At 32.5% G+C, this 43,209-nt stretch carries 42 protein-coding genes and 1 other annotated feature (1 of these 43 only partly in view); of the genes, 3 read left to right on the top strand and 39 right to left on the bottom strand.

The annotated features are described in order from the left end of the window. From RYL55_RS01165 to RYL55_RS01085, 17 genes are all read right to left on the bottom strand, one after another. On the bottom strand, positions 1-751 hold a 751-nt coding region (locus RYL55_RS01165), incomplete at its 3' end, for a YSIRK-type signal peptide-containing protein (RefSeq protein WP_315006543.1). 278 nt (positions 752-1,029) lie between these two features. After that, positions 1,030-1,971, bottom strand: a complete 942-nt coding sequence (gene pip / locus RYL55_RS01160; RefSeq protein WP_315006541.1) for a prolyl aminopeptidase — start codon at positions 1,969-1,971, stop codon at positions 1,030-1,032. Between the two features lie 14 nt (positions 1,972-1,985). Continuing rightward, entirely contained in the window at positions 1,986-2,480 is a 495-nt protein-coding gene (locus RYL55_RS01155; RefSeq protein WP_315006539.1) for a peroxiredoxin, read from the bottom strand. Next, complete coding sequence (locus tag RYL55_RS01150; RefSeq protein ID WP_315006538.1) at positions 2,477-3,076, bottom strand: uracil-DNA glycosylase family protein; 600 nt, start codon at positions 3,074-3,076, stop codon at positions 2,477-2,479. Before RYL55_RS01150 ends, RYL55_RS01155 begins: the two co-directional genes overlap by 4 nt. Before the next feature lie 62 nt (positions 3,077-3,138). Further along, positions 3,139-4,176 carry a tRNA preQ1(34) S-adenosylmethionine ribosyltransferase-isomerase QueA gene (queA, locus tag RYL55_RS01145; protein ID WP_315006536.1) on the bottom strand — a complete coding sequence of 346 codons (1,038 nt, stop codon included), beginning with the start codon at positions 4,174-4,176 and terminating at the stop codon, positions 3,139-3,141. A 19-nt stretch (positions 4,177-4,195) separates the two neighbouring features. Beyond that, the gene (gene ruvB, locus RYL55_RS01140) at positions 4,196-5,194 is read right to left on the bottom strand and encodes a Holliday junction branch migration DNA helicase RuvB (RefSeq protein WP_314852218.1); all 999 of its coding nucleotides are present in this window, start codon (positions 5,192-5,194) and stop codon (positions 4,196-4,198) included. Positions 5,195-5,208: 14 nt separating this feature from the next. Next, positions 5,209-5,805: a Holliday junction branch migration protein RuvA gene (gene ruvA / locus RYL55_RS01135; RefSeq protein WP_315006535.1), complete on the bottom strand. Its 597-nt coding sequence runs from the start codon at positions 5,803-5,805 to the stop codon at positions 5,209-5,211. A 147-nt stretch (positions 5,806-5,952) separates the two neighbouring features. Beyond that, positions 5,953-6,744 carry a DNA repair protein RecO gene (gene recO, locus RYL55_RS01130; RefSeq protein WP_315006533.1) on the bottom strand — a complete coding sequence of 264 codons (792 nt, stop codon included), beginning with the start codon at positions 6,742-6,744 and terminating at the stop codon, positions 5,953-5,955. A 9-nt stretch (positions 6,745-6,753) separates the two neighbouring features. Continuing rightward, the gene (gene era, locus RYL55_RS01125) at positions 6,754-7,662 is read right to left on the bottom strand and encodes a GTPase Era (protein WP_315006531.1); all 909 of its coding nucleotides are present in this window, start codon (positions 7,660-7,662) and stop codon (positions 6,754-6,756) included. Positions 7,663-7,672: 10 nt separating this feature from the next. Beyond that, the gene (locus tag RYL55_RS01120) at positions 7,673-8,056 is read right to left on the bottom strand and encodes a diacylglycerol kinase family protein (RefSeq protein ID WP_315006529.1); all 384 of its coding nucleotides are present in this window, start codon (positions 8,054-8,056) and stop codon (positions 7,673-7,675) included. Further along, a complete protein-coding gene (ybeY, locus tag RYL55_RS01115; protein ID WP_314112102.1) occupies positions 8,049-8,534 on the bottom strand; it encodes an rRNA maturation RNase YbeY in 486 nt (161 codons plus the stop codon). The genes RYL55_RS01120 and ybeY overlap by 8 nt, the downstream gene beginning before the upstream one ends. A 12-nt stretch (positions 8,535-8,546) precedes the next feature. Continuing rightward, complete coding sequence (locus RYL55_RS01110) at positions 8,547-10,724, bottom strand: HDIG domain-containing metalloprotein (protein ID WP_315006526.1); 2,178 nt, start codon at positions 10,722-10,724, stop codon at positions 8,547-8,549. Between the two features lie 18 nt (positions 10,725-10,742). Then, a complete protein-coding gene (locus RYL55_RS01105; RefSeq protein WP_315006525.1) occupies positions 10,743-11,723 on the bottom strand; it encodes a PhoH family protein in 981 nt (326 codons plus the stop codon). Between the two features lie 516 nt (positions 11,724-12,239). After that, positions 12,240-12,683: a GatB/YqeY domain-containing protein gene (locus RYL55_RS01100; protein ID WP_006702494.1), complete on the bottom strand. Its 444-nt coding sequence runs from the start codon at positions 12,681-12,683 to the stop codon at positions 12,240-12,242. Between the two features lie 80 nt (positions 12,684-12,763). After that, positions 12,764-12,937, bottom strand: coding sequence for a 30S ribosomal protein S21 (gene rpsU / locus RYL55_RS01095; RefSeq protein WP_005605651.1), 174 nt, complete (start codon positions 12,935-12,937; stop codon positions 12,764-12,766). Positions 12,938-13,096: 159 nt separating this feature from the next. Further along, positions 13,097-13,621, bottom strand: coding sequence for a Fur family transcriptional regulator (locus RYL55_RS01090; protein ID WP_315006521.1), 525 nt, complete (start codon positions 13,619-13,621; stop codon positions 13,097-13,099). A gap of 14 nt (positions 13,622-13,635) precedes the next feature. Beyond that, positions 13,636-14,526, bottom strand: a complete 891-nt coding sequence (locus RYL55_RS01085) for a deoxyribonuclease IV (RefSeq protein WP_315006520.1) — start codon at positions 14,524-14,526, stop codon at positions 13,636-13,638. 189 nt (positions 14,527-14,715) lie between these two features. Between RYL55_RS01085 and RYL55_RS01080 the strand changes: the two genes are divergently transcribed. Beyond that, positions 14,716-16,134, top strand: a complete 1,419-nt coding sequence (locus RYL55_RS01080) for an N-acetylmuramoyl-L-alanine amidase (protein ID WP_315006518.1) — start codon at positions 14,716-14,718, stop codon at positions 16,132-16,134. 41 nt (positions 16,135-16,175) lie between these two features. Here the strand turns inward: RYL55_RS01080 and thiI are convergent, their stop codons facing one another. The 4 genes from thiI to RYL55_RS01060 all read right to left on the bottom strand — a co-directional run bounded on the left by thiI (position 16,176) and on the right by RYL55_RS01060 (position 23,102). Further along, the gene (thiI, locus tag RYL55_RS01075) at positions 16,176-17,393 is read right to left on the bottom strand and encodes a tRNA uracil 4-sulfurtransferase ThiI (protein ID WP_315006516.1); all 1,218 of its coding nucleotides are present in this window, start codon (positions 17,391-17,393) and stop codon (positions 16,176-16,178) included. A 12-nt stretch (positions 17,394-17,405) separates the two neighbouring features. Continuing rightward, entirely contained in the window at positions 17,406-18,530 is a 1,125-nt protein-coding gene (locus RYL55_RS01070; RefSeq protein ID WP_315006514.1) for a cysteine desulfurase family protein, read from the bottom strand. Positions 18,531-18,612: 82 nt separating this feature from the next. After that, positions 18,613-21,027: a leucine--tRNA ligase gene (gene leuS / locus RYL55_RS01065; protein WP_315006512.1), complete on the bottom strand. Its 2,415-nt coding sequence runs from the start codon at positions 21,025-21,027 to the stop codon at positions 18,613-18,615. A gap of 54 nt (positions 21,028-21,081) precedes the next feature. Next, positions 21,082-21,274: a binding site (T-box leader), on the bottom strand. A gap of 19 nt (positions 21,275-21,293) precedes the next feature. Continuing rightward, on the bottom strand, positions 21,294-23,102 hold the full coding sequence (locus RYL55_RS01060; protein ID WP_315006510.1) for a LysM peptidoglycan-binding domain-containing protein: 1,809 nt from the start codon (positions 23,100-23,102) through the stop codon (positions 21,294-21,296). Between the two features lie 154 nt (positions 23,103-23,256). On the opposite strand from RYL55_RS01060, the gene RYL55_RS01055 reads away from it, so the two are divergent. Beyond that, complete coding sequence (locus RYL55_RS01055; RefSeq protein ID WP_315006509.1) at positions 23,257-23,817, top strand: class I SAM-dependent methyltransferase; 561 nt, start codon at positions 23,257-23,259, stop codon at positions 23,815-23,817. Between the two features lie 42 nt (positions 23,818-23,859). Here RYL55_RS01055 and RYL55_RS01050 read toward each other — a convergent pair whose 3' ends face one another. From RYL55_RS01050 to RYL55_RS01020, 7 genes are all read right to left on the bottom strand, one after another. Then, a complete protein-coding gene (locus RYL55_RS01050) occupies positions 23,860-24,240 on the bottom strand; it encodes a type II toxin-antitoxin system HicB family antitoxin (RefSeq protein ID WP_020991375.1) in 381 nt (126 codons plus the stop codon). 36 nt (positions 24,241-24,276) lie between these two features. After that, the gene (locus RYL55_RS01045) at positions 24,277-24,468 is read right to left on the bottom strand and encodes a type II toxin-antitoxin system HicA family toxin (protein ID WP_315006508.1); all 192 of its coding nucleotides are present in this window, start codon (positions 24,466-24,468) and stop codon (positions 24,277-24,279) included. Between the two features lie 132 nt (positions 24,469-24,600). Beyond that, entirely contained in the window at positions 24,601-26,289 is a 1,689-nt protein-coding gene (locus RYL55_RS01040; RefSeq protein ID WP_315006507.1) for an ABC transporter ATP-binding protein, read from the bottom strand. A gap of 176 nt (positions 26,290-26,465) precedes the next feature. Next, the gene (locus RYL55_RS01035) at positions 26,466-27,452 is read right to left on the bottom strand and encodes a glycosyltransferase family 2 protein (RefSeq protein ID WP_315006506.1); all 987 of its coding nucleotides are present in this window, start codon (positions 27,450-27,452) and stop codon (positions 26,466-26,468) included. Between the two features lie 3 nt (positions 27,453-27,455). Beyond that, the gene (locus RYL55_RS01030) at positions 27,456-28,934 is read right to left on the bottom strand and encodes an oligosaccharide flippase family protein (protein ID WP_315006505.1); all 1,479 of its coding nucleotides are present in this window, start codon (positions 28,932-28,934) and stop codon (positions 27,456-27,458) included. 184 nt (positions 28,935-29,118) lie between these two features. Further along, complete coding sequence (locus RYL55_RS01025; protein ID WP_315006550.1) at positions 29,119-29,937, bottom strand: LicD family protein; 819 nt, start codon at positions 29,935-29,937, stop codon at positions 29,119-29,121. A gap of 4 nt (positions 29,938-29,941) precedes the next feature. Further along, a complete protein-coding gene (locus RYL55_RS01020) occupies positions 29,942-30,742 on the bottom strand; it encodes a LicD family protein (protein WP_315006504.1) in 801 nt (266 codons plus the stop codon). A gap of 172 nt (positions 30,743-30,914) precedes the next feature. Between RYL55_RS01020 and RYL55_RS01015 the strand changes: the two genes are divergently transcribed. Beyond that, the gene (locus RYL55_RS01015) at positions 30,915-31,208 is read left to right on the top strand and encodes a hypothetical protein (protein WP_315006503.1); all 294 of its coding nucleotides are present in this window, start codon (positions 30,915-30,917) and stop codon (positions 31,206-31,208) included. Positions 31,209-31,548: 340 nt separating this feature from the next. Here the strand turns inward: RYL55_RS01015 and RYL55_RS01010 are convergent, their stop codons facing one another. The 11 genes from RYL55_RS01010 to RYL55_RS00960 all read right to left on the bottom strand — a co-directional run. Next, the gene (locus RYL55_RS01010) at positions 31,549-31,896 is read right to left on the bottom strand and encodes a PBECR2 nuclease fold domain-containing protein (protein ID WP_315006547.1); all 348 of its coding nucleotides are present in this window, start codon (positions 31,894-31,896) and stop codon (positions 31,549-31,551) included. A gap of 362 nt (positions 31,897-32,258) precedes the next feature. After that, on the bottom strand, positions 32,259-32,825 hold the full coding sequence (locus tag RYL55_RS01005; RefSeq protein WP_315006501.1) for an AMIN domain-containing protein: 567 nt from the start codon (positions 32,823-32,825) through the stop codon (positions 32,259-32,261). Positions 32,826-32,836: 11 nt separating this feature from the next. Next, positions 32,837-33,544, bottom strand: a complete 708-nt coding sequence (locus tag RYL55_RS01000) for a hypothetical protein (RefSeq protein ID WP_315006499.1) — start codon at positions 33,542-33,544, stop codon at positions 32,837-32,839. A 5-nt stretch (positions 33,545-33,549) separates the two neighbouring features. Further along, positions 33,550-34,431, bottom strand: coding sequence for an ATP-binding cassette domain-containing protein (locus tag RYL55_RS00995; protein ID WP_315006497.1), 882 nt, complete (start codon positions 34,429-34,431; stop codon positions 33,550-33,552). A 225-nt stretch (positions 34,432-34,656) separates the two neighbouring features. Next, positions 34,657-36,615, bottom strand: a complete 1,959-nt coding sequence (locus RYL55_RS00990; protein WP_315006495.1) for an LPXTG cell wall anchor domain-containing protein — start codon at positions 36,613-36,615, stop codon at positions 34,657-34,659. Positions 36,616-36,777: 162 nt separating this feature from the next. Next, on the bottom strand, positions 36,778-37,728 hold the full coding sequence (locus RYL55_RS00985) for a DNA/RNA non-specific endonuclease (protein WP_315006493.1): 951 nt from the start codon (positions 37,726-37,728) through the stop codon (positions 36,778-36,780). Positions 37,729-37,740: 12 nt separating this feature from the next. Further along, positions 37,741-38,394 (bottom strand): uracil-DNA glycosylase, encoded by a 654-nt coding sequence (locus tag RYL55_RS00980; RefSeq protein ID WP_315006492.1) that lies wholly within the window; start codon positions 38,392-38,394, stop codon positions 37,741-37,743. Beyond that, on the bottom strand, positions 38,391-38,888 hold the full coding sequence (locus tag RYL55_RS00975; RefSeq protein ID WP_315006490.1) for a dihydrofolate reductase: 498 nt from the start codon (positions 38,886-38,888) through the stop codon (positions 38,391-38,393). The genes RYL55_RS00980 and RYL55_RS00975 overlap by 4 nt, the downstream gene beginning before the upstream one ends. A gap of 18 nt (positions 38,889-38,906) precedes the next feature. Beyond that, positions 38,907-39,851 carry a thymidylate synthase gene (locus RYL55_RS00970; protein WP_315006488.1) on the bottom strand — a complete coding sequence of 315 codons (945 nt, stop codon included), beginning with the start codon at positions 39,849-39,851 and terminating at the stop codon, positions 38,907-38,909. 18 nt (positions 39,852-39,869) lie between these two features. Continuing rightward, on the bottom strand, positions 39,870-41,759 hold the full coding sequence (locus RYL55_RS00965; RefSeq protein WP_315006486.1) for an ABC-F family ATP-binding cassette domain-containing protein: 1,890 nt from the start codon (positions 41,757-41,759) through the stop codon (positions 39,870-39,872). Positions 41,760-41,777: 18 nt separating this feature from the next. Continuing rightward, positions 41,778-43,209 carry the 3' portion of a formate--tetrahydrofolate ligase gene (locus RYL55_RS00960; RefSeq protein WP_315006484.1) on the bottom strand. 236 nt of this gene lie beyond the right edge of the window, so 1,432 of the gene's 1,668 nt are visible here — the last part of the coding sequence; its start codon lies off the right edge, out of view; its stop codon occupies positions 41,778-41,780.

The following is a 43,209-nucleotide window of genomic DNA, read 5'->3' as shown; positions in this document are numbered from 1 at the left end:
TAACAGCAAGAACTGTTTCTTCCACACCTTTTAACAACTCTTTTGTTTCAGGTCTTGTAATTTCATTAGCAGGTTTTAGATATCCTTCTATAGTCTGTGCAAGAGTTTCAAGTTTTTTCTTATTAGAATCTGAACTATCAATAGTTGTTTCTACTTTCTCAATTTTTGAAGTATCTTTATTGGTTGAGTTATTAGAGATTCCTTCTGTTTTTGATACAGTTTTATTTTCCTCAGTCGTTACAGTTTCTGTTTTTTCTTTTTCTGCAACTTCCTTTTTACCAACTGTTTCTTCATTAGATTTTTGTTGAGCTTGTTCCTCTTTCAATCGTTTTAATGAGTCAATTGAATTTTGAACTAGGGATACTTGTTCATTCACACTTTCTTGCGTTGCTTCATTTTCATGCAAAATAGAGTCTGCCTTTTGGTAGATTCTTTCTTGATTTTCAACTGAACCTAATTTAGAAGCAGACACTTCTGTAATCAATGATTTCAACTCTGATAGTAATGATTGTAACTTTTCTTTTGAAACTACCTCTTTAGGAGTCTCTGTTTTCTTTTCTGTTTTACTAATTAATTCTGTATTAGTCCCTTGGCTTGTACCCAATTCACTAGCTAATACACTTGGACTTCCCATTAAAAATAATGTTGTCCCAATTAATACACTCGCTGCACCAAAATGATATTTTCGAATCGAAAAACGTTGTTTCATTCCGTACCAATCGAATGATTTTTTATGATGTTTTCTTTTCATAGTTTTCTCCTTTCACGTTCATAATAATTGCCAGGATTATATATACAATTTTTAAAATAAAAATTTCACAAAAAATAATATATCCAAACACCTCATTTTACTATTTTTCTAGTAATTTTTCAATAAAAAAATCACGTCAAAACCTTGATTTATCAACATTTATTTTGAGGTTCAAATCTTTTTATCCCCTTCTCCTCTCCTGGTATATTTTAGACTCAATAAATCTACCGCAAACGATAAATTCACGGTAGATTTTAGGGTTTCAATGAACCAATAACTTATTCAAATTCTCTGGCAAATCTCAACAGTTCCTTCACCGTTGATGGTTCCATTTGCGCATGTCCTGCCGCAGTAGAAAAGACTAATTCGGTATGTGGTAATTTTTGATGTAAGTCATATGCCCCACTCGGACGACAATCGACATCATATCTACCATGAACAATTTTAATTGGAATATCTTTTAATGTATCTGCATGATTAAGAATATAATTATCATCTTCTACAAAGCAATGATGGTAGAAATAATGACATTCCATAATGGAAATCGCAAGCATGTCCTCATCTGATTCCTCACGAATAGTTTCCCTAGGTAATAAGGTCACAATGCCGTCTTCCCATCTAGCCCATTGACGAGCAGCTTCTAATCGAATAGATGAATCTTCACTGGTCAACCTTTTATAATAAGCTGTTACTAAATCATCTTGTTCTTCAACTGGAATATGATTCAAATAAGGCTCAAATTGATCTGGGAAGAAATCACTAGCTCCTTTTTGGTATAGCCAATCGGTATCTTCTTGTCTACCTAAGAAAATCCCTCTTAAAATCAATCCTATAACTCTTTCTGGATATTGAATCGCATAATGAAGGGATAAAGTCGTCCCCCAACTACCACCGAACACAATCCATTTTTCAACTCCTAGCTTTTCACGGATTTTCTCCATATCAGAAACTAAATGTTGAGTTGTATTCTCCTCTAATGAAAGAAAAGGTACACTTTTTCCACAACCACGTTGGTCAAATTGAATGATACGGTAAACCTCCGGATTAAATAATTGACGGGTAACCGGACTCGAGCCTCCGCCTGGTCCACCATGAACAATAATAACCGGTTTTCCATTTGGATTTCCTGATTCCATCACAAATACTTGATGCGTTGAAGAAACTTCTAAATAAAATTCATTATAAGGTTCTATTGGCGGAAATAAACTAACGTTTTCCATTATTTCTCCCCCTTTTATAAGTGAGTTAATGCTACTCGAATGGCTTCATCATAATTTGGTTCATCTGTCATTTCTTGAACAATTTCTTGATAAACAATTGTTCCATTTTGATCCAACACAAAAATTGAACGTTGATCTACGCTTAATTCAGGAACATAAATACCATATGCTTCTCCAAATGTAAAATCAACATCGCATAACATTTCCATTGCAACATCATTTGCTGAACACCAATTTTTAAATTCATCTTTGTTATTTTTACTAATCGTGACTAATTGAATACTTGAATGTTCTTTCATTTTTTTATGGAAGGCTTTTGTTTGAATATCGCAAACTCGAGTATTAATATCTGGAACAACACTGATTAAGGTTACTTTTCCAGCAAATGATTCTGGAGTTTTAATCTCTCCATGAATGCATTCTAATGAAAAGTGAGGAGCTTTTTCTCCTACTGTTGGTAATTCTCCTTTTAATTCATATGGGTTATTGTGTCGTGTAATAAACATCATTCATTCTCCTTTTTTATACTATTTTTTACAATCAATTTTAATTCAGGTAATACTTCTTCTTCAAACCATGGATTTTTCTTCATCCACCTTATATTTAAAGGAGAAGGATGTACCAATGGAAAATACTTTGGCAAGTATTCTTGATAACTTCTTACCGTTTCAGTTAAATTCTCTTTTTTCGTTTCTTTTAAATAATAATTTTGTGCATATGAGCCAACTAATAAAATACACTCAACCTGTTTCAATAATGGTAAAACTAATGGATGCCATTTTGGTGCAAATCCTTTTCTAGGTGGTTTATCACCACTTTTACCTTTTCCAGGATAATAAAAGTCCATTGGAACGACTGCAAATAATCCTGATTCGTAAAATAACGTTTTATCAACTCCCAGCCATTCTCTTAAACGGTCTCCACTTTTATCCCAGAAAAATTTACGACTTTCTTGAGCTTTCAATCCTGGTGCTTGACCGATAATTAAAATTTTAGCTGTTTCCGGAATCCAAAATAATGGTTCAATTCCTTGCTCCGTATAAATTAAATTTTCTTCATCCTGCATGATTTGCTCTTTTAATTGTTCAAAAGACAATGTACTCATCTCCAATTTCTACTGTTCACTTAACGATAAACAAACATCACTCTCAATTTTCTACTGTTGCTTTATCGATGAACAAACATAGCATCTCCAAAACTAAAGAAACGATAACGTTCGCTAATCGCATGATGATAAGCTTCTAATGTAAAATCACGCCCTAAATAAGCGCTCACTAACATCACTAATGTTGATTTTGGAAGATGGAAATTCGTAATAAAGGCATCCACTACTTTAAATTCATACCCTGGGGAAATGAAAATATCTGTCCATCCACTACATGAAACAATTTCTCCATTATTAGCAGAACCTACTGTTTCTAATGTACGAATCGAAGTAGTCCCTACAGCAATAACTCGTTTTCCATTTTTCTTCGTTTCTGCAATGACCTCTGCTGTTTCTTTTGAAATATGATAATATTCCGAATGCATTTTATGGTCTTCTAAATGATCAACAGAAACGGGTCTAAATGTCCCTAATCCAACATGTAAGGTAATTGGAACAATTTGGATACCTTTTTGTCGAATTTTTTCCATTAATTCTTTTGTAAAATGTAATCCTGCTGTTGGTGCAGCTGCAGAGCCATTTTCTTTTGCATAAACGGTTTGATAACGTTCTTGGTCATCTAATCGTTCTTTGATATACGGTGGTAATGGCATTTCACCTAACGATTCTAAAATCTCTAAAAATACCCCATCATATTGAAACTCGATGATTCTTCCACCTTGTTCTAATTCTTCTGTCACAGTTGCCTTTAATCGTCCATCACCAAACGATACGAGTGTTCCAACTTTCATTCTTTTGGCTGGTTTTACAAGAGTTTCCCAACAATCTCCATGAGTATTGTGCAGTAATAATACTTCGATATGAGCACCTGTTCCTTCTTTTTCTCCGTATAATCTCGCTGGCAATACTCTTGTATTATTGACCACTAATGTATCGCCTTCTTCTAAATAATCAATAATTTCAGAAAAATGTTTGTCTGCTACACTATGTTCTGTTTTATTAACGACTAATAATCTTGAAGAAGTTCGATCTTTCAAAGGTGTTTGAGCAATCAGTTCTTCAGGTAAATCAAAATCAAAATCTTGAGTTGTATAATTCATTCTTATTCCATCTTTCTATCTAATATCTTCTGTTCAAATGAACATAAGCTTCTGGCGTTACCATTCTTCCTCTTGAAGTTCGCTTAATAAATCCAATTTGTAATAAATACGGTTCATACATATCTTCAATTGTTTCAGCATCTTCTGAAATATTGGCAGCAATCGCTCCTAATCCTACTGGTCCACCATCATATAAATCAATCATAGCATTTAGTAATTTACGGTCAATTGCATCTAAGCCCTTTTCATCTACTTGAAGGACTTTAAGAGCTTTTTGCGTAATTTCTTTTGAAATGCCACCTTCTTCATAAACTTGAGAAAAATCACGGACACGTTTTAATAAACGATTCGCAATACGTGGTGTTCCTCTTGAACGAAGGGCAACTTCTCGAGCAGCTTCTTCATGAATGTCACTTTCAAATACGCTAGCTGTTCTCTTAACAATTTCGGTTAATGATTCCTCATCGTAATATTCCATATGAGACACAATTCCAAAACGATCCCTTAACGGAGCAGATAAAGCGCCCGCACGAGTTGTCGCACCTACTAAAGTGAAAGGTGGTAATGGAAAATGAACGGGATGGGCTGTTGGCCCTTGTCCTACTACAATATCAACAAAGAAGTCTTCCATTGCAGAATAAAGCATTTCTTCAACTACACGAGGTAAGCGATGAATTTCATCGATAAACAAAACGTCTCCAGCATTTAAATCATTTAATAATGCGACTAAATCTCCAGGGCGTTCAATGGCTGGTCCACTTGTTGTTTTTATTCCTACTTCTAATTCATTTGCAATGACCATTGCTAGAGTCGTTTTCCCTAATCCAGGAGGGCCATATAATAAGACATGATCCAAAGCTTCTTGCCTACTACGTGCTGCTTGAATATAAATGGATAACTCTTCTTTTACTTTTTGTTGACCAATATATTGTTGTAAATTTTGTGGTCGTAATGATAATTCCGTTGAAACTTCTTGTTCGTCTAACGGACTACCATCTACAAATCGATGTTCTTCCACACAATTCTTCCTTTCTATTTCATCAATAATTTAAAGGCAATAGATAATGCTTCTTGAGTTGTTTTAGGAGCTGCTGTTTCTAACTCTTTCCAAACTTTTGTAATTTCTTTTGCAGAATATCCTAATCCTAATAATGCTTCTCTTGCTTCTTCTAGATGTTTCATTCCAGTTGCAGTCTCTACTTCTGGAGTAACTACTTCTTCCACTACAATATTCGAGAATTTTCCTTTTAAATCTAATACAATTTGTTGTGCAGTCTTCTTACCCACACCAGGGAATTTTGTTAAATACGTAATATTGCCTGATTCTACTGCTTGGATAAAGCCATTCACATCATCATTTGCTAAAATCGATACTGCACTTTTTGGTCCAATTCCAGAAACACTAATTAATTTTTGGAATAATTCTTTTTCCTCATCACTTAAAAAGCCATACAATGTAATCGAATCTTCTCGAACAATTTGTTGAAGTTCTACTCGAATCACTTCATTCAATTTTGATTGAATACGATAAGGATTTGCAAACATAATTTGATATCCAATTCCATGGTTTTCTATGACAATATACGTTGGCTGAATAGCCACTAATTCTCCTTTAAGATATTCGTACATCTCATACCTCCGTTTTATTTCATCCTATTAAGTGTATCACGAAAACGGCTTAAATTCTAATAATCTACTGAGAAAATTGCATTAAATGTATGCAAAAAAGACGATAGATTTAAATTCTATCGCCCATTTTATTTATTAGTAATTTTATTATTCTTCTGTCTTGTTCCGCCGAATTTGCAATTGAGTCTGCCAATCTTGCATTTGATCAATAAACTTTTTCCCCTTCAATCGAATTCCTACATATTCGTCCATTAATGAGTCACAAAGTCTTTTTAAATCAGCTTTTGTTTCAGTAGATAGACTCAATGATTGAATTTGTAAAGGTGATTTCATTGCAACAAGAATTCTCGCAATATGTACTGCTTTCGGACTTAGTTGTAATCTCTTCTCATCTTTATCATAGTGTCTTGAACACAGCATTCCTTGATGCTTCAAAGAAATATCAAATGGTCCAACTGACTCATCACAAAAACAACAATTTTGCCATTGAAATCCAACACCAAAATATTTTAACATTTTTAATTCAAAATAATGCATTAAAATAAATGGATCTAAGTCATTTTCCACCGCACGAATACAATTTTCTAATAAATCATACAACTCAGTATTCACGATTCGATCTTCCATTACAGCATCGACTAATTGCATCATATACGTCATGACCGCTTGAACTTCAATTTGTTCATAAATCCGTCGATGATTTTGTACTTCAAGACATTCCCTAATAAAACTAAATCCATTTTGATGAATGGTTCCAATAAAAACAGCTCTTGTAAAGGGTAACGTTGCAGCAGATAAAGGATGGCTCAAGCGTTGTAAATTTCTTACAAAAAACATTTGCTTGCCAAATTCTCGAGAGAAAATCTTAACAATCATATCGTGTTCTTTATATTCTTGTCGAAATAAAACAATGCCGGTAAACTTTTGAAAGTATTCCATAAAGTCACCTTAATCTTTATAGTCTGTTGTACGATAGCCAAAGTCTTGTAAATGGCTCTTTTTCTTACGCCAATCTTTTTCAACTTTAACCCATAATTCTAAATATACTTTATTTCCAAGTAATTGTTCGATATCTTTTCTTGCTCTCACACCAATTTCTTTCAGTAATTTACCACCTTTACCGATGATAATTCCTTTTTGAGTTGGTCGCTCAACAATAATATTGGCATAAACATGTACTTTATCAAATTCATCTTTTTGCATTTTATCTACAGTAACTGCAACTGAATGAGGAATTTCTTCTTTTGTTAAATGCAAGATTTTCTCACGAATTAACTCAGATACAACGAAATATTCTGGATGGTCTGTAATTTGATCACTTGGATAATATTGAGGTCCCTCTGGTAAATGATTCGTTAAAGTTATCATCAATTCTTGAACATTGTTTCCTTGTAAAACTGAAATTGGAATAATGCCTGCAAATGGAATCGTTTCTTGATATGATTCAACTCGGTCTAATAATTCATCTGGAGAAATTAAATCAATTTTATTCAACACTAGAAATACAGGTGTTTTAATTTTCTTTAATTTCTCAATAATGAAGTCATCACCAGGACCTCTTTTTTCTGCAGCATTTACCATAAATAATACAGCATCTACTTCTTTTAATGCAGAATAAGCACTTTCTACCATGAAGTTCCCTAATTCATGCTTCGGTTTATGAATTCCTGGAGTATCTAAAAAGACAATTTGACAATTTTGATTCGTATATACCCCTTGAATTTTATTACGTGTTGTTTGAGCCTTATCCGACATAATGGCAATTTTTTGCCCTAGAACATAATTCATAAAGGTAGATTTTCCTACATTTGGTCTACCAACAATTGCTACAAAACCCGATTTAAATTGTTTTGACATATTTCTCTCCTTATAAAAACATTTGTACAATCTTTGGAATAAAAATTCCAGAAGCCATCAAAAGAACAAAGATTGCTCCCATTAATACGACACCCGCTGCTACATCTTTTGCTTTTTTAGCGGCTAAATGATAATTATGTTCTACCATTAAATCCACTAATTGTTCTACAACGGTATTTAACATTTCTAAAATAAACATTAAAAAGATACAAAATACAATCCAATACCATTCTGTTCTTTCAATTTTTAAGAAAAAACCAAGGATAACAACTACTATTGCAGCAATAACATCGAATCTAAAATTTCTCTCATCTTGAAATACCGTTTGAATGCCATTCACAGCATGCTTCATGGATTGTTTGAAATGATGATTTTTCTCAACTTGTTTATGCATTTCTCGTTAAACCATAGGCTGTTAAAATTTCTGTTTGTAAGCCTGTCATTTCTTTTTCTTCTTCTTCTGTTTGATGATCATAACCATTTAAATGCAAGAAACCATGTAGTGCTAAGAATCCTAATTCACGTTCTAAACTATGTCCGTATTCTTCTGCTTGTTCTTTTGCACGATCCACTGAGATAATAATATCTCCGATGGAAGTCACAAAATTTTCATCTGAAGCCATAAAGTTTTTAATTGGATCCATATCCTCTTCTTCATCGTCTAAGGCAAAACTAATCACATCCGTTACTTTATCAATATTTCTAAAATCACGATTAATCTCACGAATTCTTTCACTTGATACAAATGAAATACAGCATTCACGATTTTCTGGATAATGTAAATAGTCACTCGCAAATGATACAACATCTTCTACTAATTTTTGATATTCTTCTTTTACTACTTCTGTTTCGTCTATTAATTCAATAAACATAATATTTCCTTCCTATTTCGCTTCTTGTTTTTTGATTGTTGGATATTCAATTCTTGAATGGAATGTACCATTTAAAGATGTCACAATCATTTTTTCTACAATTGCTATTTCTTTCATCGTAATATCACATTCTACAAATTGTTCATCTTCCAATCGATTCATAATAATAGAATGAACTAACGCTTCTACCTTTTCTAAGGTAGGTTCTTTCATCGCACGAGTTGCTGCTTCTGCACTATCCACGATATTAATAATGGCTGCCTCTTTTGTCTGAGGTTTTGGTCCTGGATAACGGAAATCTTCTTCTTTTACATCCGGATTATTTTTTAACGCTTCTGCATAAAAATATTTCATCAATGTTGTGCCATGATGTTGTGCACAAATATCAATAACTCCTTGAGGTAATTGGTGTTGTTTTAAAATTTCTACCCCTTTTGTCACATGGTTAAAAATAATATGCACCGATTCTTCAGCGCTTAACATTTTATGAGGCGATTCCATATTTCCAGGTAAGTTCTCAATAAAGAATAATGGATGCTCTAATTTTCCAATATCATGATAATAGCAGGCTACTCTAGCTAATTGAGAGTCGCCACCAATTGCTTCTACACAGTTTGCAGAAATATTTGCCACCATTAAACTATGGTGATACGTTCCAGGTGCTTGTGTAATCAAATCTTTTAACAATGGTTGATTCGGATTCGATAATTCCGCCCATAATAATACCGAACTATCTTCAAACACATAGGATAAATAAGGCATTAATATTACCGGTAATAAAAACGATAAAAATCCACTTAATAGTAAAAATAAAAAGATAAACACGGTTTGTTGTGTTTGAAATTCATAATTACTATAGAAAACAAATGGAAAACCTAGTAAAACAGGATAAAATAAATGCTTGAAAAAACGTTTCATCCATAATTGATTTTTCCAAATTTCCTCATGAATAATTCCAATCCATGCAATAATGGAAAGAAATACAGTTGTTAATATTAAGTGTAAAATATTCGTTGTCTGAGAAAAATAATACCATGAAAATATCGGCATTAATACAATTGAAACAATTGTTAATCTTAAACTCTTTGTTAAACGATATAAGAGATAAACAAACCCAGAGATTGGGAAAACTAATCCAATATGTTCTACACCTTTATTTTGTATCAGAGCTAAAATTTTCAACACGAATACTCCAGCAACAAAAATCAAAGCAAATACCGACATTACAGTTACTGTATCACTCGATAGTGCAATTGTTTGACGATAATAAACCGCTAGAAAAACTACTATTGCAAAAAGAAATACAATATAACTCAATAACTCATGGTAATTAGGCTTACTATTACTTAATCCAAACAATTCCAATAAACGAATGTCTTGATTCGAAATGACATGTCCTTCTTGAACAAGAACTTGACCTTGCAAAATTTTCACAGGATTAACGGCTGCCTTAGCTACTTCTTTTGCTTTTTGAGTTGCTTCCTTATCTACAACATTATTGACAATAACTGAAACCGTAACTAATTGTCCTAATAAATCTCTTTCTGTATCAGAGTAATCACTATAAAACAATGTCTTCTTCGCTTCTTCTTGAGCTTTTGTAACAGTACTTTCGCTGATAGCATTTTTCATTTGAGTTTCTACAACTGATTTTAATGTCTTCTCATAAGAAGCCAACTGTTCACTATTTGCTTGTAATAATTGCGAAATATATTTATCCGGAATAAAAATCGCAAACTCTCTGATAGACTGATTCTCTTTTTCAAGTGATTTCTTAAAATATTGAACTCTTTCTTGAGTCGTTGCTACTCTTGTCACAGATTCTTCAGAGGAATTACTTTGATCCGTTTTAATAATTTCAGCGGATGCTTTGGATGCAACAGACTTAATTGCTTGGAAAAATTGCTGAATATTCGTCAATTGTTTCGTTAAACGTTCTTGGTCAAACACTAATACATCACTAACAGCATCCATTGCTATTTGTTGATTCTTTTCTGTTTGTGTTTTGTCTTCCAAGGTTCTTGGCGCACGAATTGTTTCTTTAGCAACTTGATTTAATTCAACAGTATATGTTGTTGGTTTAACACTACTATACCCAATCGCTAATAATGCGATGAATGTTAAAAAAAGAAGTAAGGGCAAATAGAAAATGCCCAAAACTTCCTGAAATTTTCGCAGTTTCTGTCTCATTTTTCATTTACTCCTTACTTATTCACCTTGTTCTGAATAGGCATCAATAATACTTGACACTAATGGATGTCGAACAACATCAAATGCATCAAATTCCACAAAAGAAATACCACTAATACCTTTTAATTTATTTTCTGCATCCACTAAACCACTCATATGACTTCCCTTTGGTAAGTCTACTTGCGTTTTATCCCCATTAATAATCATTTTTGAGCCAAATCCTAAACGAGTTAGGAACATTTTCATTTGAGCTCTTGTTGTATTTTGTGCTTCATCTAAAATAATAAATGCTTCTTCTAATGTACGTCCACGCATATACGCAAGTGGAGCTACCTCAATAACTCCTCGTTCCAATAAACGATTCGTATGTTCTACTCCATAAATGGCATATAACGCATCATAAATTGGACGTAAATATGGATCAACCTTTTCTTTTAAATCCCCTGGTAAAAATCCTAAATTTTCCCCAGCTTCAACCGCTGGTCGTGTTAAAATAATTTTTTTGACTTGACCTTTTTTCAAAGCTTGAACCGCTATAACAACTGCAACAAAAGTTTTACCAGTTCCTGCAGGTCCAATCCCAAACACCATATCTGTTTTCTTTATTGCATGAATATATTGTTGTTGTCCAAATGTTTTTGCACGAATAGGTTTACCAGAAAAGGTTCGACCAATTTCCTCATTATATAAATTTAGGAAATAATCTAATGTGCCTCTTTTAGCCATTTTAATCGCTGTTACAATATCCGTTTGAGAAATTGAAATTCCACGTGCTATTAATTCTTGTAGTTGTTCTAATAATAGGATTGTTTGCTTTACAGACTCCTCTTCACCGGAAATTAACAATTGTTCTTCACGATGAGTAATGAGTGTTTCAAACGTTTCTTCCAATAATCTCAAATGTTGATCCTGTGAACCAAATAATTGAACAAGTTGTGGATGATCTTGGATTTCTAACGCTTGTTTATAATTTTGTTCTACCACACTGTTAACCTCCATTTACTGTATGTAGCACTATTATAGCATATTTTTGACAGTTCTTACTATGAATTTAGTGTGATTTGATTATTGTCTTATAGAACACAAAAAAGCCACAAAAAATTTGTGACTCCTTGCCGGCTGAACCTCAGCCCTTCATTAAGATTACTGTAATCCTAGCATTATACATTTTTTTGCGCATGAATCATGCTTAGTAAAAAAACGTCCCAACAATTTGGGACGTTCTCTAGTCGGTTTATTTTGGTGTCTGCCACCCGCTTGACCCTTATGTTCAAGTTTAATTTCGGATTTTTTTGATGTCCGCCATCCGCTTGACCCTTATGTTCAAGTTTAATATCAGATTGAACATGAGCCGACCGCTCATCTTTGATTCAATTTTAGCTTTCTAATCGTTATTTTTCAAGCATATTATCTTAGACTCATTTACACTGTGACCTTTTTAGACAAAATTTATTCCGAAAATGAAATCTTCTTCTCGTTCATTCTGAAATTAATAAAAGTCTGTTTAAACCATTATTATCCTAAATGAGCTTTTACTTGTTCTTTAATCACATTGCCGTCTGCTTTTCCTTTTAATTCTTGCATAACAGCACCCATTAATTTACCGAATTCTTTTTGAGTTGTTGCACCAATTTTTTCAGCTACTGTTGCAATGACTTCTTTTACTTCTTCTACTGATAATTGTTTTGGTAAGTAACGTTCTACAATTTCAATTTCAGCTTCTGTTTTCGCAACTAATTCATCACGTCCTGCTTTAACAAATTCTGCTAATGATTCACGACGTTGTTTTGCTTCACGTGCTAAAATTGTTAATTCTTCTTCAGCATTTAATTCTTCTTTTTTATCGATTTCTGCTGCTTGAACAGCTGTTTTAATCATTCTTAGTACGGCTAAAGTTTCTTTATCTTTAGCTTTCATAGCTGTTTTAATATCATTATTCAATGTTTCTTTTAAACTCATGATTTTCACTCCTTAAAAATACGAAAAAGACTGAGACGTAAATCCCAGCCTTTACTTAGTCATATGATACACAGAGTTGACTAGAACTTACGTTTACGAGCTGCCTCTGATTTTTTCTTACGTCTTACACTTGGTTTTTCATAAAACTCACGTTTACGAGCCTCTTGTAAAGTACCAGTTTTTGAAACAGTACGTTTGAAGCGACGAAGAGCATCATCAAGTGATTCGTTTTTACGAACAACTGTTTTTGACATATCCTATTCCCTCCCTCCGAGCATTAAAAGTAACTGTTTTCTTTTGAATAGAATAACCAAACAAACGAAATGTCCTTTTTTTATTATAGAAAAGGTTTGCTCAATTGTCAATTAGATAGTCTAAAAATTTTACCGAAAAAATTCAATTTTGACTCTAGTTTAAGAAGCTGTATGGGCACATTTTTCACATAATCCAAATACTTCAAATCGATGCGAATGTACTTCACAACCCTCTAATTGTGTCTCAAAATAAGTCATCGGACAAAACTCAATTTCTTTAGTACGCCCACATTTTTCACAAATAAAATGATGATGATGTCCCTCATGACTACAACCAAAACGGAATAATTTTTCACCATTCCATTCCGTTGTTTCTAAAATACCTAAATCCGTAAAATCATATAAATTACGATAAATGGTATCATAACTCATATTTGGAAAATCTGCTTCTAATAGTTGTTGTACTTGCTTAGCAGATAAATAGCGATCTTCATGGCTAAAAATTTCAATAATTTTTTCACGTTTACTCGTATATTTGAAGCCTGCCTGTTTTAATAATTGAATCGCCTGCTCAATTTGTCCATGATGGCAATGGCAGTAATGATGTTGTTTTTCATTTTTACTTAAATGTTGGTGTTTTTCTTCATGTTTGTGGCAACAATCGTGTTCGTGATTGTGTGGCATAAAACTTCCTCCTATTACTGACTAATAATTTTTGAAAGTAAATCTGGGTCAAATTGATTTTGACGAATCATTTGAATTTCATATAAGTAAGGTGGTTTTTGATTTTTCTTATCTTCTCCAACATAAGGAGTTTCTAAAATTTTAGGAATATTTTTAAACTTTTCTTCTGATACTACTTGCATTAAAGCATCAAAACCAATTTCTCCAAATCCAAAGTTTGCATGTCGGTCTTTTTGGGCTCCACAGATATTTTTAGAATCATTGATATGCAAGACTTTCAAGCGATCTAATCCGATTACTTTATCAAATTCTGTTATTACACCAGAAAAATCTTCTTTTAAGTTATACCCTGCATCATGAATATGACAAGTATCTAATGTCACAGATAAACGGTCATTATGAGTAACACCGTCAATCATGCGTGCAATTTCTTCAAAACTACGACCTAATTCAGTCCCCTTCCCTGCCATTGTTTCAAGTGCAATTTGAACTTTTTGATTTTTATCAATGACTTCATTTAATCCTTTTACAATTTGTGCAATTCCTACATCGACTCCTGCTCCAACGTGAGAACCTGGATGAAGGACAACTTGTTTAGCACCAATAGCCTCTGCACGACGAATTTCTTCTCTTAAAAATTCAATCGCAAAATCTAAGTAACCTTCTTTAGTTGTATTTGCTAAATTAATAATATAAGGTGCATGCACGACTACTTCTTCAATTCCATTGGCTTGCATAAATGCTTGCCCTTGAGAAATCATTAATTCTTCAATTGGTTTTCTTCTTGTATTTTGCGGTGCTCCTGTATACACCATCATCGTATTTGCTTGATAACTTGCTGCTTCTTTTGCAGATAATAACATCATTTCTTTTCCACTCATGGAAACATGAGATCCTAATAACATCTATCTTCCTCCTTGCTAAAATCACCTTTTATTTTACGTGACAAATCAAGATTCAGCAAGCATTAACCCTTTTATTAAATTTCCATCAGATCCTAAACATTAAAGCCTTACCTTTTGCTTTTCAAACACTTTCATAATTGGTATAATAAGAAATATAAGATTAAAATAGGATTATAAAAAGGAGCGCCTATGGAAAACGTTAAATCTATTATTCAAAATAAAAACGTTCAATATTTCATCACTTTTAGTGCTTTCCTTCTTGCCTTTGGTTTTTCAATTGTACCAATTTTAGATGCGAATCCTTCTCCAATTTCATCGCAGCTTCAGTCAACGGTTGCTTCGAATGATACTCATGAAGATGAAGCTCAAAATAATGAAAAACTTGACAAGTCTCTAGTTGCTCAAGTAGCTGCTGTAGAAAGTGACACTTCTGTCAAATTATATCAAGAACCAAATACTCAACAATTTCCAATTGCGGAAGTTAAAAAAGGAGAATTTGTTCTAGTATTAAAAAAAGTGAATGATGAATGGTTTCAAGTTCAATTTCATCAACAAGTTGCGTGGATGCCTACAAAAGATGTCCTGTTAACACATTTAATGATTGGACACTCAAGCGGTGCTGTCTCTCTATATAAAGAAGCAAATGCTCAATCACAAGTAGTTACTTCCATTCCATATGGACAATTATTTTATTTATTAGATGATCAACAATCAAACTTCTCTAAAGTTTCCTATAATGGACAAGAAGGTTATGTTGACAATAATCAATTAAACTATGCTGTCGATCATATGAATGAATTATATAAATTACAAGCAGGATTACCTCAAACATTAGATGCTAAAAAGATGATTTCTACAAAATTAAAAGAAACACCTTTATATGAAACTGCTGATGCATTTTCAAAACGTGTTAGTACTGTAAATGCTGGAACAATCTTTAATTATGAAGATCGTGAAAATGATTTTTATAAAGTAACTATTGGGAATAGTAAAAAAGCGTATATCCCTTATTGGTTAGTGAATGCAAACTTTGCTACGATAGAGTCAGATTCTCAACTTCCACAAGGAATTGAGCATGCAAAAATTGTCATTGACCCAGGTCATGGTGGAGATGATCCAGGTGCTGTTGTTACTTTTAGTGAGAAACATGAAGCTGATCATACCTTAACAACTGCCCTATTATTGAAAAAAGAATTAGAAAATTTAGGTGCAACTGTTATTTTAACTCGTGAATCTGATAAGAGTGTTAGCCTAGAAAATCGTGCTCAATTGAGTAATCGAGAAAAAGCAAATGCCTTCATTAGTTTACACTTTGATTCCGGTCCAAATTCAAATGCATCAGGAACAACCGGATATTACTTTGCATCAACAAGTGAAAACTTGGGACAAACCGTTAATAAATATATTGCACGTAATTTAACATTGAAGAGCCAAGGAACAAAATTCCAAAACTTCTTAGTATTACGTGAAAATAAACAACCTTCTATTCTTTTAGAATTAGGTTATTTAAATAATCCGGATGACAATAAATTAATTGAGTCAACGGAATATCAAGAAAATATTGCTAAAAGTATCGCAAGTGCTTTGAAAGAATATTTCCAACAATAGAAAAAAGAGACAGGCGTTTTCCGCCTGTCTCCTTTTTTCTATTAGAACAAATCATCCATCTCAACAGAGTTTTCTACTTCTTCTGCTACATAATTTGGAGTAATTTCTTCTACTACTGTATTTTCTACTGCTCTTCGCACTAATTCTTCTACGTTCAATCTTGCTTCGTATTCTCTTGCTTTTTCTAATTTTGGTTTTGTTTTTGGACTTGGTGGTGCAAAAACAGTACAGCAATCTTCAAATGGTTGAATGGATAATTCAAACGTATCGATTTCTTGTGCAATGGCAATAATATCTAATTTATCCATTGTGGCAACTGGTCGAATGATTGGCGTATTGGTTACATCATTAATCGCAATCATGCTTTCTAATGTTTGAGAAGCTACTTGTCCTACTGATTCACCATTCGCAATGGCTAATCCATGGTTTTTCTCACGTAATTGATCTGTAATTCGTAGCATCATTCTACGCATAACCGTCATTAAGTAATTTTCCGGAACAGCCTTTTTTATTTCTTCTTGAATTTCTGTAAATGGAACCGTGAAGAATTGTAAACTTCCTCCATAGATTGCTACTTTTGCAGCAAGTTGTTTTGTTTTCACCAATGCTTGAGGACTTGTATAAGGCGGACTAGCAAAATGCACACATTGTACTTCCATTCCTCTCTTCATCGCAAGATAAGCTGCAACTGGAGAATCAATTCCTCCTGATAACATTAAGGAGACTCTACCACTTGTTCCAACTGGTAAACCTCCCGCACCTTGAATCGTTTGTAAACTCACCATAATATGTTGACGACGAACATCTACACGAACCGTAATATCTGGTTGTTTTAATTGTACACGAATTTCTGGAAAAGCTTCTAATACTGCATCTCCTAAAAATAAATTAATCTCATTCGTATCCATTACAAATTCATGGTCACTACGTTTTGTGGCAATCTTAAATGTTTTACCATTTGGATTTTCTTTTCCAACTAAGTCCAATACGACTTCTTTCACTTTCTCCATCTCTTTTTCTAAAATATAGACAGGAGAAAATGACTGAATACCAAAGATTGGTTTTAGTAATGGAATAATTTCTTCTTGAGGAACTCCATTTAAGTCTAAGTACATAAAATCATAATCTGGGAATACTCGAACTTGAGGGTAATTCATCAGTGCTTTTTTAATATTATTGGCTAATTTTTGCGTAAACATTTTTTTATTACGTCCCTTAGTCGATAATTCCCCATATCTTACTAATAATCTAACTTTCACTTTTTCACTCCTTTATTTTAAAAATTCAAATTTTTTCATTAATTTTTCTAACACTTCTACAAATTGTTTTGCTTCATCCATTGTATTCAAATATGAAAAACTAGCACGAACAGCACTTGTTGCCCAATAATCTGGAACATTCATCGCAGCTAAGGTACTCGAACTATCGGATTTTTTACTTGAACAAGCAGAAGTTGTTGAAATATAAATCTCTTCCTCTTCAAAAGCATGAACTAGCACTTCTCCACGAACCCCTTTTAAAGCAAAGCATAGAATATGATCTACTCCCTCTTTTGGAGAGAAAATTTTAATTTGAGGTTGTTTTTCTAAAAAATTCCATAAATAGTCTCGAATTTCCTTCATAGGATGGGGAGCTTCTAAATACATACGCATTGCTTTAGCAGTAGCCACAATTCCTGGTAAGTTTTCAGTTGTACTACGTTCGGTCTTTTCCTGACCTCCACCTGTTAATAACGACTGAATTTTTCTTCCTGCTTTTTTATAAAGTATTCCAACACCACGTGGTCCATGGAATTTATGAGCAGATAAACTTAATAAATCAATTCGTCCAAGCGCTAATAAATCTGGAACTTGTTCTAAAGCTTGAACCGCATCCACATGAAAATGAACCCATGGATAATGTTCCAGAATGCGAGAAATCTCCTCGATATTTTGACTCACACCTATTTCATTATTGACCGCCATAACAGAAACTAAAATTGTTTCCTTTTTAAGCATAGATTCTAATTGCTCCAGTGAAATTTCACCTTTGTCATTGACATCTAAATAACTGATTTCAAATCCTAATTGAGCTAATTGTTTCACTGTATTTAAAACAGAGGGATGTTCAATTTTGGTCGTAATAATATGATTCCCAAACACTCTTTTTTCCAGAGCAGTACCTTTAATGGCCCAGTTATTGCTTTCAGTTCCACCAGAAGTAATATAAATCTCTTCTGTTTTAGCACCTAATAGTGTTGCTATATGTTCTCTTGCTTTTTCTAATACTTGAAAGGCTTGTCCTCCAAGTCGATGTAAGCTTGAAGGATTTCCCCAAAAACGCTCGCTTGTTTGAACATATGATTGTAATGCTTCTGGAGCAATTTTTGTTGTTGCTGAATTATCAAAATAAATCATGATATCTCCTTTTCTACATCTCATAACGGCAAAAGGAGCGAGTTCTTTTTAAAAGAACCCCTCCCACCATCATTTTATCTAATTAGTTGGCTACAATGTTTACCAATTTCCCTGGAACTGCAATAACTTTACGAACTGTTTTTCCTTCAATAGCTGATTTTACAGATTCATGATTTCTTGCAATTTCTTCCATTGTGGCTGCATCACTATTTGCTGGAACCATCACACGAGCTTTAATTTTTCCATTTACTTGGAAGATTACTTCTACTTCATCTTCTACTAAGAAAGCTTCATCATAAGTTGGCCATGCAACATAGCTAATAGATTCTGTTGCGCCTAGTTTAGACCATAATTCTTCTCCTAAGTGTGGAGCGATTGGTGCTAATAATTGAACTAAACCTTTCATATACTGAACTGGAAGTGCTTCTGTTTTATACGCTTCATTTACAAAAATCATCATTTGAGAAATCGCTGTATTAAAGCGTAAAGCTTCGTAATCTTCTGTAACTTTCTTAACCGTTTGGTGATAAATTTTATCTAATGAACCATCATTGAAAGTTGTAATACGGTCACGTAATTTACCTTCTTCGTCCACTAATAATCTCCAAACACGTTCTAAGAATTTACGGCTTCCTTCAAGACCTTTTTCACTCCAAGCAATTGAAGCATCCAATGGTCCCATAAACATTTCATATAGACGTAATGTATCTGCCCCATATTGACGAACAACATCATCCGGATTCACAACATTTCCTTTTGATTTAGACATTTTTTCATTACCTTCACCAAGAATCATCCCTTGGTTAAATAATTTTTGGAATGGTTCTTTATTAGGAACAACTCCTAAATCATATAACACTTTATACCAGAAACGAGCATATAATAAGTGTAATACTGCGTGCTCTGCTCCACCGATATATAAATCAACTGGTAACCATTCTTTTAATTTTTCAGGATCTGCAATTTGTTCTTGATTATGCGGATCAATATAACGAACAAAATACCATGAACTTCCTGCCCATTGTGGCATTGTATTTGTTTCACGACGTCCTTTTAATCCTGTCTTTTTATCTGTGACATATAACCATTCTTCAATAGCTGCTAATGGTGATTCACCTGTACCACTTGGTTTAATTTTATCTGTTTTTGGTAATACTAATGGTAACTCTTCTTCAGGAACAGTTGTCATTGTACCATCTTCCCAATGAATCACAGGAATTGGTTCTCCCCAATAACGTTGACGAGAGAATAACCAGTCACGTAGACGGTAACTTACTTTTGCTTCTCCAACGCCTTGTTCTTTCAACCATTCATTCATTTTTTCAATTGCATCTGCTTTATTTAAGCCATCTAAAAATTCAGAATGAATATGCACACCATCTCCAGTATAAGCTTCTTGAGTAACATCTCCACCTTCAATAACTGGAATAATGTCTAATCCAAATACTTTTGCAAATTCATAGTCACGTTCATCATGAGCAGGCACTGCCATAATGGCTCCTGTTCCATAACTAACTAATACATAGTCTGCAATCCAAATTGGAATTTCTTTTCCGTTAACAGGGTTAATCGCATAAGCTCCTGTAAATACCCCTGTTTTTTCTTTTGCTAATTCTGTACGTTCTAAATCTGATTTAGTAGCAACTGAAGCAATATAAGCATCCACTGCCTCTTTTTGTTCTGGAGTCACAATTTTTTGAACAAGTTCATGTTCAGGTGCTAACACATTATAAGTTGCTCCAAATAATGTATCAGGACGAGTTGTAAATACTTCAAAACTTTCTTCTGAACCTTTTACTTTAAAGGTTACTTGTGCCCCTTTAGAACGACCAATCCAGTTTCTTTGCATATCTTTGATACTTTCTGGCCAATCTAAGTCATCTAAATCTTCTAATAAACGATCCGCATAAGCAGTAATTTTTAACATCCATTGTTTCATTGGTTTACGATAAACAGGATGTCCACCACGTTCTGATTTTCCATCAATAACTTCTTCATTAGCTAATACTGTTCCTAATGCAGGACACCAGTTAACCGGTACTTCTGCTTCATATGCTAAACCCTTTTCTACTAATTTTGTAAAAATCCATTGAGTCCATTTATAGTAATTTGGATCTGTTGTATTAATTTCTCTGTCCCAGTCATAACTAAATCCTAGTTCTTGAATTTGACGTTTGAAAGTAGCAATATTTTTCAATGTAAATTCAGCAGGGTCATTACCTGTATCTAAAGCATATTGTTCTGCTGGTAACCCAAACGCATCCCATCCCATTGGATGTAATACATTATACCCTTGAGCACGTTTCATACGTGAAACAACATCAGTAGCTGTATATCCTTCTGGATGCCCTACGTGCAATCCTTGTCCTGATGGATATGGGAACATATCTAGTGCATAGAAATTTTTCTTTCCTTTATCTTCTGTAGTTTTAAATGTATGATTATCTAACCAAAACTTTTGCCATTTTGGTTCGATTTCATGATGATTAAATGACATAATTTTACCCTCTTTTCCGGAAATACCTAAAAAACGCCCTAATGTCTCTAAAGACAATAGGACGTTTCCACGTGGTACCACCTAATTTTATACTTAACATACTCTTAACGCGAGTGAAACGGAATTTCTTACTTCATTTCAGAAATTCAGCTAAAAGGCGAGTTCAAAATTTTTCATGATGCATTTTCACCAACCATGCACTCTCTACTACAATCCAAACTTCTACTATTCCTTTGTCTGCTAATATTTACTAGCATTATATCAATTTATTTTGAAACAATCAAGACTTGTCCTGGTTGGATAATATTAGAAGTTAATTGATTGATTGATTTTAATTCATCTAATGTTAACCCATGATTTTTTGCAATTCGCCATAAGCCGTCACCTGGTTGAACGGTATAAGTAGTTGCAGAACTTGAACTTGTTTCTTCTGACACTTCTGCAGTTGGTGCTGCTTCTTCAGATGAACTACTTGATCCATCAGAAACAATTAACCCTTGACCAGGGTGAATGATACTATCGACACTTAAGTGATTCCATTCTAATAAAGTTGTTAAAGAAATTCCGTGATTATGTGCTATACGGTATAATGAATCTCCACTATGAACATAATACATTTTTGCATTTGTTGAAGGAGTCGTTTCTTCTGATGTAGTTGCCTCTTCTTGAGTCTCCTCAGTAGTTGATTCTGTACTTTCTTCAGCTGTAGCAGCTTCACTATTCGCTGATAATTTTAGGACTTGTCCTGGATAAATGGTTGAGTTTAAACTTAATCCATTTAAACTTAATAAATCTTCAATACTTGTCCCTGTTTTTCGAGCAATAGCGTATAAACCATCTCCACTTACGACTGTATACGTTCCGCCTGTTGCAGCTTGTTCTGAACTTGCCGCACTTTCTTCACTTGGTGTTTCTTGTGTTGAACTTGAACTTTCTTCTGTTGAAGTAGTTTCTTCATTTGCAGATGATTCACTACTTGCTGATAAGGTTAAGACTTGTCCTGGGTAAATAGTTGAATTTAAACTTAATCCATTTAAGCTTAATAAATCTTCAATAGCAGTCCCTGTTTTTCGAGCGATGGCGTATAAACCATCTCCACTTACAACTGTATACGTTCCACCTGTTGAATTTTGTTTAGTACTTTCTGTAGTTTCTGCACTTGCCTTTTCTTCTTTAGGAGTACTTTCTTCTTGTTTTGTTTCAGCTGATGCCGATTTGGAAGATAATGCTAATACTTGTCCTGGATGAATAATGGAGTTTAAATTTAATCCGTTTAAGCTTAATAATTCTTGGATACTTGTTCCCATTTTACGAGCAATCGCATATAAGCTATCCCCACTAACAACTGTATAACTATTTCCACTTGTTGTAGTTGTTTCATTACTTACAATTTCCTCTGCCATACTAACAGCAGTTTCTGTATCATATTTTGTTAAACCAAATTGTTCAATAATACGATTTAATTTTGAACCGTAAGCAGTATCCGTTGCATAACGACCAGTTAAATAAGCTGTAGCATCTTGATAACTATTCGTCTTACTCTTCCAAGCACCAGAATAAAATAATGGTGCACCAGAAATTCCATTAACAATTTTATCGGCATAATCTTCTAATGATTCTTGATAAGATGGATATTTTCTAAAATCAGCTTGAATACTATAATAGTTTTGTCCACCACTATCTTCTAATGTTTGCATATTAACAGATTGTCCATTATAACTTCCTTTTACACCAAATAAATTATGGTTTGGTGCTTTCGATAAAGCACTTGTTCCCCAACCTGATTCAAGCGCAGCTTGAGCAATCATAACTGAAGCATAAATATCCTTTCCTCTTGCAACATTTTGTGCTGCAGGAATAATATTTCGTAAAAATTGTGTAGCAGCAGTTGAAGCTTCCACTACACTAAAATTTGCAGATAATAATTGATCAACAGGAGACACATATAACCCCACACAGGCTGTTGTCCCCATTACGATGAATGATCTTTTTAACGATTGATTCATCATTTGTACTTTTTGTGATTGTTTTTCTTTTTTTATTCTTAAAATTCGTTCATTTCTAGTCTCTAACATTTCTCAATCCTCCTACTTCATTCATTATCCATTATAGGTGAAACTTTTTTTATTCATAGGGGAACGTTGCACGAACAAAGCAAACGTTGTATACTCTTAACAACCGTAAACCTTTTGTAATAAATGTTAAAGATTTGGTAAAGGAGTTCTACAAATGATTCAAAATGCCCAAAAATTCAGCCATTCCATGTTACAAGAATGTATCAAACCAGGGAACTGTGTGGTAGATGCAACAATGGGAAATGGAAATGATACCATTTTTCTCTCAAAGCTTGTTCAAGCAGAGGGAAAAGTCTTCTCTTTTGATATTCAAGAAGCAGCACTACTTCGTACAAATGAAAAAATTCAAACATTAGATACAAAAGAAAATATTCAACTCATTTGTGATTCACATGCAAATTTAACTACTTATATTCAACAACCGATTCAAGCAGCCATCTTTAATTTAGGATATTTACCTGGAAGTGATAAATCAATTATCACTACTCCCGATTCCACCATTCGTGCAATTGAATCCATAATGGAACAATTAACAATTGGTGGTCGCATCGTATTAGTGTGTTATTGGGGACATGAAGGTGGAGATACAGAATTATCTCAATTACAACAATTTCTTCCAACATTAGACCAACATGAATGGACTGTATTGCAGTATCAATTTATCAACCAACAAAACCAACCACCTATTTGCTTTGTCATTGAAAGAAAACGTTAAAAAAGACTTTTGCGGATGCAAAAGTCTTCTTCAATTTATACTCTATACTTTTAACTGATTTTGTAATGCTTGTGTAAGAACTTCTGAGTAATTGATACTTTGTCGGTCTGCAAGTCTCACTAGCCACTCAGGTACTGTAACATTCTTTCGAATTGCCTTATTATTTCTTATAAAGGGAGTTGGATCAGCAAGAATCATGCTAACAAATCCATTTTCTACTGTTAAAGTATTAATATCTGTTGGAGTTGGTAACTCCTTTCCCTCATCGATGTACAATGCCAACACACTCTCTAACATTTCTTTCGCATTTTTCATAGATTCTTCAAGCGAATCCCCCTGTGTTCCACCATGAAATTCAGGAAATTCTACCCAAAAACTACCATCATCTTCCTTATGAAATATTGCAGGATATGATTTTAACATACTTTCACCTCTATATCATATTAAAAGATTGGGGTATTATTTCAACCCCAAATCTTTCATGATTTTGAGTTCAAGTCCTTTTCCTAAATCTTTATTACCATGAATAGGAATTACTACTATGTACTCAAAATCTGGATGACTAAAATGATGGTGACTTCCATTTTGGCGGATTTCTTTCCACCCATGTTGTCTTGCCAATTTTGCCATCTCTTTTCCTGTAAGCGGCATATAGTTACCTCCTTACAATTAGAATTATACGCATAATACGCATTCTTGTCAAACGATTCAAATGTAACACAATAAAAAGCCTAGTGCATGTGTAACAGCATCACCATTTGCACTAGACTTATATTTTACTCACTATTGATGAATCATTTGTTTTTTTACAAATTCTTGATAGTGAGGATGTGATTCTAATAATTCAGAGTGAGTTCCTACTCCAGTGATCTTTCCATCTTCTAGGAAATAAATTTGAGTGGCATCTTGAACCGTTGATAGTCGATGAGCAATCATGACTTTTGTTAGATGACGATATTCCTGCTCTAGTGTTTGAATAATCTTATGTTCTAAAATACTATCTAATGAAGAAGTTGCTTCATCTAAGAAAATTAATTTTGGATTTCTTAATAAAATACGAGCAAATGCCAACCGTTGCTGTTGTCCCCCTGAAAAATTATCCCCTAATTCTGAAACATTAGTATGAATTCCTTGTGGTAATGCTGATACAAAATCATAGATTTCCGCATCTTTCAAAGCTTGATTAATCGTATCTTGGCTTACCGTTTCCTTCAATCCCCACGTTAAATTATCTAAAATTGTTCCTGCTAATAATGTTTCATTTTGTGCAAGATAGCCTATTTGATTTCTATATTCTTGTAGATTCACTCCACTTAAATCAATAGAATCAATGCAAACTTGTCCATTAGTTGGTTGTATCATTCCTAATAAAAGACTTAACAATGTACTCTTTCCTGCTCCCGATGGACCAACAATCGCTACGGTTGAACCAGAATGAATTTCCATTGAAATATGTTTTAATACTTCTATTTCTTCATAACCAAATGAAACATCTGATAATTGGATTGTTGCATCTGATAAATCAATCACTTCTCCAGTATTTTGTTGAGCTGTAATTGGTTTACGAATCAATTCTAATAAATCACTCATTGATCCTTGTAATTTAGATAATTCACCTAAAAAACTAGCGGCAGAACTTGCAGGTGTTAATAACATAAAGATGTAAATTAAGAATGAAATAAATATTCCAATCGTCATCTCACCACTAGAAAGTAATAAGCCACCAAATAAGAAAATGAAACTTAATACAATCGTTATAAAAAATAATGAAAAAGGCTGCATTAACGCTTCAAAGAATCCTAATTTTACAGATTGTTGATACAATTCTAAATATGACTCTTTCATCTTTTGTTTACTTTGTTCTGTAGCATTATTCGCTAAAAAGAATGTACGATTTCTAAAATACTCTCCTAATTGTCCAATCACTTTGATAGTTACTTTTTGTTCAGACTGACTAATATTAGAAACTAATTTACTCATTGGATTTAAGATTAAAAAGATTGAAGGAATTCCTAATAAAATGACAACAGATAATTTCCAATTTAAAATAAATAAGAAAATCAAAATACCTACAATCGTCACAATACTTTGAATAAAAGTTGGTAATTGGAAAACGATAAAGTTTTTTAATTTTTTACTTACTTCAATAATTTCACCAGCAGATTCTCCACTTCTTTTTTGAGATTCTTGTTCATTTTGAAGAACACTCTCATAAGCTTTCATACGAAAATCAAGTACAGTATTTTCCCCAATTTTTAATAACCCATAATGAGCACTGAATGATAATACTAACTGAATAAATAGAAGTGCAACAATGAGCATAACATTTTGAAAAATATTTTTCCCATCTCCATTATCTAATAATGACTGTACTAAATAAGGAATTCCTAATGTTAGTAAGCTCCCAAAAATACCAATCAACAACCATGGAATCATCTTTAATTTAACTTCTTTTGTTATCAAATTTTGCATAGAATTACCTCCACTCTTTTTTGTATATCATTAGATATTGACTATAGAATATCATCATTTTAATATTTGTCAACTGAAATTTTAATTTTTTCCTAAACTCTCTAATGTTTTTTTAATTTAAGGTGTTTTAATATATAAAAAAGACTTTTGCCATCGCAAAAGTCTTCATTTCTTCATTAATCATGAATCTTTTTATTCTTCTCCATATTCGCCAGCATCAAATTTCGATACAGATGAATATTGATTTTTAATGCTAAAGCAGCAATTCTTCTTCCCTTTTGGAAAATAGTATTTCTCGCAATTTCAAAGGCATGTTGTTTCAAGTAGTGACGTACTCTTGGATAATCTGTTAAAGTTTCAAAATCATCTTCCACTAGCATCTTATCTAAAATATAAAAATGGGCGTACGATAATCGAAAGAATGCTTCTTCTTCCAAGTTTGGAAATTGCTGTTTTACTAAATCATAGAATTGTTGATAAATCGTAATATACACTAAATCACGTTCACGATAAGGATTTGTCGTAATACTTTGTTGTCGATGATAATAGTAATAATACGGTTTTGTATTAACGACATATTTCTCAGCAATTTGCACTAATTGATAATGATAAAATGCATCTTCATAAATTTTTCCAACTGGAAATTCTATCTTGTCAGCAATTTCTTTTCGAATTAATTTATTACAAATCGTTCCGGGAACTTTTTGTCCAATTAAATATTCTCTTAAAAAATCTTCTCTATTCAATACTAAATACAAATCTTCTCGATCACATTGAGGAGTTTGTTTTGTAGTATAAACATTCATGACATTACAACTTGAAACATCTGCATTTTCAGTAATGAGTTGCTGATAAAGGGAATCAATCATTTCTTCATGAATGTAATCATCAGAATCTACGAATAATACATACTTTCCTTGAGCCACTTTTTGTCCTTCATTTCTTGCTGAAGATAAGCCACCATTTTCTTTATGAATGACTCTTATTCGCTCATCTTGACTTGCTAATTCATCACAGAGATGTCCACTTGAATCGGTTGCACCATCATCCACTAATAAAATTTCTAAATTTAAATAAGTTTGTGTTTGAATCGATTGAACACATTTTTTTAAATATTGTTCGACATTGTATACAGGTACAATGACACTAATTAATTCACTCATAGCTTATCCTCTCTTCAACACTTTATTTTTTACAGCATTAATGACATCATAGAAAATTTCATCTTTGACAAGTGCTAATACAACTACATAATAAATGACACAACTAACAATTGTTACAAAAATATTGATCAGCAATGCCCCATTCACGACCATTTCAATTGGACGAATCCAAGAAATTAACCCATAAATGATGAAAAATCCTGATGAATAGAGAACATATTTACCCGCATGAATAAACAGCCTTCTTAAATCGATTAACTGATTTTTATTAATTAATAAGATGTCTAATGCGATAACTAATAATTCAGCTACAATTGTTGTTAAAATATACCATTCTGGTTTTGTAATCCCAACAGCAGCTAGAATGGAGTTCAATACTAAGTTTAATCCTCCACCAATAAAGTAGAACATCGTTAATTTATTTTCATAACCTTGGACAAAAATAATTTGATTTTCTAAAATTAATGCCATTGCCCATGGAATAGAACGAAGAGCAAATAGGAATACACTGAAGCTAGCATCTAAATATTGCTCCCCTGCATATAATACAGTCGCATGACTTGCTAAAATGGCTAATCCAAAATTTAACGGCGTAATACAGAACATAAAAATTCTTCCGCCCTTATTAACTAAATCATCATAAGCTTTCTTATCATTAATTCCTAAATAATATCCAAGTCTTGGAATACTAACACTCACAGCTCCACTAATAACTCCAGAAATAGAAAATACTAATGTTTGAGCAATCGTGTAATAGGATACATATTCTGGTAAAGCAATGGAAGATAAGAACATTCGATCTAAATAGGTATAAAGCATCCCTGCATTTGCTAATAAAAGGATAGCAATTAACGGTTGAATAACTGCTTTAACATCTTTCCATTGAACGCCAACAAAATGGACTTCTTTTTTAATCCAGAAGAAACTTGCTAAATAATTTAACAGTGTCGCAATGGACATTAAAAAGGCATACGGCACAATATCATGCTCTGTTTTTACAAATGTAAAAATAGAAACAAGCATAAAGATTCGAATAAATAAAGTCTTATACAAAATAAATGTATAATTTTCAAAAGCTTCATTCATCCATTCAATATTTAAAAACTGTGCAAACACTTGTATCGCCATAATGTAATACAATGTTTTTAATACAGGAGCACCTTCCATTTGGAATGTGATAATAAAATAGACAATGGTTGTAATAGTCGTACAAAATAAGGAAATATAAAAGAGTAATGAAAAAATCCGATTAATCTCTTGCTTATTTTCCTTTGCCTTACTGATGGCTCGAATTCCATAATTATAAATTCCTAACGTTGCAAAAGGGATAAATAATCCGATAAAGGTATTCGTAATATTAAAATACCCATACTCTGTTTTATTTAAAATTCTGGCAATATAGGGACCTGTAATTAGTGGAAAAACAATATTTAATACTCGCATTAAAAGATTTGCGATAGCATTTACTTTAATATTTTTCATAATTCACCTCATTATACAGGAGATAGTATAGCAAATTCATACAAAGATAGAAACATATATCCTAGATATTAAACAATTTATAAGATTTTAGGAGTTTTTGTCTTACTCTCCTTCTACTGCTACACTTTGATAGACATAAAAAGAAGGCTGGAAACGTCCAACCTCTTCTTAGACTTAAACTCCATTATTGTTCATCTTTACGATAAGCTTGTAATAAATGACTCTTATAATCAATTTCTTCTTGAGAAGGAACTGTCATATAATCCCCATAAAATTGAGAAAGAAATACATCATATTCTTTTGGTGCAGGAACCATCATATCTTCAAATGGTAATTCAATTAATTCTTCAAAAGTTCCACGAGGGAATACTTCTTTTCTCCCATCTTTACCGCAACCGACAAGCCCTTCATATTGTCCATCTTCTTTACGATATTTTTTAATTAAGGTATCGATACGATTTCCAAACCAACGTGGATTTACAATTCGTAGCGCATACCACATGATTTTACGGCAAATATCTTTTAACTGACTATCGCCATATTGAACATATTGTAATTTAATGTATGCAATCATTCGTAACGTTGCCATTAAGTGAGCTTTATCGATTAATGTCACATCATCATAACGTTCGATTGGAAAGACATCTACGAATACACTTGTATCATGACGATCGACTTTAATATGATCTTCTACAACGGTACGTTCATCTGTCACTACTAGGAAGTTTTGGAAATACCAATCAGAAGTTTCCTTACTTAAAATTTTGTAGTAAGGATGTTGATCTTTTTCAACTGCTTGAATAAATTTATCATATTGAGAGCGATACATAGAAATATCAATATCGTCATCCCATGGAATAAATCCTTTATGACGAACAGCACCTAATAATGTTCCATAACTGACAAAATACTGAATATCATTTTCCTTACAAATACGATCAATATATTTTAAAATGTCTAATTGTGTTTGCTTTAATTCTTCTTTTGTTAAATACTTCGGCATCATGCTACTCCTCTTCTTTTAAATAAACTTCCAATTCATGCGGATTAGTTTGTTTTTCAATTGGAGGTAATGTTAAATAATCTCCATAATATTGTGTTAATAATCGGTCATATTCTTTTGGAATCGGGAAGATATGTCCTTCAAATTCTCCATCCATTACTTCATCGAAAATCCCTGCTTCAAATACTTCTTTTTCTTTTAATTTAGAAGCTAGTAAGCATTCATATTTTCCAGTCGGGTTCGTATATTGCTGAATGACTTCTTCAATTTTATACGCAAATTTTCTTGGAGACACAGGAAGTAACACAGTCCAGAAAAATGTACGAATCATATCTTTTATCAAACTATCTTTGTACACAATATTTTTATGCTTACTAAATGATAATAATTTAAAACTTTCTAATTGATAAGTTTTATCTACTGCTTTTAAATCATCTATTCGATCATAAGGGAAAATATCGATAAAAATTCCACTCTTATAAGTTTTACGATTTCTAGTATCTGTAATAACCGTTTGGTTATCAACTACTTTGATAAAGTTATTAAAATACTCTTGGTTTGTCTCTAAAGATAAAATGTCATATTGGTTTGAATGAAATTCACGTTTAAAACGTTCATAATCATTTCTTGGCATCATAATATCAATATCATCATCCCAAGGAATAAATCCTTTATGACGAATCGCACCAATTAATGTTCCATAATTAAGAAAATAATGAAGTTTTTCCTTTTTACAAAACTCATCCACTGCTAAAAGAATCGCTAATTCTCTTTGTTTAACTTCTTCTGTCGTTAATCTTTTCATTTAAAAATCCTCTTTTATTCAGATATTCCTTGATGATTATAGCACACCAGCGCAAAACAATAAATACACAAGGAATTATTTAAAAAAGTTGGAGTAAAAAAATTAATTTTAGAAAATTTTTCGTATATAATAAGTAAGGAGTAAATAAAAAATTTCAAGGAGATGAGAAAAAATGCAACATACAACTCAGGGGTTAAAAGCAGCAGCTGAAATGTTAAACAATTTAACGGAAGAAGAAATTAGACTTGCAGAAGAAATTGAAAGAAGACAAAACGAATTTAATCAAGTATTAGAATTTTATTATGAAAATGGTCGTGAAGAAGGAATTGAAATCGGCGAAAAACAAGGGATAACAAAAGGAAAACTCCTATTGTGCTTCAAATTAAACTTATCAATGGAAGAAATTCAAAAGCATACAGAATTATCGATTGAAGAAATTGAAGCGTTTAGAAAAGAAATGGAATAATAGTGAAATGAAAGGCAGCTCGTTTATGGGCTGTTCTTTTGTGTTGTTCGACAAATCCTGTTGGTGAATCAATTTAATCACTAAAATAAGACTACAATTCACAACTAGTGAAGCTTGTACAAAAAATGACAATACGGTTTTATCAATACAATAAACTCTTTTGTAATAAAAAAAGACACCTGACGGTGTCTAGTGGAAAATATCGTAAGTATCAATTGGACGTTCAGTAACCTCGTCATCTCAGGTACCTCTTTTGGTAGGATATACCTTTTTGAGGTGCGGTAGGAACCTTTCTACCCTCAATTCATACTCCTTATAATTTTATTATAAACATTTATGGTTATTTGTCAATTTTTCGTAATCTTCCATTTCGAATTCGTTGTGATAATTTTAATTGAGAAATTTCATGCATTGTAGCAACGTAAAAATATCCATTCTTACTGTCTAATTTGACGGCTATAAGAATATTAGGTTTTACTTGTACTACATACTCTAAACTCACACCTTTTTCTCTTGGATTTATCCCAACGTAGTCCGGATTTTTTAAAAACTGTTGGATATTCGGTATATAAGGAATCATATTTTGATGATTTCTTTTCATTAAATGCTTTTTAAAATTATCATTATGGATGAGTATTTCACTGATATTAGTATCAATTGAAAGTAGTTTTTTTACTTTTTCTGTAATTGTTCCGATATTTTCCGTATATCATCATCCTTTCCTTTGCTATAGATAGTTTATCATAACTTTTAAAGGATAACTATCGAGTTTAGTGTTTCTATTCTAAAAATAGGAAAAACCAATTATTTCAATTGTCATCACCAATTTTACAGTATTCTAAGAATTTCAAGAAGCACGAGTAGAAATTGGAGAGCGAAAAGGGCAAGTCATGATCTGCTTCAAAATGAACTTACCAATGGCAGAAATCCAAAAACTTACGGGATTATCAGTTGAAGAAATTGAAGCATTTAGAAAAGAATTAAATTAATAATATAAATACTCCTAAAAAGAGCCTTTCGTTTTCTCTTCGAAAGGCTCTTTTACTTTATTTATTTTCCTTTTACAATCGTTACATCTGTATAAGCATCTACTTTAATGACACTTGCACTTGTTTCTTTTGTTTCAGGTTTTTCTGTTATTTTAGCTCCATTATTCAACATGATGTCATATTTTCCATCAAATGTTTGTGGAACATTCACTTTTACTTCTCCACTAACGGTATCTAAAAACACTTCATATGGGTCAGCATTTTTTGCTAATTCAACTGTAACTTTTAATGTATCTTTTCCGAATTGAGAAGTATATAATCTAAATCCATGTTTTGAAATTGGAATATATAATCCTTCTTCGTTTAATTTTGTATCTTTAATCGTATTCACAGAAGTTTTGGAGATTTTTCCTGATACAGTTACTTTTGTTTGAGGATTAGAAGTTTCTACAATTGATAATTCCACATTTTGCTCTGTTCCATAAATTTCTACTTTTTGTTTCGCATTTTCTTGTAATTCCCAAGTCTGTGTAAAATCAAAATCTGTTTTGGCATTACTATAAGTCATATAAAATCCAAAAGCTACAATGACTAGGAAAAAAACGATAAATGGTAAAATTTTCTTCATAAGCTTTCTCCTTATTTAAATTCTCGTTCATTAAATAAATAATAACTAAAAATAATGTATAAAACACTAAAAATAATTGCAATTATAACAGATGGCGTTAAAAAGTCTCCGCTACCTGTAATAGCCTTTAATTGGTTAAAGAGTAAAAAGTGTTCCAACAATTCAGGGTCAATAACATTTGCCATCGAAAAACTCATTAAATTATCAAATAAAATGACAATCACTACATAAATTAACTGCGCATAACTGACCTTATCTACATAGTTGAAAATGAAAATAGACAGGAACATGATACATAAAAAATATGGATATTGGTACACTGCTATTTTCCACACTGTCGATAAAGAAGAACTATCTGCAAAAATCCCTCTAAATACAGCAACAGATAAATAACCTACAAATAAATGGATGGTTGAATATAAAACTGTCGTCACAACTTTATAAATGAATAAAGACAAACGATTTTTAGATTTAATAATCTGTGTATTAATCGTTCTGGATACAAAATCTTCTCCCCAAACGAATAAATCTACTGCGATGAAAAATAATGGGAGAAAAGCTGTTGAAGTCGATAAAGTCATAATAACACCAATGTCACCACTCTTTTCTCTCATTACAAATGTAAACAAGAACTCTAATAAGACACATAGTAAAATTGAAATCGAAAAGATTCTTTCTTTTCTAATTTTATAAATATCCGCTTTAAAATTTGACATCATTGCTCTTACCTTCCTTCAACCAAATTAAAATAATATTCTTCAAAAGAAACTTGTTCTTTATAAATTTCAAAAATTTCAATCTGATTTTTTCTTAATACATCAATCATCTGATTAATCGTCAGTGATGTATTTGTCACTTCAATTTTGTCAGGTAAAAGAGTACAGTCACAATCATTTGCTGTTAAAATTTCAATCGCTGTATCATTTGTTGCTGTTGAAACGATAACTTTTTTTGCTAATGAAGATAAGATTGTTGATTTTGAGTCTTCCTGAATAACTTTTCCTTTACTCATAATGACATAATCATCAGCAATAAGATCCAATTCAGATAAAATATGACTAGAAATTAAAATCGTAATATTAAAATCATTTTTTAACGTTGCTAAAATATCACGAATATCTTTAATTCCTTTTGGATCCAATCCATTAATCGGTTCATCTAAAATTAATAATTTTGGTGAATCAATAATTGCCAATCCAATCGCTAATCGTTGTCTCATTCCTAATGAAAAATCTTTGGCTTTTTTCTTTGGATCCACATCGGCTAAGCCTACTAAATTTAATACTTCCTCAATTTTTTCATGAGAAGGAGTTTCTCCACAAAGTAATAATTGATACTGTAAATTATCATATGCCGAAAGATTCAAATGAAGAGCTGGTGATTCAACAATTGAACTCAATTTACATCCTTTTAGTCCAACAATTTCTCCAGAATCTTGTTTAATTAATCCAGAGATAATACGAATTAACGTTGTTTTTCCTGCTCCATTTTCACCAATCAAGCCACAAATTCTACCTTCATAAATATTGAATGATACATTATCTAAGGCATGATATTTTGCATATCGTTTATGAATATTTTTCACTTCGATTAAAGGTTGACTCATGTATTCACCTCGTTATATTAGAAATTTAATACTATAAATGTAATAATATCACATTTTATAATTATTACAAGAAAAAAAAGACTCTCCGAAGTCAACTAGCTATGTACTGCACCCCAAAAGTTAGACATAAAAAATCTAACTTTTGGGGTCACTTCACTACTTCGAAAAGTCTTTGATCTCTTATTTAATTCATTTGGATGAATACTTATTCTATACTATTAAAATTTATTTCATATCTTTCTTCTTGAATTTTAAACTCATCATACCTAGTAAGCTAATAACACTAGCACTAATCGTATAATATAAATTAGTATCCGACATACCTGTATTTGGAAGATCTTGTTTATTTGGAACAACCTTTTCAGATACTGTTTGATGACCTACTTCTTTTTCTTGCTTTGTTGGCAGTGGTTTTTCACTTGAATTTTGGACTTCATTTTCAGTTTTTTTAGAAGTTTCATCAAATGTAGAGTTTTTAGTTTGTTCTTTATGTTGAGGTTTAGGAGCCTCAACATCAGATTCTTCTAGTTTTGGTGCTTCATTTGGAACTACTCCAACATTAAACTCTTCTAGTTTTAGACGTTCTGGCGTTCCTTTATCACTAACAACCTGTAATTTATAACTAAAAGTTACTGAATTAATTCCTTTTTTAATGACTAAACTATTTGGAATTTTTTCTGTTTGTAACAAATAAGTTTGACCATTATAAATTATTTCCTTTGGAGGAGTTGCTACAGTAACTGTAGAGTCTTTATCACTTTTCTCACTAGTAATTGTAGGAGCAATTTCATTTCCTTTTTCATCCACAAATTTTTGTTGTACAACTCCAGTATCAATTAGTTTTTTATAAGTTACTAAATGATAATTTACAGAAACATGTTCCATTAACTTCTTGTAATCAACATTTTTTAAAATATCTTTTCTTGTAAAGAAAGAATTTTTGATGAAACCTCCTATATTATCTTTAATAGTGTAATTAAATTTTTGAGAAATTCTTCCCTCAGGAGTTACTTTTACCTCAGTACTATTGAATTGAACATTTGACGTATCATTTTGTACTCTCACCAGTTCCGCTGCATTAATATTTTCATCACGAATATCAGAAGATTTGATTATTTCCTGTCCATTAAATACTGAAATATTAATAACTTTAGCGTATAAATCTTTTAAAGGAATAAGTGTACCTGTTGAATCTTTGTATGAATATTCCGTAATTACATTAGAACTTCCCTCTTTTTGATTAGTTGATTTAGAGTCTTTTGAAAAAACATAAATACTTTCAATCATCTTATCTGTTAAAACATTAAAATACTCAGGACTATTCGTAAGTCCAAAATTATAAGTACGTTTTACTTCAATAGTATCAATACCATAAGTTTTTCTGAGATTGCTTTCATCATTTACTTTTATATTGTAAGAAATTGTTTCTCCGTCTTTTACTTTCAAAATGTATGAATCAATAAGATGATTTAATCTTTCATCTTGAAGAGGTGTTAAATTTTTATCAGTTGTATATAATATGGTTTTTACTTTTGTAGGTACCGTAGTGATTGGATTATTTACAAAAGATTTTGGAATTTTTAATATAGCTCTTTTTCCTTCAACAAAATGAACGTCTCCTTTGTCAGATTTAAAATCTGAAAGTTCTACTGTCTTGTTAAAATCTTCATCAAATTCTCTTGAATTTAAATAATGGACTAAAAAATGCTTCATTGAATTATTACTTACATAAAATTCTCTTACAGAATTTATTTTCTTTGCTTTCTCTTGTCTTGCTAATTCCTCTTTTTTCGCTTCTTCTAGAGATTTAATTTGTTCATCTACTTTAGTTTCTGCCTCTTTCTTTAAAGAAGCTTCCTCAGTTTCTGTTTTTGCTGATCCAACTGCTTCAGCTGGCTTTTCTTCAACAGTAACTCCAGATTTTTTTACTTCCTCTACTTTAGCTTTCAATTCAGCTTCCTTAACAGGAACTATTTTTTCTCGTACAAATTCATCTTTTGCCTCTGTTTTCCCATCAGAAGCAACTTTTTCTGTTGAATCTACTTTTTCTTCTTGAACTGCAAGAATCGGATTAGTTCCTAAAGTCATAAATATTGAAGATGTCAATAAAATACCGCTTACAAGACCGAAACTAGTTTTTCTTAAATACCCATGACCTTTTATATCTTTTAATAAATTTTTCATTATAAAACACCTTATTCCCCAATAATTTATTTCGTATTAATTTTAAAGGAAATAAAATCTAATGTAAAGACTTTATGCTCAAAAAATAACATTTTACCACAAGAAAAAAGACCCTCCGAAGTAGCATAATACCTTTGCTACTTCAGAAAAGTCATACTTCTATTATTCTTTTTCTGCATGAGTCTTCCCTTGTGCTTTTGCTTGGGATTCACTCATTTCTACCACTTTTGCTTGATTCGTTTTTGCTGGCATTCTTTTTTTATCATACCAATAAACTGTTGCTTTTCCTTCATTTGCAACGTACACGGTACGATCATTTTTGTTCTTAGATTCAGGCTTAGTTTCTTCTTGTTTCTCACTTTGAATACTCGCTTCTGCCAAGCCAGTTTGATAATCCAATTTTCCATTTGGTGCATCATTATTCAAAATAACTCGTGTAGTTCCATCTTCATTCACTTCTTCAAGAGAAGTATTAAATTGAATCGGAATCAATCTTCCATTTGCAGAGATTCCAGCATATTGTAATTCTACTTGACGTGGAATTAATTCTGAATCTGTATAAAGTGGTGTTACTCGATAATCAAGCCACGCATTTTTATTTTGTTTTAACCATGCCGCTAATTTTTCTTCATAAAATAACATGGCAACAGGATTTTTCTCATCCGTTCCTGTCATACTTCCCGTGTTTAAATAAGCCGTCATCGTAGTTAAATTTCTCAACTCATCATTTAATCCACTAAATTGATATCCGACTAAATGTCCACGATTCATAAACCATGCTTCTTTTCCTGAATAATCTACTGGGAATTTAAAGTTATGCCAACCAACTGGATCAACATTAATTTTGCTTTCTCTTTGTTCTGTTGGCTTATCATCATATCGTAATTGAATATGTGCCTGAGTTGAGCGTTTATAAGAATCCAATTCTCCTAATACCAATTGTTTTTCTCGTTTAAATGGTAACAGAGAATCAGGCAAATTTTGTGATTGCTCAACCTGAGTAGTTGTCGTATTGGTTCCTTCTTGCTTCTCTTTTTGAGTATTCGATGAACAAGCAACAAATGTTAGAGCCGTCATCCATAAAAGAAAGAGTTTAAAAAAACGATGTTTCATATCATTCTCCTTTTATTCCGTCCAACGAATTGGTATTTGTCCTTGTTGGATTAAGATGTCATTTATTCTACTAAATGGTTTACTTCCAAAGAACCCTCGATAAGCCGATAAAGGACTTGGATGAGGGGATTTTAAAATGACATGACTTGGATTCGTAATCAGTTTTTCCTTATCCTGAGCTGGTTTACCCCAAAGGATGAAAATCACTGGATGATTCAATTCATTTAAAGACTCAATGAGACGATTGGTTAATCTTTCCCATCCCATTCCTTTATGACTATTCGCATTTCCTTCTTCTACTGTTAAAACAGTATTTAACAATAATACTCCTTGTTTTGCCCAATGTGATAAATCCCCTTCTGTTGGCAGTTCTCCACCTAAATCTTCTTGTAATTCTTTATAAATATTTCTAAGCGATGGTGGAAGTGGAATTCCTTTTTGAACAGAAAAGCTTAATCCATGTGCTTGTCCAAACCCATGATAAGGATCTTGTCCTAAAATGACGACTTTCACCGACTCAAATGGTGTTAATTCTAAAGCTCTGAAAACATTTTTTTCTTCAGGAAATACACTGACTTCTTCTCTTCTTTTTTGAACAAAAGCTAGCAACTCCTGATAATAGTCTTTTTTCATTTCTTCTGATAATATTTCATTCCAAGTCGTCATGATGCATCCTCAATTTTTTGATAAATTTCAAAGGTATGTGGATAAATATTTTTTTCATCCACTGTTCCATCCATACTTTTGACTTTAACAAATTTTTCCCATGGAAAATCTTTTGGAAAATACGTATCCCCGTCAAATTGTGCATGAATTTTTGTGCAATAAAGTGTATTTACTTCATGTTTTAACGAATCAAATAATACTGCTCCACCAAGAATATAGATATCTTCATGTTTAGCATCTTCTACTAAAGTTGCAATATCAGTAACAACTTCTGCTCCATTTGCATCATAATCTGCTTGATAAGATACAATGATACTGTGTCTTCTTGGTAATAATCTCTTCCCCATACCTTCAAAAGTATTGCGTCCCATTACAATCGTTTGATCTAATGTTACTTCTTTAAAAAATTTCAAGTCATTTGGTAAGTGCCATGGTAAAACTCCTTCTTTACCAATCACACCATTTTCATCTTGTGCCCAAATATAAATTAACATGCAATTTCCTCCTTTAGTTTAAACAGCAATCGGTGCTTTAATCGTTGGATGACATTCATATCCTTCTAATACAACGTCTGCAACTTCTAAATCATATAATGATTTTTCAGGATGTTTTAACACTAATTGTGGTAATTCAAAAGGTTCACGGCTTAATTGAAGATCCACTTGTTCTAAGTGATTTAAATACAAGTGAGCATCTCCTAAAGTATGAACAAACTCTCCAACTTCTAATCCAACTTCATTCGCAATTAAATGCGTTAATAATGCATAACTCGCAATATTAAATGGCACACCTAAGAAGACATCTGCACTACGTTGATATAATTGACAGCTTAACTTGCCATCTGCCACATAAAATTGAAACATTGTGTGACATGGAGGTAAAGCCATACTTGGAACATCTTCTGGATTCCATGCTGATACTAATAATCTTCTTGAATCAGGTGAAGTTTTCAACATCTCAATCACTTGTGCTAATTGGTCAATCGTTTCTCCTTGAGTCGTTTTCCAATGTCTCCATTGTGAACCATAAATATTTCCTAATTCTCCATATTTTGCAGCAAACTCATCCTCATTTAAAATTCTTTGGCAAAATGTTTCCAATTCTTTTTCATACACTTCTTTAAATTCTGGATCTTGTAAACTTCTACGACCAAAATCTGTCATATCTTCTCCAGTATAATCAGCTGACTCTACATAACGTTTAAAAGCCCACTCATCCCAAATATGATTATTATGTTGTAATAAATAACGGATATTTGTATCTCCTTTAATAAACCATAATAACTCACTTTTAATAAGTCCAAATGGAACTCTTTTTGTTGTTAAAATTGGGAACCCCTTTGATAAATCAAATCGCATTTGATAGCCAAAGATACTTTTTGTCCCTGTTCCTGTACGGTCTGATTTTTCGATTCCTTCTTGTTTAATTTTTTCTAATAATTCTAAATATTGTTTCATCTGATGAGCTCCCTACTATTAGACTAACTCTGCTAAATATTCCCATCTTTCGTAGGAATTCGCTAGTTCTTGTTCTAATGTTTCTAATCGTGTTTGTAATTCTTGCAATTTTGCAAAGTCTTGTGCTTGTTGATTCATTTCTTCTTGAACTTCTTCAATCGATGCTTCTAATTCAGCTATTTTCCCTTCAATTTCTTCCCATTCTTTTTTCTCATGATATGTCATCTTTTTAGCTTTTTCTGAAGTGGAAGGTTTTGAAGTTTCTGTTACTTTTGGAACTTCTACTGTTTTAGTTTCTTCTACAGTTAAATCCCCTTGTTTTTCTAGGAAATCACTCATGGAACCATAATACAATTCTGTATTTCCCTGTCCTTTAATCACAAATAATTGATCCATTGTTTTATCTAAGAAATAACGGTCGTGAGAAACTACAATAACGGCACCATTAAATTCATCTAAATAATCTTCTAAAACAGTTAATGTATCAATATCTAAATCATTGGTCGGTTCATCAAGTAATAAGACATTTGGTTTTGTCATTAATAGACGTAATAAATATAATCTTCTTCTTTCTCCACCTGATAATGTTCCAATCAATGCCCCATGCATATAACGTGGGAATAAAAATATTTCTAGTAATTCCGTAATCGAAGCTACTTCACCATTTTTTTGTCTTACTTCTTCAGCATATTCTCTTAAATATTGCACTAATTGCTTATCCATTGGAATATCTTCATCTTGTTGTTTATAGTAAGATAAGCGAACCGTATCTCCAACAGTCATTTCTCCCTCACTAAACGGATATAGACCAGCAAGAGCATTTAGGAATGTAGATTTTCCGACTCCATTTTCTCCAACAATTCCAATTCTTGCTTGACTTTGAATAATCCACTCTAATGAGCGAACAATTGACTTATCTCCAATTTGTAAGCTGACATCTTTTAATTGAAATACTCGTTTTCCAATTCTTGTTTGATCAAAACGTATGGCTAGAGATTCTTTAGAATCTGTTTGTTTCACTTCTTTTTCTAATTGTTCAAATCGTTGAATTCTAGCTTGTTGTTTAGTTGTTCTTGCCTTAGCTCCTTGTCTCATCCATTGTAATTCTTGTTGATATAAACGTTGCTGTTTATGAGACATTTTTTGAGCAATTTGTTCTCGTTGTGATTTTTGTTCTAAGTAAGATTGATAATTCCCATCATATGCTTCAATTCTACCTTGGGTTAATTCAAACATATGGTCAACGACACGTTCTAAGAAATAACGATCATGAGTGACTAATAGTAAAGAACCTTTGTACGAAGCTAAATATTGTTCTAACCATTGAATGGCTTGCATATCTAAATGGTTTGTCGGCTCATCTAATAATAATAAATCCGGCTCTTCCATTAAAACTTTGGCAAGACCTACTCGTTTCTTTTGTCCACCAGACAATGTAGAAATTTGTTGATGAATATCCTCAATTCCCACGTGCTGTAAAATGGATTTTATTTTCACTTCATATTGCCAGCCATCCACTTGGTTCATTTTTTGTTCTAACGCTTCAAATTGTTTTAAATATTTTTCATCTTGTGGATGCTGTTGTAATTGTTCGACACTCCATTCATAATCGTGAACTAATCTCAATAATGGATTATCTGATTGATAAATAGCTTCAAATACCGTATGTTCAGGATTTAAAGAAGGATTTTGTGAAAGATACCCGATTCTAAAATCATTTGAACAAGTAATCGTACCACTTTCTGCTTCATCTATTCCAGCTAAAATATTTAATAGTGAGCTTTTTCCTGTACCGTTTTGACCAATTAAGCCGACATGTTCTCCTTCATTAATAATGAAAGAAACATCGGCTAATAATGTTTTAGCACCATATGTTTTTTTCAAATGATCTACACGAAAATCTTTCATAATACTCTCCTTTTATTTTTAAAATAAACCAGTCGATCTACCGTCTTCTAATACATCCATTTCCAATGCAGCTGGTTTCTTTGGCAATCCTGGCATTGTTAAAATATTACCCGTTAAAGCTACAACAAAGCCTGCCCCTAATTTAGGAACAAGAGATCGAACTGTTAATTCAAATCCAGTTGGTTTACCTAATAAAGACGCGTCATCTGAGAAAGAATATTGCGTCTTAGCAATACAAACGGGCATTTGATTCCAACCATTTTTCTCTAACTGTTTTAATTGTAATTTCGCTTCTTTTGTATATTGAACAGAATTTGCTCCATAAATTTTAGTTGCAATCGCCTCTATTTGTTCTTCAATCGAACTGTTTTCTTCACAGACTGAATGAAATTGGGGTGTTGTATTTTCGAATAAGTGTAACACTTCTTTTGCTAATGCTACTCCACCATTTCCACCATTTTCCCATACAGAAGTAGAGATACAAGAAATCCCTTTTTTCTGACAAAGAGTTTGTACTAATTCCTTTTCTTGTCGGGTATCTGTTACAAATTCATTTAACGCAACAACAGCTGGTAATCCATAATGTTGTGTCATATTTTCAATATGTTTTTCTAAATTAGCAAATCCTTTTTCTAAAGCTTCTAAATTTTCTCCTTCTGTTAATCCAGAAAGGGAAACTCCTCCATGCATTTTAAGCGAACGAATCGTAGCCACAATGACAACTACATCAGGTGCTTTTTGTAATTGAGGAACTTTAATATCTAAAAATTTCTGAGCTCCTAAATCAGCTCCAAATCCAGCTTCTGTTACAACAATTTCTCCAAGTGCTAGAGCTGCATTAGTCGCAATCACACTATTACATCCATGTGCAATATTGGCAAACGGCCCACCATGAACAATTGCAGGCGTATGTTCTAATGTTTGAACTAAATTCGGTTTTAACGCATCTTTTAATAATAATGTTAAAGCTCCTTGAACATTTAAATCTTTCACCGTAACGGGAACTTTTTCAAAAGTGTACCCAATAACAATATTTTCTAATCGTTGTTTTAAGTTATTTAAATCTGTCGCCAAACATAAAATCGCCATCATTTCACTAGCAACCGTAATATCAAATCCATCTTCACGAGGAACTCCTTGAATTGGACCACCTAATCCTACAATGACTTGTCGCAAAGATCGATCATTTAAGTCCACTGCTCTTTTCCAAATAATTCTTCTACTATCAATTTGTAATTCATTTCCCTGATAAATATGATTATCGATGAATGCTGCTAGTGCATTAGTAGCACAAGTTAATGCATGCATATCTCCGGTAAAATGTAAATTAATTTCTTCCATTGGAACAACTTGCGCATATCCTCCACCGCAAGCTCCTCCTTTAATGCCCATTACAGGTCCTAATGAAGGCTCCCGAAGCGCAATAATAGATTTTTTACCTAATTTTGTA

The organism is uncultured Granulicatella sp., from assembly GCF_963515615.1.
In the GTDB taxonomy this organism is placed as follows: Bacteria; Bacillota; Bacilli; order Lactobacillales; family Aerococcaceae; genus Granulicatella.
The sequence above is the reverse complement of the archived record's forward strand: the minus strand, read 5'-3'. Positions and strand labels throughout refer to the sequence as shown.

Excerpts from the sequence above, each read along its gene's own strand:
- pip (WP_315006541.1), bottom strand. The coding sequence starts at position 1,971 with ATGGAAAACGTTAGTTTATTTCCGCCAATAGAACCTTATAATGAATTT.
- RYL55_RS01155 (WP_315006539.1), bottom strand. The coding sequence starts at position 2,480 with ATGATGTTTATTACACGACACAATAACCCATATGAATTAAAAGGAGAA.
- RYL55_RS01150 (WP_315006538.1), bottom strand. The coding sequence starts at position 3,076 with ATGAGTACATTGTCTTTTGAACAATTAAAAGAGCAAATCATGCAGGAT.
- queA (WP_315006536.1), bottom strand. The coding sequence starts at position 4,176 with ATGAATTATACAACTCAAGATTTTGATTTTGATTTACCTGAAGAACTG.
- ruvA (WP_315006535.1), bottom strand. The coding sequence starts at position 5,805 with ATGTACGAATATCTTAAAGGAGAATTAGTGGCTATTCAGCCAACGTAT.
- recO (WP_315006533.1), bottom strand. The coding sequence starts at position 6,744 with ATGGAATACTTTCAAAAGTTTACCGGCATTGTTTTATTTCGACAAGAA.
- era (WP_315006531.1), bottom strand. The coding sequence starts at position 7,662 with ATGTCAAAACAATTTAAATCGGGTTTTGTAGCAATTGTTGGTAGACCA.
- RYL55_RS01120 (WP_315006529.1), bottom strand. The coding sequence starts at position 8,056 with ATGCATAAACAAGTTGAGAAAAATCATCATTTCAAACAATCCATGAAG.
- ybeY (WP_314112102.1), bottom strand. The coding sequence starts at position 8,534 with ATGTTTATTGAATTAATAGACGAAACAGAAGTAGTAAAAGAAGAATAT.
- RYL55_RS01110 (WP_315006526.1), bottom strand. The coding sequence starts at position 10,724 with ATGAGACAGAAACTGCGAAAATTTCAGGAAGTTTTGGGCATTTTCTAT.
- RYL55_RS01105 (WP_315006525.1), bottom strand. The coding sequence starts at position 11,723 with ATGGAGGTTAACAGTGTGGTAGAACAAAATTATAAACAAGCGTTAGAA.
- RYL55_RS01100 (WP_006702494.1), bottom strand. The coding sequence starts at position 12,683 with ATGAGTTTAAAAGAAACATTGAATAATGATATTAAAACAGCTATGAAA.
- rpsU (WP_005605651.1), bottom strand. The coding sequence starts at position 12,937 with ATGTCAAAAACAGTTGTTCGTAAAAACGAATCACTTGATGATGCTCTT.
- RYL55_RS01090 (WP_315006521.1), bottom strand. The coding sequence starts at position 13,621 with ATGCCACACAATCACGAACACGATTGTTGCCACAAACATGAAGAAAAA.
- RYL55_RS01085 (WP_315006520.1), bottom strand. The coding sequence starts at position 14,526 with ATGTTATTAGGATCTCATGTTTCCATGAGTGGAAAAGAAATGATGTTA.
- RYL55_RS01080 (WP_315006518.1), top strand. The coding sequence starts at position 14,716 with ATGGAAAACGTTAAATCTATTATTCAAAATAAAAACGTTCAATATTTC.
- RYL55_RS01070 (WP_315006514.1), bottom strand. The coding sequence starts at position 18,530 with ATGATTTATTTTGATAATTCAGCAACAACAAAAATTGCTCCAGAAGCA.
- leuS (WP_315006512.1), bottom strand. The coding sequence starts at position 21,027 with ATGTCATTTAATCATCATGAAATCGAACCAAAATGGCAAAAGTTTTGG.
- RYL55_RS01060 (WP_315006510.1), bottom strand. The coding sequence starts at position 23,102 with ATGTTAGAGACTAGAAATGAACGAATTTTAAGAATAAAAAAAGAAAAA.
- RYL55_RS01055 (WP_315006509.1), top strand. The coding sequence starts at position 23,257 with ATGATTCAAAATGCCCAAAAATTCAGCCATTCCATGTTACAAGAATGT.
- RYL55_RS01050 (WP_020991375.1), bottom strand. The coding sequence starts at position 24,240 with ATGTTAAAATCATATCCTGCAATATTTCATAAGGAAGATGATGGTAGT.
- RYL55_RS01045 (WP_315006508.1), bottom strand. The coding sequence starts at position 24,468 with ATGCCGCTTACAGGAAAAGAGATGGCAAAATTGGCAAGACAACATGGG.
- RYL55_RS01040 (WP_315006507.1), bottom strand. The coding sequence starts at position 26,289 with ATGCAAAATTTGATAACAAAAGAAGTTAAATTAAAGATGATTCCATGG.
- RYL55_RS01035 (WP_315006506.1), bottom strand. The coding sequence starts at position 27,452 with ATGAGTGAATTAATTAGTGTCATTGTACCTGTATACAATGTCGAACAA.
- RYL55_RS01030 (WP_315006505.1), bottom strand. The coding sequence starts at position 28,934 with ATGAAAAATATTAAAGTAAATGCTATCGCAAATCTTTTAATGCGAGTA.
- RYL55_RS01025 (WP_315006550.1), bottom strand. The coding sequence starts at position 29,937 with ATGCCGAAGTATTTAACAAAAGAAGAATTAAAGCAAACACAATTAGAC.
- RYL55_RS01020 (WP_315006504.1), bottom strand. The coding sequence starts at position 30,742 with ATGAAAAGATTAACGACAGAAGAAGTTAAACAAAGAGAATTAGCGATT.
- RYL55_RS01015 (WP_315006503.1), top strand. The coding sequence starts at position 30,915 with ATGCAACATACAACTCAGGGGTTAAAAGCAGCAGCTGAAATGTTAAAC.
- RYL55_RS01005 (WP_315006501.1), bottom strand. The coding sequence starts at position 32,825 with ATGAAGAAAATTTTACCATTTATCGTTTTTTTCCTAGTCATTGTAGCT.
- RYL55_RS01000 (WP_315006499.1), bottom strand. The coding sequence starts at position 33,544 with ATGATGTCAAATTTTAAAGCGGATATTTATAAAATTAGAAAAGAAAGA.
- RYL55_RS00995 (WP_315006497.1), bottom strand. The coding sequence starts at position 34,431 with ATGAGTCAACCTTTAATCGAAGTGAAAAATATTCATAAACGATATGCA.
- RYL55_RS00990 (WP_315006495.1), bottom strand. The coding sequence starts at position 36,615 with ATGAAAAATTTATTAAAAGATATAAAAGGTCATGGGTATTTAAGAAAA.
- RYL55_RS00985 (WP_315006493.1), bottom strand. The coding sequence starts at position 37,728 with ATGAAACATCGTTTTTTTAAACTCTTTCTTTTATGGATGACGGCTCTA.
- RYL55_RS00980 (WP_315006492.1), bottom strand. The coding sequence starts at position 38,394 with ATGACGACTTGGAATGAAATATTATCAGAAGAAATGAAAAAAGACTAT.
- RYL55_RS00975 (WP_315006490.1), bottom strand. The coding sequence starts at position 38,888 with ATGTTAATTTATATTTGGGCACAAGATGAAAATGGTGTGATTGGTAAA.
- RYL55_RS00970 (WP_315006488.1), bottom strand. The coding sequence starts at position 39,851 with ATGAAACAATATTTAGAATTATTAGAAAAAATTAAACAAGAAGGAATC.
- RYL55_RS00965 (WP_315006486.1), bottom strand. The coding sequence starts at position 41,759 with ATGAAAGATTTTCGTGTAGATCATTTGAAAAAAACATATGGTGCTAAA.